Source organism: Candidatus Eremiobacterota bacterium (assembly GCA_031082125.1).
Lineage (GTDB): Bacteria > Vulcanimicrobiota > CADAWZ01 > CADAWZ01 > Ess09-12 > Ess09-12.
The window spans coordinates 1-57,671 of sequence record JAVHLM010000036.1; the positions used below are offsets into that span (position 1 = coordinate 1).

53 protein-coding genes and 1 pseudogene (1 of these 54 running past the window's edge) are annotated in these 57,671 nt (G+C 53.9%); 21 read left to right on the top strand and 33 right to left on the bottom strand.

What is annotated here, in order from left to right; all coding sequences use genetic code 11:
• Positions 1-125 precede the first annotated feature (125 nt).
• The 12 genes from RDV48_27095 (at position 126) to RDV48_27150 (ending at position 12,073) form a co-directional block, all read left to right on the top strand.
• Positions 126-740 (top strand): PH domain-containing protein, encoded by a 615-nt coding sequence (locus RDV48_27095; protein MDQ7826499.1) that lies wholly within the window; start codon positions 126-128, stop codon positions 738-740.
• Positions 741-814: 74 nt separating this feature from the next.
• Positions 815-2,749 carry a cache domain-containing protein gene (locus RDV48_27100; GenBank protein ID MDQ7826500.1) on the top strand — a complete coding sequence of 645 codons (1,935 nt, stop codon included), beginning with the start codon at positions 815-817 and terminating at the stop codon, positions 2,747-2,749.
• Positions 2,750-2,843: 94 nt separating this feature from the next.
• Positions 2,844-3,239, top strand: a complete 396-nt coding sequence (locus tag RDV48_27105; GenBank protein MDQ7826501.1) for a response regulator — start codon at positions 2,844-2,846, stop codon at positions 3,237-3,239.
• A gap of 42 nt (positions 3,240-3,281) precedes the next feature.
• Positions 3,282-4,376, top strand: coding sequence for a response regulator (locus RDV48_27110; protein ID MDQ7826502.1), 1,095 nt, complete (start codon positions 3,282-3,284; stop codon positions 4,374-4,376).
• 65 nt (positions 4,377-4,441) lie between these two features.
• A complete protein-coding gene (locus RDV48_27115) occupies positions 4,442-5,269 on the top strand; it encodes an ankyrin repeat domain-containing protein (GenBank protein ID MDQ7826503.1) in 828 nt (275 codons plus the stop codon).
• Positions 5,270-5,354: 85 nt separating this feature from the next.
• Positions 5,355-5,906: a 4Fe-4S dicluster domain-containing protein gene (locus RDV48_27120; protein MDQ7826504.1), complete on the top strand. Its 552-nt coding sequence runs from the start codon at positions 5,355-5,357 to the stop codon at positions 5,904-5,906.
• On the top strand, positions 5,903-6,799 hold the full coding sequence (locus RDV48_27125; protein ID MDQ7826505.1) for a CoB--CoM heterodisulfide reductase iron-sulfur subunit B family protein: 897 nt from the start codon (positions 5,903-5,905) through the stop codon (positions 6,797-6,799). The genes RDV48_27120 and RDV48_27125 overlap by 4 nt, the downstream gene beginning before the upstream one ends.
• Before the next feature lie 2 nt (positions 6,800-6,801).
• Positions 6,802-8,772 (top strand): CoB--CoM heterodisulfide reductase iron-sulfur subunit A family protein, encoded by a 1,971-nt coding sequence (locus RDV48_27130; GenBank protein ID MDQ7826506.1) that lies wholly within the window; start codon positions 6,802-6,804, stop codon positions 8,770-8,772.
• A 29-nt stretch (positions 8,773-8,801) separates the two neighbouring features.
• Positions 8,802-9,236 carry a hydrogenase iron-sulfur subunit gene (locus tag RDV48_27135; GenBank protein MDQ7826507.1) on the top strand — a complete coding sequence of 145 codons (435 nt, stop codon included), beginning with the start codon at positions 8,802-8,804 and terminating at the stop codon, positions 9,234-9,236.
• Complete coding sequence (locus RDV48_27140) at positions 9,229-10,194, top strand: 4Fe-4S dicluster domain-containing protein (protein MDQ7826508.1); 966 nt, start codon at positions 9,229-9,231, stop codon at positions 10,192-10,194. The genes RDV48_27135 and RDV48_27140 overlap by 8 nt, the downstream gene beginning before the upstream one ends.
• Before the next feature lie 50 nt (positions 10,195-10,244).
• Entirely contained in the window at positions 10,245-11,237 is a 993-nt protein-coding gene (locus RDV48_27145; protein ID MDQ7826509.1) for a 4Fe-4S dicluster domain-containing protein, read from the top strand.
• On the top strand, positions 11,237-12,073 hold the full coding sequence (locus RDV48_27150; GenBank protein ID MDQ7826510.1) for an FAD/NAD(P)-binding protein: 837 nt from the start codon (positions 11,237-11,239) through the stop codon (positions 12,071-12,073). The genes RDV48_27145 and RDV48_27150 overlap by 1 nt, the downstream gene beginning before the upstream one ends.
• Positions 12,074-12,081: 8 nt before the next feature.
• Here RDV48_27150 and RDV48_27155 read toward each other — a convergent pair whose 3' ends face one another.
• The 20 genes and pseudogenes from RDV48_27155 to RDV48_27250 form a co-directional block, all read right to left on the bottom strand.
• Complete coding sequence (locus tag RDV48_27155) at positions 12,082-12,588, bottom strand: hydrogenase maturation protease (protein MDQ7826511.1); 507 nt, start codon at positions 12,586-12,588, stop codon at positions 12,082-12,084.
• A 200-nt stretch (positions 12,589-12,788) separates the two neighbouring features.
• Complete coding sequence (locus RDV48_27160) at positions 12,789-14,141, bottom strand: Ni/Fe hydrogenase subunit alpha (protein ID MDQ7826512.1); 1,353 nt, start codon at positions 14,139-14,141, stop codon at positions 12,789-12,791.
• Positions 14,142-14,179: 38 nt separating this feature from the next.
• Complete coding sequence (locus RDV48_27165) at positions 14,180-15,124, bottom strand: methyl viologen-reducing hydrogenase (GenBank protein MDQ7826513.1); 945 nt, start codon at positions 15,122-15,124, stop codon at positions 14,180-14,182.
• Positions 15,125-15,302: 178 nt separating this feature from the next.
• Positions 15,303-15,497 carry a hypothetical protein gene (locus RDV48_27170; GenBank protein MDQ7826514.1) on the bottom strand — a complete coding sequence of 65 codons (195 nt, stop codon included), beginning with the start codon at positions 15,495-15,497 and terminating at the stop codon, positions 15,303-15,305.
• 38 nt (positions 15,498-15,535) lie between these two features.
• Positions 15,536-15,955 carry a hydrogenase iron-sulfur subunit gene (locus RDV48_27175; GenBank protein MDQ7826515.1) on the bottom strand — a complete coding sequence of 140 codons (420 nt, stop codon included), beginning with the start codon at positions 15,953-15,955 and terminating at the stop codon, positions 15,536-15,538.
• Between the two features lie 67 nt (positions 15,956-16,022).
• A complete protein-coding gene (locus RDV48_27180) occupies positions 16,023-19,277 on the bottom strand; it encodes an FAD-dependent oxidoreductase (protein ID MDQ7826516.1) in 3,255 nt (1,084 codons plus the stop codon).
• Positions 19,270-19,740 carry an ATP-binding protein gene (locus RDV48_27185; GenBank protein ID MDQ7826517.1) on the bottom strand — a complete coding sequence of 157 codons (471 nt, stop codon included), beginning with the start codon at positions 19,738-19,740 and terminating at the stop codon, positions 19,270-19,272. The genes RDV48_27180 and RDV48_27185 overlap by 8 nt, the downstream gene beginning before the upstream one ends.
• Positions 19,741-19,742: 2 nt before the next feature.
• Positions 19,743-20,504 carry a PHP domain-containing protein gene (locus tag RDV48_27190; GenBank protein MDQ7826518.1) on the bottom strand — a complete coding sequence of 254 codons (762 nt, stop codon included), beginning with the start codon at positions 20,502-20,504 and terminating at the stop codon, positions 19,743-19,745.
• 19 nt (positions 20,505-20,523) lie between these two features.
• On the bottom strand, positions 20,524-20,841 hold the full coding sequence (locus tag RDV48_27195; GenBank protein MDQ7826519.1) for a serine kinase: 318 nt from the start codon (positions 20,839-20,841) through the stop codon (positions 20,524-20,526).
• A 23-nt stretch (positions 20,842-20,864) separates the two neighbouring features.
• Positions 20,865-21,803: a CBS domain-containing protein gene (locus tag RDV48_27200; GenBank protein MDQ7826520.1), complete on the bottom strand. Its 939-nt coding sequence runs from the start codon at positions 21,801-21,803 to the stop codon at positions 20,865-20,867.
• Entirely contained in the window at positions 21,804-22,193 is a 390-nt protein-coding gene (locus tag RDV48_27205) for a DRTGG domain-containing protein (GenBank protein MDQ7826521.1), read from the bottom strand.
• Between the two features lie 32 nt (positions 22,194-22,225).
• Positions 22,226-24,007: an NADH-ubiquinone oxidoreductase-F iron-sulfur binding region domain-containing protein gene (locus RDV48_27210; protein MDQ7826522.1), complete on the bottom strand. Its 1,782-nt coding sequence runs from the start codon at positions 24,005-24,007 to the stop codon at positions 22,226-22,228.
• 13 nt (positions 24,008-24,020) lie between these two features.
• The gene (locus RDV48_27215; protein MDQ7826523.1) at positions 24,021-24,404 is read right to left on the bottom strand and encodes a (2Fe-2S) ferredoxin domain-containing protein; all 384 of its coding nucleotides are present in this window, start codon (positions 24,402-24,404) and stop codon (positions 24,021-24,023) included.
• The gene (locus tag RDV48_27220; protein MDQ7826524.1) at positions 24,391-24,900 is read right to left on the bottom strand and encodes an NAD(P)H-dependent oxidoreductase subunit E; all 510 of its coding nucleotides are present in this window, start codon (positions 24,898-24,900) and stop codon (positions 24,391-24,393) included. The genes RDV48_27215 and RDV48_27220 overlap by 14 nt, the downstream gene beginning before the upstream one ends.
• 12 nt (positions 24,901-24,912) lie before the next feature.
• Positions 24,913-25,281: pseudogene (locus RDV48_27225) on the bottom strand (FAD-dependent oxidoreductase).
• A 49-nt stretch (positions 25,282-25,330) separates the two neighbouring features.
• Complete coding sequence (locus RDV48_27230) at positions 25,331-26,191, bottom strand: CoB--CoM heterodisulfide reductase iron-sulfur subunit B family protein (GenBank protein ID MDQ7826525.1); 861 nt, start codon at positions 26,189-26,191, stop codon at positions 25,331-25,333.
• On the bottom strand, positions 26,188-26,778 hold the full coding sequence (locus RDV48_27235; GenBank protein ID MDQ7826526.1) for a 4Fe-4S dicluster domain-containing protein: 591 nt from the start codon (positions 26,776-26,778) through the stop codon (positions 26,188-26,190). Before RDV48_27235 ends, RDV48_27230 begins: the two co-directional genes overlap by 4 nt.
• 303 nt (positions 26,779-27,081) lie before the next feature.
• On the bottom strand, positions 27,082-28,380 hold the full coding sequence (locus RDV48_27240; GenBank protein ID MDQ7826527.1) for a [Fe-Fe] hydrogenase large subunit C-terminal domain-containing protein: 1,299 nt from the start codon (positions 28,378-28,380) through the stop codon (positions 27,082-27,084).
• Positions 28,377-29,210: an ATP-binding protein gene (locus tag RDV48_27245; GenBank protein ID MDQ7826528.1), complete on the bottom strand. Its 834-nt coding sequence runs from the start codon at positions 29,208-29,210 to the stop codon at positions 28,377-28,379. The genes RDV48_27240 and RDV48_27245 overlap by 4 nt, the downstream gene beginning before the upstream one ends.
• The gene (locus RDV48_27250) at positions 29,207-29,533 is read right to left on the bottom strand and encodes a serine kinase (protein ID MDQ7826529.1); all 327 of its coding nucleotides are present in this window, start codon (positions 29,531-29,533) and stop codon (positions 29,207-29,209) included. Before RDV48_27250 ends, RDV48_27245 begins: the two co-directional genes overlap by 4 nt.
• Before the next feature lie 292 nt (positions 29,534-29,825).
• On the opposite strand from RDV48_27250, the gene RDV48_27255 reads away from it, so the two are divergent.
• Entirely contained in the window at positions 29,826-30,218 is a 393-nt protein-coding gene (locus RDV48_27255) for a hypothetical protein (GenBank protein ID MDQ7826530.1), read from the top strand.
• A gap of 83 nt (positions 30,219-30,301) precedes the next feature.
• Here RDV48_27255 and RDV48_27260 read toward each other — a convergent pair whose 3' ends face one another.
• Positions 30,302-30,649 (bottom strand): hypothetical protein, encoded by a 348-nt coding sequence (locus RDV48_27260; GenBank protein ID MDQ7826531.1) that lies wholly within the window; start codon positions 30,647-30,649, stop codon positions 30,302-30,304.
• Positions 30,650-30,785: 136 nt separating this feature from the next.
• On the opposite strand from RDV48_27260, the gene RDV48_27265 reads away from it, so the two are divergent.
• Positions 30,786-31,988 (top strand): DUF401 family protein, encoded by a 1,203-nt coding sequence (locus RDV48_27265; GenBank protein ID MDQ7826532.1) that lies wholly within the window; start codon positions 30,786-30,788, stop codon positions 31,986-31,988.
• Here the strand turns inward: RDV48_27265 and RDV48_27270 are convergent.
• Positions 31,957-33,003, bottom strand: coding sequence for a hypothetical protein (locus RDV48_27270; GenBank protein MDQ7826533.1), 1,047 nt, complete (start codon positions 33,001-33,003; stop codon positions 31,957-31,959). The genes RDV48_27265 and RDV48_27270 overlap by 32 nt on opposite strands.
• Positions 33,004-33,048: 45 nt before the next feature.
• On the bottom strand, positions 33,049-34,716 hold the full coding sequence (locus tag RDV48_27275; protein ID MDQ7826534.1) for a B12-binding domain-containing radical SAM protein: 1,668 nt from the start codon (positions 34,714-34,716) through the stop codon (positions 33,049-33,051).
• A gap of 315 nt (positions 34,717-35,031) precedes the next feature.
• On the opposite strand from RDV48_27275, the gene RDV48_27280 reads away from it, so the two are divergent.
• Complete coding sequence (locus RDV48_27280) at positions 35,032-35,817, top strand: DUF1295 domain-containing protein (protein ID MDQ7826535.1); 786 nt, start codon at positions 35,032-35,034, stop codon at positions 35,815-35,817.
• Positions 35,818-35,824: 7 nt separating this feature from the next.
• Here the strand turns inward: RDV48_27280 and RDV48_27285 are convergent, their stop codons facing one another.
• From RDV48_27285 to RDV48_27305, 5 genes are all read right to left on the bottom strand, one after another.
• Entirely contained in the window at positions 35,825-37,111 is a 1,287-nt protein-coding gene (locus tag RDV48_27285; protein MDQ7826536.1) for a cyclopropane-fatty-acyl-phospholipid synthase family protein, read from the bottom strand.
• Positions 37,077-37,790, bottom strand: coding sequence for a DUF1365 domain-containing protein (locus RDV48_27290; protein ID MDQ7826537.1), 714 nt, complete (start codon positions 37,788-37,790; stop codon positions 37,077-37,079). Before RDV48_27290 ends, RDV48_27285 begins: the two co-directional genes overlap by 35 nt.
• A 47-nt stretch (positions 37,791-37,837) precedes the next feature.
• A complete protein-coding gene (locus tag RDV48_27295; GenBank protein ID MDQ7826538.1) occupies positions 37,838-39,082 on the bottom strand; it encodes an FAD-dependent oxidoreductase in 1,245 nt (414 codons plus the stop codon).
• Between the two features lie 79 nt (positions 39,083-39,161).
• Positions 39,162-39,572 (bottom strand): DUF2177 family protein, encoded by a 411-nt coding sequence (locus RDV48_27300; GenBank protein ID MDQ7826539.1) that lies wholly within the window; start codon positions 39,570-39,572, stop codon positions 39,162-39,164.
• A 158-nt stretch (positions 39,573-39,730) separates the two neighbouring features.
• Entirely contained in the window at positions 39,731-41,233 is a 1,503-nt protein-coding gene (locus RDV48_27305; protein ID MDQ7826540.1) for a transglutaminase-like domain-containing protein, read from the bottom strand.
• Positions 41,234-41,461: 228 nt separating this feature from the next.
• Between RDV48_27305 and RDV48_27310 the strand changes: the two genes are divergently transcribed.
• The 3 genes from RDV48_27310 to RDV48_27320 all read left to right on the top strand — a co-directional run bounded on the left by RDV48_27310 (position 41,462) and on the right by RDV48_27320 (position 48,253).
• Positions 41,462-43,498, top strand: a complete 2,037-nt coding sequence (locus RDV48_27310; protein MDQ7826541.1) for a protein kinase — start codon at positions 41,462-41,464, stop codon at positions 43,496-43,498.
• 29 nt (positions 43,499-43,527) lie between these two features.
• Entirely contained in the window at positions 43,528-45,492 is a 1,965-nt protein-coding gene (locus RDV48_27315) for a protein kinase (GenBank protein MDQ7826542.1), read from the top strand.
• A 76-nt stretch (positions 45,493-45,568) separates the two neighbouring features.
• Complete coding sequence (locus RDV48_27320; protein ID MDQ7826543.1) at positions 45,569-48,253, top strand: hypothetical protein; 2,685 nt, start codon at positions 45,569-45,571, stop codon at positions 48,251-48,253.
• Positions 48,254-48,366: 113 nt separating this feature from the next.
• Here RDV48_27320 and RDV48_27325 read toward each other — a convergent pair whose 3' ends face one another.
• From RDV48_27325 to RDV48_27335, 3 genes are all read right to left on the bottom strand, one after another.
• Entirely contained in the window at positions 48,367-50,265 is a 1,899-nt protein-coding gene (locus tag RDV48_27325) for a hypothetical protein (protein ID MDQ7826544.1), read from the bottom strand.
• Positions 50,266-50,282: 17 nt separating this feature from the next.
• On the bottom strand, positions 50,283-52,409 hold the full coding sequence (locus RDV48_27330) for a calcium-binding protein (GenBank protein MDQ7826545.1): 2,127 nt from the start codon (positions 52,407-52,409) through the stop codon (positions 50,283-50,285).
• Positions 52,410-52,738: 329 nt separating this feature from the next.
• Positions 52,739-54,109, bottom strand: coding sequence for a hypothetical protein (locus RDV48_27335; protein ID MDQ7826546.1), 1,371 nt, complete (start codon positions 54,107-54,109; stop codon positions 52,739-52,741).
• 247 nt (positions 54,110-54,356) lie between these two features.
• Here RDV48_27335 and RDV48_27340 point away from each other — a divergent pair, with 247 nt between their 5' ends.
• The 3 genes from RDV48_27340 to RDV48_27350 all read left to right on the top strand — a co-directional run bounded on the left by RDV48_27340 (position 54,357) and on the right by RDV48_27350 (position 56,371).
• A complete protein-coding gene (locus RDV48_27340; GenBank protein MDQ7826547.1) occupies positions 54,357-54,725 on the top strand; it encodes a hypothetical protein in 369 nt (122 codons plus the stop codon).
• A 223-nt stretch (positions 54,726-54,948) separates the two neighbouring features.
• Positions 54,949-55,080 (top strand): hypothetical protein, encoded by a 132-nt coding sequence (locus RDV48_27345; GenBank protein MDQ7826548.1) that lies wholly within the window; start codon positions 54,949-54,951, stop codon positions 55,078-55,080.
• A 67-nt stretch (positions 55,081-55,147) separates the two neighbouring features.
• A complete protein-coding gene (locus RDV48_27350; GenBank protein ID MDQ7826549.1) occupies positions 55,148-56,371 on the top strand; it encodes a hypothetical protein in 1,224 nt (407 codons plus the stop codon).
• A gap of 126 nt (positions 56,372-56,497) precedes the next feature.
• On the opposite strand, the gene RDV48_27355 is transcribed toward RDV48_27350, so the two are convergent.
• Entirely contained in the window at positions 56,498-57,025 is a 528-nt protein-coding gene (locus RDV48_27355; protein ID MDQ7826550.1) for a hypothetical protein, read from the bottom strand.
• Positions 57,026-57,346: 321 nt separating this feature from the next.
• A protein-coding gene (locus RDV48_27360; GenBank protein ID MDQ7826551.1) for a M15 family metallopeptidase crosses the window boundary here: on the bottom strand, positions 57,347-57,671 show its 3' portion. 1,829 nt of this gene lie beyond the right edge of the window; 325 of the gene's 2,154 nt are visible here — the last part of the coding sequence; its start codon lies beyond the right edge, outside the window — the gene reads right to left on this strand; its stop codon occupies positions 57,347-57,349.

Below are 57,671 nucleotides of genomic sequence, written 5' to 3' on the forward strand. Positions count from 1 at the left end.
AAGTAGGCGCTTGGAGCAAAGCTGACAGATTGCATTTCATTGTGCAGGGGTCTCCTTATACCGGCGCACAAGGACTTGGGAAGGGAGCTGTCGAAGAAAGAGGAAATCCGCCATTGGAGGCCCCTATGCCTTACCCCAAAGACCTTCTCTCCGATGATGAGCGTGTAATTCTGGACCTCCGGCCTCACTGGATCTCGGTGATTCCCGCCCTTCTATGGGCAGCGGGGATTGCCGGCCTCGCTGCAGCTTCCCTGATGATGGGAGGGATTGCCATCCCGCCGCTTGCCATAGCCATTGTGGTGATAGCCCTCATTGCCATATTTCTGCTTGCAGGCATCCCGCTGCTGCGGTGGCACCATACGCAGTTCGTGCTCACCAGCGAGCGGCTCATCACAAGGGAAGGCGTGCTTGCCAGAAAAGCCCGGGAGATCCCTCTCAACCGCATCAATGACGTGACCTTCACGCAGTCATTCCTGGAGCGCCTTGTCGGCTCGGGAAACCTCACCATTGAGTCGGCAGGAGAGCAGGGTATAAACCGCCTTGTCTTTATCCGCCAGCCGGAGCAGGTGCAGCATGAGATTTACAAGGCTATGGAACACGTTGAAAAATCAGCCGGCACCGGGGAGGCTCCCGAGGATATCCCCACGCAGATAGAGAAGCTTGCGGCGCTGAGGGACAAAGGGATAGTGACCCCCGAGGAGTTTGAGAAGAAAAAGAAAGAGCTCCTCGAGAGAATGTGATCTCCTCCGCGCTGCGCGTAAAACAATGACGGCAACGGCCAATGACCCGAATTACATATCATGGAGAGATAAAAATGAAAGTGACACTGATGGAAAAGCTGATTGTGAGCTTTATTATCGTTGTCTCCATCACGAGCATAGTGACCATCTATATCGGAAGAAGACTGATAATAGAGAAATGGATAAAACAGATTCAGGATAACGTGATAACCGATCTCTATTTTGCGAGGGAAGTCTATAATAATGAGCTTCATTGCATAAACCTCACGGTGAGGCTTGCCGCTGACCAGAGCTTCCTGAAGAAAAGAAATAAAGGGAAACCTGGCGATTATGCCGCTTTGATAAACGGAATGAAGAGGATCATGAAAAGCGAGTCAATGGATGTATTGACGCTCACCGATGAGCGCGGAAGGGTAATCGCCCGCGGGAGAAATCCCGAGGTCACGGGCGATGATGAATCCGGCGATGAAATGGTGGAATACGTGTTATCAACCAGGAAATCCGTAGCCTCCACGGTGATTATCTCCAGAGATGAGCTTTTGAAAGAAGGCATAGATCTTGCACAGCGCGCCCACATAAAATATATTCCCACCATGAAGGCGAAAAAGACTGACAAGACCGAAGAAACCTCGGGAATGGTGCTCAAAGCGGCATCACCGGTATTTGACGACTCAGGAAAGCTCATCGGGGTCATTTACGGCGGCAATCTCCTCAACAGGAACTTTGATATCGTGGACAAGGTGAAAAACGTGGTGTACAAGGGAATGACGCACAAGGGAAAGGATATGGGCACGGTCACCATTTTTCAAAGGGACCTGAGGGTCTCCACAAACGTGAGAAATGAAGACGGGAGCAGGGCAATCGGAACCCGCGTCTCTGAAGAGGTCTATGACAAGGTGCTGGTGGAAGGGAAGCGGTGGACCGACAAGGCCTTTGTGGTGAACAACTGGTACATCACCGCCTACGAGCCGATAAAAGACACCATCACGGGAGAAATCATAGGGATTCTTTATGGCGGGGTCCTTGCAGATAAATTCGTGGAAGAAAGACAGAATACGGAGCTCATGTTCCTCGGCATCGCCCTCACCGGGGTGATCCTCGCCATTATCGCTTCCTATATGCTCTCGCGAAGCATATCAAGGCCCATCAAGAGCCTGCTGATTGCCGCGCGCAGCATGACCCGGGGAGAGCTTGGCATTCAGGTCATGCCGAGCGGGAGCAAGGAGACCCAGGCCCTTACAAAAGCCTTTAACCAGATGTCCCTTTCGCTCAAGGAGAGCCGCGATTCATTGAGAAGGAGCACGCAGGAGCAGCTCATCAGGTCAGAAAAGCTCGCCACAATCGGGCAGCTTGCGGCGGGAGTCGCCCACGAGATCAACAATCCTCTGGGAAGCGCCCTGCTTTACAGCGAGCTTATTCTTGACGAGCTGAAGGAAGAGCCTGTGAATGCAGAGAACGCCCTTGAGAACATGGAAAAGCTCACAAGAAATGTGAGCCGCTGCAAGGCCATAGTGAAAGGTCTGCTTGATTTCGCGAGGCAGACGGAGCCTGAGCTCGTGATGGCCGATATAAATGAAGTCCTTAATAAGACCTTTTCCCTTATAGAGCATCAGCCCATATTCCACGACGTGAAGGTGGTGAAAGAATTTAAAGCTTCGCTGCCCAAGATAGGAATTGACAGGAACCAGGTACAGCAGGTCTTCACAAATATCATTCTAAATGCAGCGGAAGCCATGGCAAAGGGAGGAATTCTGACAGTAAAGAGCAAATTATCCCAGGACGGGAATTCGCTTGAGGTGGAATTTACCGATACAGGATGCGGGATTCCGGAAGAAATCATAAAGAAGGTTTTTGATCCCTTTTTTACCACCAAGGAAACGGGCAAGGGAACAGGTCTCGGCCTTTCCATAAGTTACGGAATCATCCAGAAGCATAACGGTGATATCCAGGTAAAGAGCATCCCGGGGGAAGGCACGACCTTTACCGTGATACTGCCCATGGAGCAATGAAGCGGCGCCCCTCTTACCGGTGCACGAACCTCGCCCGGAAACGGCGGATTGGCTGCAGAACGCCATTAATACCAGTAATGAAAGGATGGGAGTTATGGAGGCAAAAAAAAACATTCTGATCATCGATGATGATCCCGATTATGTTGAGGCAATAAAGCTGATCCTGGAAGGCGACGGCTATCACGTGGATTTTTCCAATGACACGGAAAGCGGTTACAAGAAACTGATGGACAGCACCCCTCACCTGCTTGTGCTTGATATCATGATGGGAAAGGGGGCAGAGGGAATAATTTTTGCCCGCAAGATGAGAAAAGAGGAAAAGCTGAAGGAACTGCCCGTCCTTATGATTACAAGCATCCGGGAGCAGACCGGGTTCTTTTTCCCCGGGCAGGCAGCGCATCCCTTCTATCTGCCTGTCGATGAGCTTGTGGAAAAGCCGATTGATGCGAAGGTCCTGCTTCAAAAAGTGGAGACTTTGCTGGGCAAATAAGTGATAATAAGAGAATCTTCAAGAAACGGGATTAACAGCAGGATGGAAAGAAAATCCACCATTCTCATCATTGACGATGAAGAGGGAATCAGGGATTCATGTTCCCAGATCCTCGCAAAATGCGGGCATGAAGTGATTCAGTCGCCCGACGGCAGCGATGGAATCGAAAAGGTTACCCAGAAAAGGCCCGATCTCGTGCTCCTCGATCTCAAGATGCCCGGCATGAGCGGCATAGAGGTGCTTGAAAAGATCAAGCAGATAGAGCCTGATACCATTGTCATTGTGATAACGGGATTTGCCACCATAGAATCAGCGGTGGAAGCCATAAAAAAGGGAGCCTATGATTTTCTCCCCAAGCCATTCAAGGGAAACGAGCTCAAGGTAATTGTCGCCAGGGGGCTTGAAAAAAGATCTCTTTTAATAGAATCCGCCCAGCTCCGTGAAGAGAAGAAAAGGCTTGAGAAGAACTTCGCAAGCCTCGTGTCGCACCAGCTGCGGGCACCGCTGGTAAACATCCAGCAGTATTTCGAGGTCATCCTCCATGGAGCCGTGGGGGAAGTCAATGAAAAACAGGAGGGAATCCTCAGGAAGCAGCAGAGAAATGTAAAAAACCTTCTGGAATTGATTGATGAGTGGCTCGGCATGGCAAGCATAGACAATGAAGTGGTTCAGAAGAGGCTTGTATCTGTTGACCTGGGGGAAGTTTTTCAGAAAATCAGAGATACCCTTGACATGGTCGCCCGGAATGAGCAGGTCTCCCTGATAATCGATCAATCCGGAGACTATCCTCCGGTAAAAGGTGTTCCGCAATTAATCGAGGAAGCGCTGAAAAATCTTGTGCACAACGGAATCAAATACAACACACCGGGCGGGCAGGTGACACTCAAGGCCCAGGCGAAGGGGCGCCTTACCATGATTCAGGTCGCCGACAACGGCATAGGCATGGATGAAGAAAGCCTGCCTTTCATCTTTGACGAATTCTACCGGGTCAATAAAAGCGGGAATCAAAAAAAGACCGGCACCGGCCTCGGTCTTGCCATAGTAAAAAAGATTATCGCGGCTCACTCAGGCTCCATAAGCGTCGAGAGCGCACCGGGGAAAGGGACATCATTCACAATCCTTCTGCCGGCAGCCTGAAAGGAGTAACCGCACCCCGGGTTGAAGAGATTACAGCCCGATTCTGAACAGGGGGAGTTACCGCCATGAATGACACTGAGGTCAGCGGGAAAGCGAGGAAAGTAGCCCACGTCAACGAGGATATCTGCAGAGGATGCGGCACCTGCGTTGCCAACTGCCCCTCAGGGGCCGCCTCTCTCCATGAGCTGAAAACCGATGTGGGCCCCGTCATCATAGAAAAAGCCGGCGTATACGAGGAGTATGATGACATCTTTGACGCCGTCCATTCTAATGCCCTGAGTGCCGTGAAGGTGTTTCTCGACAGGGGTATCGATGCGAATATCCAGGACGAAACGGGGGCGACACCGCTTCACTGGGCCACGCACAACGACCTTCCGGAGATCGTGGAGCTTCTTGTGGACCACGGTGCTGCCATCAATGCCCATGACTGCGACGGGTGGACACCGCTCCACTGGACAAAATCCAAGAGGATATTCGATTACTTCATGAGCAAGGGCGCCGATCTCAATTCGAGAGACCAATGCGGCCAGACTCCTCTGCACCTCCTCGCAATGACAGAAAGGCCTGATGCAGTGGAATATCTCATCTCAAAGGGAGCCCAGGTCAATGCGAGAGAGGCTTTCGGAAAGACGCCGCTCCATTTCGCCGCCCTCAAAGGCAACACGAAAGTGGCGGATATGCTGCTTTCCAAAGGCGCAGAGGTCAACGCGAGAGATGAATCCGGGAAGACCCCCCTCCACTTCGCGGTGATAAAGGAGCACAAGGATGTGGCGAAACTGCTTCTTGACCGCGGCGCCGACAGGGCAATCACCGACAAGGATCGGAAGACAGCCATTGATTACGCCAGGGAAAAGGGCTTCAAGAGCCTCGTGGAGATGCTGGGAAAGAAGTAAATCTTCACGCAGGATCCACCTGGTGACTCGCCGCATAGTGAAAGAAGGAACATATTTCCCTTTCCCAGAAATTCAGTGTACCACCATGAAAAGACTTGTTACTCCCCAGGCGACAGACAGGGGGTTCGTTGCCAAGATAGAAAAAGAGAGTGGCCAGGCCCTATGCTCATGCAACCAGTGCGGGAAGTGTTCCGCAGGGTGCCCTATTGCTCCATTTTTTGACATCATGCCGCACCAGGTAATGCGATCCCTCCAGTGGGGCCTCAAGGATGAGCTTCTGTGCTCTTCCTTCATATGGCTCTGCGTGAACTGCATGGCCTGCCAGGAAAGGTGCCCCCGGAAGCTCAGCGTGTCGGAGGTGGCTGACGCCCTGAGGCGCGAGGCAATCGCGGAAAAGGTAAAGCCTGCCGAGCCTGACGTGGCCACCTTCCACAAAAATTTCCTGAACATCATAGCGATGAACGGGAGGCTCCATGAGGTGATGCTCACGGGCCTGCAGAACCTTCTCACCTTGAAGCCTTTCAAGGATGCCATGCTGGGTATGGGCCTTTTCTCAAAGGGGAGGCTGAGCCATCTGCCCCATCGCATAAAGGACGGTGCCTTTCTCAAGCGCATCGGCGGGAGGCTGAACCAGTGAAAAAGGTCGCCTATTTCCCCGGCTGCAGTCTTGCAGGGATGGATGCGGAATATGATCACGCGAGCCGCCTTGCCGCTCTGCTTCTCGGCATAGAGCTTGTAGAGGTGGAGGACTGGAGCTGCTGCGGCGCCACCTCGGCCCACAGCACCGACCATGAGCTCTCCGTGCTGATGCCGGCAAGAACACTGGGGATCGTTGAAAAGATGGGGCTTGACACCCTCACTGCTCCCTGCGCTTCCTGTTATTCGCGCTTCGTCACCACCGGCCATAAGCTGAAAGAGGACCGGGAGCTCGCGAGCCGCATCATGCCGGAGCTTGGAATCTCTTCGCCCGATGCGGTGAAAGTGAGGAGCCTCCTCCACATGATAGCCGACATGCCCCGGGATTTCATCAAGGAGAAGATAAAGCTTGAACTCCCGGGCCTCAGGCCCGCCTGCTATTACGGCTGCCTTCTCTCCAGGCCATCAGCCGTCGTGGGGGAGGCGCACCCCGAGAGCCCCGTGATGATGGACGACCTGATGGCCCTTACGGGCGCACGGCCGGTAAAATGGTATCACAAGACGGAGTGCTGCGGCGCCGCCTTGAGCATACCCCGCACCGACGTCGTCCTTGAGCTCACTTCAAGACTGATGAAGAGGGCCGGGGAAGCGGGGGCGAACTGCATCGTGACGGCCTGCCCGCTCTGCTTTACCAACCTTGATCTCCGCCAGTCCCAGGCAAGGGAGTATTCAAAAGAGACGGGGCCCCCTGTGCCTGTATTCTACTTTACCGAGCTGATGGCGCTCGCCATGGGCGCCCCCCGGGGAAAGCTCGGCTTTGGCAAGCACGCCGTGGACCCCGTTCCCCTTCTTGACGAGGCTTTGAAAGCCCAGGCCGTGGAAGGGGGGAAGTAAGGGTGCCGCGCATCGGAGTCTTCATCTGCCATTGCGGGATAAACATTGCAAAGACCGTTGATACCGGGAAAGTCGCCGATGCGGCCCGCAGGCTCCCCGGCGTGGTCTATGCCGAGGAATACAAGTACATGTGCTCAGATCCAGGGCAGAAGATTATCCTTGACGCCATAAAAGAGCGCGATCTTGACCGGATCGTCGTCGGCGCATGCTCACCGAGCCTCCATGAGCCGACTTTCCAGGTATGCGTGTCCAAGGCAGACCTGAATCCTTATTTCATGGAGATGGCGAATCTCAGGGAGCAGTGCTCGTGGGTCACGCTGGACAAGGAACAAGCCACGGAAAAAGCCATAGAGGCCGTGAGGGTGGCAGTGGCAAAAGCATCCCGGGGCAGGCCCCTCTTCTCGACAAGCCTGCCGGTGACAAGGCGCGCCCTCGTGATAGGCGGAGGCGTATCGGGAATACAGGCGGCGCTCGACATTGCCGATGCCGGCTATCCCGTGGTCCTGGTCGAGAGAGAGCCTTCCATCGGCGGCCGGATGGCCCAGCTTGACAAGACTTTCCCAACGCTCGACTGCTCGGCCTGTATCCTCACCCCGAAGATGGTGGAGGCTGCCCGCCACCCGAACATCACCATGCACACTTACTCCGATGTCGAGTCGATAGCAGGGTTTGTGGGCAACTTCGAGGTTACCGTAAGAAAAAAAGCACGGTCCATTGATATGAGCGCCTGCACCGGCTGCGGCCTGTGTTACGAGATGTGCCCCGTCAAGGTGGCTAATAAATTCGAGGAAGGCATGGGTCACAGGCCGGCAGTATACATTCCCTTCCCGCAGGCCGTCCCCAACAAGCCCGTCATTGACCGGGAGGCCTGCACTTACTTCAGGAAGGGCAAGTGCGGCCTCTGCAAGAAGGTCTGCCCCGCCGGCGCCGTTGATTACGAGCAGCAGGACGAGACCGTCACCGAGAAGGTGGGAGCCATTGTCGTTGCCACCGGGTTCGATCTCTTTGATGTGGCGAAATACGAGGAGTTCGCAGGGGGCTCTCACAAGGACATGATCACCTCGATCCAGATGGAGCGCCTTGTAAACGCGTCGGGCCCCACGGGAGGGAAGGTGGTAAGACCTTCAGACGGCAGGGAGCCGGAGACAGTGGTTTTCATCCAGTGCGTGGGCTCCCGCGACGACAAGGTGAACAGGCCTTACTGCTCCAGGATATGCTGCATGTACACGGCGAAGCAGGCAATCCTCATGAGGGAGAAATACCCGAAGGCCCGCATCTTCGTGTTTTACATGGACGTGAGGACTGCGGGAAAATCCTACGAGGAGTTTTACCGGCGCGCCGTGGAAAATTACGGCACCGAGTATATAAGGGGCAGGGTCTCAAAAATTTACCCCAGGGAAGGCAGGCTTGTCGTCGATGGCTCAGACACCATACTGGGCAGGCAGGTTGAGATTGAGGCCGATCTCGTCGTGCTGGCCGCAGGAGCCGAGGCGCGGTCCGATGCCAAGGACCTCGCAAGAAAGCTCGGCATCCAGACCGATCCGTTCAATTTCTTCAACGAGGCCCATGCCAAGCTCCGGCCCGTCGAGACAATGACCAAGGGGATCTTTCTTGCAGGGGCCTGCCAGTTTCCCAGGGACATCCCCGACTGCGTGGCATCGGCGAGCGGCGCCGCGGCAAAGGCCATAGGCATACTGAGCAAGCCTGTCCTCTCGAGCCTCCCCACCGTCGCGAGGGTGAACGAAGCCCTCTGCTCCGGATGCGAGGCCTGCAGGACCGTCTGCCCGTACCAGGCGGTCACCATGGAGGAAGTGAAGGACCGGTCGGGTGCTGTCCGCCAAGTGGCAAGAGTGAACGCCGCCGTGTGCCAGGGCTGCGGCACCTGCGCCGCGGCATGCAACGCAGGCGTCATAGACCTGCAGGGCTACAGCAATGAACAGATTACCTCCCAGATTGACGCGGCTTTGGTGTGAGGGAAACTATGAGTGACAAGGTGGAAACAGTGAAAACGGAAGAAAGCGCGTGGGAGCCGAAGATAGTAGGCTTTCTCTGCCAGTGGTGCAGCTATGCCGGCGCCGACCTTGCCGGCTCGTCAAGGTTCACCTACCCGCCCAATGTCCGCGTCATCCGCGTTCCCTGCTCGGGAAGGGTCAACCCCCTTTACATATTGAGAGCTTTCAAGAAAGGGGCAGACGGGGTGCTTGTCGCGGGATGCCATCCCGGCGACTGCCATTACAACGAGGGCAACTACTACGCGAGGCGGAGGCTCACCATGCTGGGAAAGATTCTGGGGCACATCGGCATAGAGCCGGAGCGCTTCCGCCTCGAATGGGTCTCCGCCTCGGAGGGCGGAAGGTTTGCCGACGTGATAAAAGCAGTGGCCGGGCAGGTAAAAAAGCTCGGGCCTCTTGAATTGAGGAAAAGAAAAAATGGATAAGTCCGCGAAGCTGCAGGAGACGGCAAGGAGGCTCCTGACGGAGGGGAAAGTCAGGAGTGTGGTTGCCTGCCGGAAAGGGAGGCTCCCCTTCTACCTTCAGCCTGCCGTCATCACCGACCCTTCCAAGGCCGGCAAGGCGGTCTTCACGCCCCTGGCAGGCCAGAATCTTGTAAAGATCGCGGAAAAAGCGGAGAAGCCCGCAGCCGTTGCAGTCAAGGGATGCGATGTGGGCTCGCTTGTGGACCTCTTCCAGGAGCACCAGATAAAGCGGTCTGATATCTTCATCATAGGGATGGCATGCCCCGGGGTACTGAAAGAGGATGCCCTTGAAAAAGACGGGCGCTTCAAGATCTCCGCCGTCACCGACGTGAGGGAAGAAAAGGGCAGGATCATGGCGGTAACTTCATCGGGCGCCTTCGAGATGCCTGCCTCCTTGCTGATGGAGAAATGCCTCACGTGCAAGGTCCATACCCCCGCCATGTATGATGAGCTCATAGGAGACGATCAGGCTCCGGCCGGCGGGGCTCCCGGGCAGGTGAAAAGCAGTGACCTTCACAGCATGACGCCCGGGGAGCGCCGTGATTTCTGGCTCAGGATGTTCTCCCGCTGCATCCGCTGCAATGCCTGCAGGCAGGCCTGCCCTCTCTGCTATTGCAACGAGTGCGTGATGGACGAGAGCATGCCTCGCTGGGTCACCGCGGAGAATAACGCCGTGGAGAACCTCTTTCACCAGATGATACGGGCCTTGCATTCCGCGGGGCGCTGCACGGGCTGCAGGGAGTGCGAGAGGGTCTGCCCGGTGGGGATCCCGCTGTCGCTTCTTTATGACAGGATTGCCGATGAGGCGAAAGAGCTCTTCGGCCACGAGGCGGGCATTGATCCCGAATCCCGCCCGGCATTGCTTGCTTACCTGATGAATGATCCCGGGAGAGAAAGCTGCCTTGGAGGCAAGGAGTGATGAGCACCAGATTTTTACCTGCAGGCGCGCTTGGGGACTTACTTAATAGCATGTCCTCTCATGGAACCCTTATTGCACCGGTCAAGGATGAGGATGGCTATGTGTCCTTCAAGTGTGACCCCGATCCCGGCAGGATTACCCTTGATTTTCTGAACACGGCAAGCCCCCTCCGGCAGTTCTTCATGCCCCCCGGCGAGACCCTTTTCAGCTTCAGCGGCGATCAGAAGGGGTTCACGGTACAGCAGGAAAAGCCTGAAAAGCCCATGATGATCTTCGGGGCGAGGCTCTGCGATGCGGCAGGGCTCCTGGCGCTCGACAGCGCCTTTGGGGGTGAATACAAGGATCCCTCCTACATGGAGAGAAGAAAAAATTCCCTCATCGCTGCCGTTTTCTGCAATGAGCCTCATCCCACCTGCTTCTGTGAATGCGTCCAGGGTCTCCTTTCGAAGCCCAGGGGGATCGATCTGCTGGTCTATCCTTTAAAGGAAGGCTTTCTGATCGAAGATTTCACCGACAAGGCGGCAGATCTGCTCAAGAAGTGCGAAGCCCTCCTCAAAGAGCCTTCAGCTTCGCAGGTCAGGGAAAAAGAGGAGATCCTCAAGGCCTCGGTGGACGCCCAGGCCTGTGAGCTTGATTTTTCCGCCCTGGCTTCAAAGCTCTCGGCTTCCCAGGAAGCCCGGGAGTTCTGGGATGAAGCATCCGAAGGCTGTCTCTCCTGCGGAGTGTGCTCTTTTGTATGCCCTGCGTGCCAGTGCTTCTCCGTCCAGGACGTCGCTGAAGGCAAGGAGGGCAAAAGAGTCCGCTGCTGGGCGACCTGCCAGGACTGCGGCTTTGCAAGGATGGCAGGCGGCATCGACCCCAGGCCGGCGAAAGGGGAAAGGACATGGCACCGCTTTGAGCATAAATTCGCCGCGGCACCTTCACGGAATAATATGATATTCTGCACGGGCTGCGGCAGATGCATCCGCTTCTGCCCTTCACACCACGACATCATAGAGACCATGACAGACTTCCTGCGCGGCCGCGACGAGGTGAAAGCCTGATGAAGACCCCTGAGAATCCCTATATACCTTTTTCCGCCGAGATAACGGAGGTTACGCCGGAAACGCCGGATATCAAGACCTTCAGGCTCAAGCTCCCCGAAGAAGGGTGGAGCCACCTGCCCGGGCAGTTCCTGGAGCTCTCGGTCCTTGGCGTGGGGGAATGCCCCATCTCCATATCGTCAGCTCCCCTGCACCTGCCGGCCCTCGATCTCTCGATTAAGAAGATCGGCCTCGTGACCGAAGCCGTTCATGACCTGCGCAAGGGAGATGCCGTAGGCATAAGGGGCCCTTACGGCAGGAGCTTTCCCATGAGAGAGTGGGAAGGCCGCAGCCTTCTCATAATAGGGGGCGGCATCGGCATCGCGCCCCTGCGCCCCATTATTCAGCAGGCCCTTTCTCAGCGAGATCTTTACAGGGACATAAGCATCATATACGGGGCGCGCTCCCCCCAGGACTGTGTTTACAAGGATCAGCTCAAAGAGTGGGAGGGTGCTGAGGGCGCGAAAGCATGGGTGACCGTTGACCGGGGTGATGAGACGTGGAGCGGCCACGTGGGCTTCGTGCCCTCCTATCTCGAGGAGCTGGCACCGCCGCCCGCTGACACCGTCGCCATCACGTGCGGCCCCCCCATAATGATAATGTTTGTCCTGAAAGCCCTCGAAAAGCTGGGATTCACTCCCCCGCAGATATACACCACCCTGGAGATGAAGATGCAGTGCGGCGTGGGGATATGCGGCAGGTGCGGCCTGGGAGATCGTTATATCTGCATTGACGGGCCCGTCTTCTGCTACGAGGAGATCCTGAAGCTCTCCCCCGATCTCTCGGCGCTGAAATAAGAATAAGCTTAAGAATTTTCCCGCGTCATCCCCTCCAGGATCTGCATCACTTTCTCCGCAGCCACCTTCACCGCTTCCTGTATTTGAGGGGAGAGGCCCGCGCCTACTTCCTCGAGCTTCCCCGAGACCTGGGCCGCGATGATCGTCACCTTCACGCCGCAGAGCTCCTTGAGCTCCTTGAGGAGGTTGGTCGTGGGGAACTGGTGAAAAGAGTAATCGGCAATTTTCTGCTCGGGAATCTCATCGGCATAAATCTCGAAGACTTCTCCGGGGCTCCTGAGGGGCTTATCGACGGCATCAAGCACGATGATGTGCTCCGGTCTTTTGTCCAGCACCGTGATATTGAAGAGGAGCTCTCTTACGCGCGTTCCCACGTCCTCGGCGTGAGCGAAATCAGGCAGCGTGTACTGCGTGGCGAGCAGGTCCGCCACGGCGGGGCCGAAGCCGTCATCGCCCATAAGGGTGTTCCCGCATCCGAATATGAGCACTTTTTTTTCCTGCAGCTCCTTGTACATCAATCAGCTCTCCTTTTCTCCGGCGCAGGCTTTCTCGCAAGAAGGGCTTACAGGGCACCTGCCCTGTAAGCCTCCTTGTGAGCTGTGCCTATCCCGTCACCTTAAAAGTTGCGCAGTGTGTCAATTTCCTTTCCCGCGGCATCCATTACGGTGACTTCCAGGTTGAGACCGCCATCCAGGCGGTGCGTCGCGCAGCTTAGTCAAGGGTCGTACGCTCGAACAGCCATCTCAATCCTGTTGAGCACCCCCTGATCATATTTACCGTTCTGAATCACTGCCTTCGCCGCCTGTTTGACAGACATGTTGATAGGCGCTGAGTTGTGTGTGGTTCCTACAATCATGTTCACCTTGGTGATTAATCCCTGGGCATCGCCGGTGTAATCGTGTATAAGAGTTCCCCGCGGTGCCTCCACGCACCCGACACCATGTCCGGCCTTGATTTCCACCTTGGCTCGCAGGTCGCGTCCGGTGATCTCTGGATCCTCGAGAAGCTCGATGGCTCTCTCGCAGCAGTTGACGAGCTCGATGAGACGCGCCCAGTGATAGAGAAGGGTAAGCTGGGCAGGCCGTCCGAACTGGGATCGGAAGTGCTCAAGCTCTTTCTGGGCTTCCGGTGTGCTCATCCTCTCGCAGACGTTGATACGGGCAAGTGAATTTGAGCGGTAGATGCCCTTGGGGCTCTCAAGGTCCATCGAGAACTCCCCGTTGGACCACTTCTTGGCAAAGGGCATCTTCACGTAGGTCCAGGGGAAAATCATTTCCCCAAGGTGATCGGTGTATTCGTCATAGGAGAAGTCATCGTAGGTGCCATCTGGCTTCATGAGACGGAGCTTGCCATCATAGATCTCATGGGTTCCGTCAGCGGTCACCGTGCCTATGAAGCCTGAGTTGAACACGCCAAGCACCTTCACCGTGTCAAGATACTTGGGGAACACTTCCTCCTTGGCGAATTTTATGGTGAATTTGGCGAATTCAAGCTGTGCTTTGGTTCTCTCAAGGAAGTTTTTCCTTTCTTCCTCGAGAAGGGGCCTGCTGAACCCGCCGGGGACGGCCGGTATGGGATGGATTGTCTTGCCAAGCCATTCTTCAAGCACCATTGCGCCGTCCTGCCTCATATGCACCACTTTTTTGGCCAGGTCGGGGTTGGCCAGGGCGATGCCTACGACGTTCCGTGTGGCAGGGTCGCAGTCGGGTCCCAGGACAAAATCAGGCGCGGCAAGGAAATAGAAGTGGAGCAGCTTGTCGGGGATCCATGAAAGCATCTGGACAAGCCGGCGCAGTTTTACCGCCGTGGGGGGCGGCGTGACGCCGAACACCCCGTCGGTGGCCTTGACTGAAGCGAGGTGGTGGTTCCAGGGGCAGATACCGCAGATGCGGTTGACGATGCGCGGCATTTCCTCTACAGGCCTGCCTTCGCAGAATTTCTCAAATCCTCTCAGGGCAAAGACATGGAACCTGGCATCGTCAACGTTTCCCGCATCATCGAGCTGGAGGACCACCCGGCCATGGCCTTCAATCCGGGTAATTGGCTGAATCGTAAGGGTCTTTGACATTACCTGATAAACCTCCATCAGAATAAAATTGCATGATGCTAAACGTTGGCCTTTGTCGGCAGGGGACGCAGGTTGCCATGGGAGCCGACAAAGCGGTTGAGGATTGCCCTTCTGTCTACCACGCTCTGAGCATTCAAGCCTACCGATGCCAGCGAGCCCATCATATCCACCATGGGCTTGGCGCCCTTGCGGATAGGACCGAAGCAGCCGCGGCAGGGCATTCTCGCCTGTATACAACGGGGTGCGCCGGACTTGCCGGCACAGCCAGCCCGTGTGACGGTGCCCATGCACAGCCAGCCCTGCTCCATGATGCAGCGCATTTTTTCAATCGGCTCATCGGGGTTGTACTCCACGCTCTCCAGCGATCTCTTCACTGAGCCTCCTCCGCCTTTCTTCTCGCGGATTACCTTGCAGGTATCGCATACGCTTCTTTCTTCGAGCTTCCAGTCAGTTTTACCGGCAAGCAGGGCAAGAATGGCTTCAGCGATAAGATCGGGGTGAGGAGGGCAGCCTGGCAGGAATATATCCACTTTTACCACTTCGTCCAGGGCCTTCACATTGTCCGTGTAAGCCGGTATCACTTCTGCGGGCGGAGCGGCAGGCGCATGGGTGGGGCAGTCACCATATACCTTGGCGAGAATATCTTCATTCTTCCACATGTTTGCCTGGGCGGGGATCCCGCCATCGGTGGCACATGTGCCCAGTGCTATCAGAATATCCACCTTCTTGCGCATCTCCTCGGCAATTTCCTTGTGCTCGTGGTTCCTTATGCCGCCTGAGATTATTCCCACTGTCGCCTTGGGAAGCTCAAGTGTTGTTGATTCTCCCGTGGCGCCGAAGTACTTGCTGTCCACCAGGGCGGGGATATGCACAAGCTCAATCTGTGAAGGGATGAGATCCAGAATCGCGTCGCCGATGTTGAGAAGGGATATCTCGCAGCCGGAGCAGGAATTAAGCCACTCTGACGATACTTTTACAGCCATGTATTCACCTCCTTTCCTTGATATTATTATGGTAAAGGGCTTAAGTGAGGCACTCTACTGTCACCAGCAGGCGCAAATCGGTAAAAATGCCTCTGGCTCTCTCCACTCACTTCCCTTGGACCCTTGGGAAAAATCCTGAAAACCCTGTTATTCCCGGAGAGCGGCGGCGGTGCTCATCTTACTCCGTCTTTACTTCGGTCACCACTTTCCTGGTGTAGATAAGAAATTTCCCGCCCCCGTCAGGAAGCACCCTTGTCTCGAAACTGTCTTTCTCGTAAGTGTCCCTCTGGCTGTGGGCATCCTGCTCAGTCTCATAGGTCCTGCCGTCCCACATGAACTTCTTGTCGTCTATTACCTGTGCTCTTTCCGGCACGCTCTCACCTCCCTGTCATGCCGCTTTCCTTCATCACCTTATCCAGTGGCGTACGGGCTGGGACCCAGTTGTCTGACCGTCTCCACCATCTCCTTCGTCACCTCGGCGAATTTCACACCCTCTGAGGCCGAAATCCATTCGATCCTGAAGCGCTCGCGCTCCAGCCCGAAATCATCAAGCATGAGCTCGATGGCCTCGGCTCTTGACTTTGCTTTTTCATTACCATCCTGGTAATGGCATTCGCCGATATGTCAGCCACAGACGAGGACGCCATCGACGCCCTTGGTGAAGGCGTCAATCACAAGGTTCGGGTGGACCATACCGGAGCACATGACCCTGAGGATCCTTATGTTCGGTGGATATTGAAACCGTGACACCCCTGCGAGATCAGCCCCCGCGTAGGAGCACCAGTTGCAGCAGAATGTCAGGATCTTCGGCTCAAATCCATTGTCCGTCATCTTTTTCACCCCCTTCTGTTTAAGTTGTCTTTATGCAGATTTTCTGTGAATATGACTGCAGGTCCTGCTAGCAGCATGGCTCTAGGGCCGCGTCTATCATTGCGGTCAGCTGCTGCAGCTTGAAGTTCTTTATATAGACGCCCTGCTTGGGGCAGGTGGCCATGCACACGCCGCAGCCCTTGCACAGGGAAAGGTTTACCTCGACAGTCTTCTTCACGGAGCCATCATAGGCGTAGTCAAGCAGCGTGATGGCTTTGAAAGGGCATGGATCGACACAATAGGCGCAGCCGTCGCAGTTTTCATCAACGATATGAGAGAGCGCGGCGTTAAGCTCCACTTCATCTTTGGAGATAAGTGTCGTAGCGCGGGCTGCAGCGCCCTGGGCCTGCGAGATGCTCTCTCCTGCCGTCTTGGGAGTGTGGGCTATGCCGCAGAGAAAGATGCCTTCCGTGGCAAAGTCCACGGGCCGCAGCTTCATGTGGGCCTCAAGGAAAAAGTTGTTCTGGTCCGTCGAGACTTTCAGCATCTGGCTGATTTCCTTGTTGTCCTCGTTGGGCACTATGGCCGGCGCGAGGGAGAGTATGTCGGGGTGGATAACCAGGTCAGCGTCCAGGATGGGATCCTTCACCTTCACGGTGAGCCTGTCTCCTTCCTTTGACACGACGGGCTTTTCATTCTCATCGTACCGGACAAAGATTACGCCCATCTCCCGTGCCCTGCTGTAGTATTTTTCAAGAAGGCCATAGGTGCGAATGTCTCTATAGAGGATATAGACCTGGGTGTCCTTTTTCTTCTCCCTGAGGAGAACGGCGAGCTTTACGGCCTCGCCGCAGCATACCCTGCTGCAGTATGGCCTTGCCTCCTCCCTGGACCCGACGCACTGGATCATCACCACGGTCTTTACATTCTGGAGCTCCCCCTTCATTATCTTCTCCTCGAGATCCTGGTGGGTGATGACACGGGGATCCTGGCCGTAAAGGTATTCCGTGGGCTTGTATTCCTTCGCGCCTGTTGCTACTATTATAGCGCCATGCTGTATATCCGTCGTCTTGTCACCCTGGGTGACGGTGGATTTGAAATTCCCAAAGGTGCCTTCCAGTGCCGTAAGCTTTGCCTCAACGTAGAGATGGATATTCGGGTTCTTCCTTACCCTCTCTATGGTGTCGCTCAGTTTTTTCTGCGGATCTTCGCCGCTGAGGGTGAATCGGATCTTCCTGAAGTTGCCTCCGAGCTCTTTGTCCTTTTCCACGAGATGGACCTCGAAGCCCTGTTCCGCAAGCTCGGCGGCGGCAGTCATCCCCGCAAGGCCTCCCCCGATGACAAGCGTTGCCTTGTTTATCTTGAGGGTCTTGCCGTAAAGAGGCTCAAGAAGGCGGGATTTCGCCACTGCCATCCTCACGAGATCCTTCGCTTTCATCGTGCCTGCCCGGGGGTTGGTCATGTGGACCCAGGAGCACTGGTCCCTGATGTTGGCCATCTCGAAGAGATAGGGATTCAGCCCGGCCTCGCGGACGGAGCTCCGGAAAAGAGGCTCATGGGTCCTCGGCGTGCACGAGGCGACAACGACCCTGTTCAGATTGTGTTCCTTGATGATGTCCTTGATGACATTCTGGCTGTCCTCAGAGCACGCATAGAGCATGTTCGTGGAAAAGACCACGTCGGGAAGATTCTTTGAGTATTCCACCACATCGGGGACGCTGAGGTACCCTGCGATGTTGGTGCCGCAGTGGCAGATGAAGACGCCGATCCTTGGCTCCTGGCCGGCCACGTCAATCTCGGGGGAGAGCTCCTTTTTACCGACAAGGGTGCCCCTTTCTTCGGCGATGAGCTTTCCCGCGAGAGAGGCCGCGCCTGACGCCTGCATAACCGTCTCCGGTATGTCCTTGGGGCCCTGAATCGAGCCTGCGATATATACTCCCGGCCGGGAGGTCTCGAGGGGCTCGAGCTCCATGCTTTTGCAGAAGCCGTATTCATCCATTTCAATCCCCAGGCGGGCGGCGGCATCCTTCATGGACTGCGGAGAGCACAGTCCCACGGAAAGCACCACGATGTCAAACTCTTCCTCAGAGAGCTTTCCTTCTTCATTCTCATACTTCAGGAGCAGGTTTCCCGTGCCGGGTATTTCGCTCACTTCCGAGACCCGGGCCCTCTCAAACTTCACGTTGTTTTCTTTTTTCGCCTTCTCGTAGTATGCGTCAAAACCCTTGCCGAAGGTTCTCATGTCCATGTAGAAAATCTTGGTTTCCAGCTCCTCCTTGGAGTGCTCCTTCGCGATTATGGCTTCCTTGACGGCATAGGTGCAGCACACCGAGGAGCAGTATTCCTTGGCATAAGATGGGTCGCGGGAGCCCACGCACTGGATGAAGGCCATCCTTTTGGGCGCTTTCCCGTCAGAGATCCTCTGAAGGTGCCCTTGGAAGGGCCCTGATGCGGAAAGGATCCTTTCCAGCTCCAGTGAGGTGACCACGTTCTTGTATCTGCCGTAGCCGTATTCCCCCTTGAGGCTCGCCTCAAACTTATCGTGGCCGGGAGCCAGGATGATCGTTCCCACCTCGAGGTCAATGAGCTGCTCCTTTTGATCGTAGTTGATGGCCTTCGCCTCGCAGACCTCGGCGCAGACGCCGCATTTTCCTTCAAGCATGTGCACGCAGTACCGGGGATCAATCGTGGCTTTTCTTGGCACGGCCTGGGGATAGAGAATATAGATGGGGGGGCGGGACCTCAGCTTCTCGTCAAACTCGGCCTCGATGGGAAGGGGCTCGCACTTCGTAATGGCCGAGAGCTTTATCTTGCCCGTGGGGCATATCTGGGCGCAGGCGCCGCAGACCTGGCAGACGTCGGTGAGGTGGCCGAAGGGCGTTCCCACTTCCCTCTTGTAGCCGCGGTGGATAAAGCCTATCCCCGAAGGCCCCATCCGCTCTGCGCACATTCTTACGCAGAGGCCGCAGAGTGTGCAGTCTGATGCCATGCTCTTTATTCTCGTCTCGGTGACGCCGAGCTTCTTCGCCATATCCCTGACCTCCTGGGAATCGGGGCACCGGGCGAGGAGGAGCTCTGCGAGGACCTTGCGAAGCTTGAGGATCCTGGGGGATGCCGTTTCCACCGAGAGGCCCTCTTCGGCAGGATAGGTGCAGGAGGCCTCAACGGCCGTCCAGGTCTTCCCTTTCAGCTCCACGATACAGAGCCTGCAGGCGCCGTAAGGCTCCAGGGCTTTATGGTAACACATGGTCGGTATCTCTATACCCAGCTTGGCTGCAGCTTTCAGGATAGTGGCGCCCTTTTCCACCTGGACTGGCTTGCCGTCAATGGTGAGGTTAATCATCTTCTTGCTCCCCTTTCATTTCCGATGTATCGAGACGATAATGCTCGTCCCCGCTCTTGTGCTCATAGACAAAATCCGTGTCAGGGTTTGACTGGATCATTATTCTCAATATTTCCGCGATGTCTCCCAGGGGCTGCCTGTCAATATGGGAATAACCGAAGGTGGCCTTCACCCTCGTGCCTTTCCCTTCCTCAGAGACTATCTCCATTGTTCCTCCGCAGGCCTGTGCCGCCTGCTTCAGGAGAGGGAGCCCAAGGCCTACCCGCCTGGTGGTCCTTGTGGTAAAAAAGGGATTCTGCACTCTCTTCACGTCCTCTTCTTTCAGGCCTCTCCCGTTATCCTCAATCTCTACGGTGAGCAGGTCCTTCTCAGCATCCTCAGTCACCTTTATAGAGACTCTCTTTGCCGAGGCATTGATGGAGTTTTCAACAATATCCAGGATATGGGCCGACAGGTCCTCCATTGCTATGACCGGCAGGCTCCACGACTAGCGTGGGCCATTCCCTCCTCGCCTTCAAGTATTTTTCTGCCTTCCACGCCGAGGAAAGCTTTCCGCAGCTCTTCAACAGTCACATCCTCAACGAGCACCCGGGTGAAGCTCTTGCCGATCTCCTCCAGCCTGTGGGCATCCGATGAGGTTATCAAAGGGAACGCGCCCACCGCAAGAGTTTTACGGGCTTTCTCATAAGTAATTCTGGGCGATATCTCCAGGGCATCGAGCTTGAGGGAAGGGGGAATAAAGCCCAGCTGGGTTATTATTCCGAAACCCTCGCGATCCACATGCGATGCCACTGCCAGCCCGGAAAGCCTGTGTATCTCTTTTACAATTGCATTGATTGACAACTTCGTCGCTCCTATCAGGAGATGCTCGTTCAGCTCCGAAGGCTCATCCTCTTCATCGGTGACGATCTGATAGCCGAACGCCTCGGTATCATTCTCACCCTCAAGATTCTCATAGATGATTCTCTGGAGCTCAAAGAGGCTCTCGTTGTCTTCGAATAAGGAGAGCACATGGACCTCCTCCCTGGAGGTGACCTCTATGCCGCCCAGAACCCTTATCCCGTTCCTTTCTCCCGCTCTTTGCGCGGCCACGACGTTCTCCGCCGAGTTATGGTCGCATATCGCCACTGCATGGAGACCTTTTTTCTTCGCCTCCATCACTATCATCCCGGGCGTCATCTCCAGTTCCCCGCAGGGTGAAAGGCACGAATGAATATGCAGATCCATGGAGAATGGCCTGAGCATGTCACCGCGAGCCTTTGATACCCATCTCGTAGAGCCTGCCGATGATTTCGAAAGCCGGAAGCCCGGTAACCAGTAAAGGCAGATGCTCCTCTTCGGCCAACTGGACAGTGTCCTCTTCCGGGACCCTGTCATTGACGAGGATCACGCCGGCGACGCCCTTCAGCGTGGCGACAGCCACGATATTCTGGTGGGTCTGCAGCGTGACCCAGAGGTCGTCTTTCCGGGCATTGGCCATCACGTCGGAGAGCAGATCGCTCGCGTAACCCCCGGTGACTTCCCGTTCCAGTTCCGAGCGCGCCGTTTTCACTTCGAGACCCATTTTTTCCACTAACTCCTGCAGCTTCATTTTCCCTCGCTTTGGTTTAAATTCACTATGAATTTAAGAATAGTCCCTCTCCCCACTTCTGATACCAGCTTCATTTCATCACTGCATTTCTTGATATTGCATAATCCCATCCCCGCTCCGAACCCCAGCTCCCTTACCCACTCAGGCGCCGTGGAATAACCTGGCTTCATGGCGAGCTCGATATCGGGAATCCCCGGGCCGCGGTCGCTCACCACGACCGTTATCTTGCTCGGCTTGACGGTCGCCAGGATAATGCCTCCCTCCGTATAGGATACCACGTTTATTTCCGCTTCATAGGTCGCGATGGAGACTCTCTGCAGGACCGCTGAAGGTATGCCCAGCCTGGAGAGAGACTTCTTGAAGTTGGTGGAGGCTTTCCCCGCCTTGCGGAAGTCCTTGCCCACAACTTTGTATTTGAACTTCAATATCATCTCATCGGCGAGGAGATCCTCAAAGATATGGCTCGCCCTTATCTTGTGGATCTCCTCTTCAAGGTAGCTGCTCTGAAGCTTGTGGAGCAGCCCCTTGATGATGTTTCCCTTGGTGAGGATTCCCAGGAGCCTGTCGCTCTCCCTTTCAATTACAGGGAACCGGCCGAAGCCCTGCTTGCTGAATTTCATGATTGCCTGCATCAGTATCTCATCAGAATACACGGACTTGACCTCTTTGTTCATCCAGTTGCTCACCGGTTCGCCTATCTTTCCCTCGACAAGGCACCTTATCAGGTCTTCGATGCTTATGATCCCCACCATTTTTTCGCCATTCACCACCGGGATGCCGGAGATCTTTTTCTGGCGCAGCATTTCCTTGAGATCCTCCATGGTCGCATCGGGACCTATGGTGACAAGGTTCTTTACATAGACGTCCTCCACTTTCAGTTCATAGGCGAGACTGTGAACCTTTGAAAATTTTTCCTCTATGCTGTCGTCTATCATTTAGGCTCCAAAATCAGTTATTCCGCGAAGCCTCGGGCAATAAAGCCTTCCACAGCTCTCGACCATGGAAAATTTTGTCGCGATAAGAGGGAGGTTGATCTCCCTGGCAAGCTCAATGACCTCCTCATCGGGCAGCTTGCCGCGGACAAAACAGAGCGCTTTCAGGTTTGCTATCTCTGCCGTGCGCACCACCTGGGTGCTCGTAAGTCCCGTGAGCAGAAGGCAGTTCGGCTTGACAAGGGTAAGCACATCGCTCATCAGATCGGAGGCGCATGTCGAGGCGATGACTGTCTCTTTCCAGTCGTCAGTCTCAACTATCGCATCAGCTTCTAGAATCTCAAGAATATTTCCAAGGGTGAGCTCATGCTTAACGCTGTTTTCCAGTTCCATGGGAGCTCCTTTCTATCATGCGGGCACACGCCCTATCTGATGACCACCGCTTCGAACTTGCAGGCTTCATGGCAGGCACCGCACTTGAGGCACTTCGCCTGCTCAACGACATGGGCCGTCTTTTTCGCGCCGGTGATGGCCTCATTGGGGCAGGCCTTGATGCAGAGCCCGCAGGCCTTGCATTTTTCCGCATCAATATGATATTCTATCAGCACTTTGCATACGCCGCCCGGGCATTTCTTGTCCTTGACGTGGGCAAGGTATTCATCCTTGAAATAGCGCAGCGTGGAACGGACCGGGTTGCCGGCAGTCTTACCCAGCCCGCACAGTGAAGCCGACGAAACCGTCTGGGCAAGGTCTTCGAGAAGCTCTATGTCACTTTCTTTTCCCTCTCCCTTGCAGATATCCTCAAGGACGTCGCTCATGGCAATGAGGCCGTCCCTGCACGAGGCGCATTTACCGCATGACTCGTCTTTCAGAAAATTGGTGAAATACCGGGCCACGTCAACCATGCAGGTATTCTCGTCCATGATTATCATGCCGCCGGAGCCCATCATGGAGCCCGCTTCAATGAGGCTGTCATAGTCAACAGGCTGGTCCAGCAGGCTCTCCGGGAGGCAGCCCCCTGAAGGCCCGCCGGTCTGGACGGCCTTGAATTTCTTCTTTTTGGGTATTCCGCCGCCGATTTCGTAGATTATCTCTCTCAGGGTGATCCCCATGGGTACTTCCACGAGCCCGGCGTCATTGATGTTCCCTACGAGCGAAAATATCTTTGTCCCCTTGCTCTTTTCCGTACCGATGGAGGCGAACCACTCAGAGCCCCGGAGGATTATCTGCGGCACCGTTGCCCAGGTTTCCACGTTGTTGATGACTGTCGGCCTGCCCCAGAGCGCGGTCCTGGGGGGACGCTGCCTCGGCTCGGGAGGCTTCCCCTCGATGGACGCGACGAGAGCCGTCGTCTCACCGCACACGAATGCCCCTGCGCCCCTGAAGATGGAGATGTCAAAGCTGAAATTGGTGTCAAAAATCCCCTCCCCCAGCAATCCGTACTCTCGTGCGGCATCTATGGCTTTTTCCAGCCTCTCGATGGCAAGGGGGTATTCATTTCTGGTGTATATATAGCCCTTGCAGGCGCCGATCGCATAGGCACCGATGATCATTCCTTCCAGGACAGAGTGGGGATCAGACTCAATGGCGCTTCTGTCGCAGAAGGCGCCGGGATCGCCTTCATCGGCATTGCAGACGATGTACTTGAAGTCTCCTTCCATCTTTGCGCGGCTTTCCCATTTTCTCCCCGTGGGGAAACCGCCGCCGCCCCTTCCTCTCAGGCCCGACTTCTTAATCTCCTCGATCACTTCCTGGGGCTTCATCTGCGACAGGGCCTTGGCAAGGGCCTTGTAACCGTCGCGGGCGATATATTCATCAATCTTCTCGGGATCGATGAGGCCCCTGTTTCTCAGCACAATCAAGGTCTGACGCTTGAAAAAATCGATATCGGAGAGCGTGGGCACCGGCACCTTTTCCTCGGGAGGCTTGTACATGAGCTTCTGAACGGGTCTCCCCTTGAGGAGATGCTCTTCTACAAGATGAGGGACATCTTCGGGCTTTACCTTCTGGTAGAAGACTTCGTCGGGCATCACAATCACGACGGGGCCCACGGCGCAGGAACCCTTGCAGCCTGTCATCACTATGAGCACCTCGTTCTGCAGTTCTTTCTTTTTCAGTTCCTCTTCAAAGACCTCTTTTATTTTAAATGACTGGTTTGTGGCGCATTCAGTGCCGGCACAGACCATCACATGTGTCCTGTATGGCATCTTGATCCTCCCTCTATGCTATTGTTTCACTTCCCACGGCAAGGGCAAATTCTTTCACTATGTTGCCTTTCAGCGCGTGCTCCTCGAGAATCTTGAGGGCTTTTTCCGCCGTGAGGCTTATGTATTTCACCGGTGCCTGGTCCTTTATCTCCACGGTCATCATCGGCTCTTTGCTGCAGAGGCCGGCGCACCCTGAAGTGGTGAGAATCACTTCCTTTATTCCCTGCTTTTCAAACGCTTCCATCAGGGCGCTCATGACCTTCCTCGCCCCTGCCGCGATGCCGCATGTTCCCATGTGAACGGTAATCTTGGCTTTTGCCTCGCCTTCCCTCACATAGGTCTCTTTCCTCACCTTTTCCTTGATCTTGTCGATATCCTCAAACTTAAGCTTTGCCATGGGCCGCCTCCTTCGCTCTATAATCACCTATGATCTTGGATACATCCTTTATCGTCACCCCGCCGTAAAACTCCTCATTAATCTTCACCACGGGGGCCAGGCCGCAGCACCCCAGGCAGAGCGCTTCGCCGATGGTAAACAACCGGTCCTTCGTGGTTTCGTCCATTTTCACCGCAAGCTCTCTTTCAAAGGCGTCAATGATTTTCGGCGCCCCCTTGACGTGGCATGTGGTGCCTTTACAGATCGTTATCAGGTACTTCCCTATGGGGGTGAGCCTGAAGGCATGATAGAACGTGGCGATATGGTATATCATGCTCAGGGGGACCTGCATCTCGTAAGACACATATCTCAGGCAGTCCTCAGGGAGGTAGGTGAATGCCGAGTTGACGTCATGGAGTATGGAGACAAGGCCCCCTTTCTGCCCCCCATGCCTTCCCAGAATCTCCTGCATCTTCGGAAGCTTTTCCTTGTTGAGGTCCACTTTCCCGACTTCCATCCTGTAGATCTTATAGCGCACCGGGCATTCTTCCTCGCAGCTGCCACAGCCCGTGCACTTGTCTTCGTCCACGAAGCCCGGGTGCTTCTTGACCCTCACATGGAAGTTCCCCGCCTCTCCTTCAAGTTTTTCTATCTCTGCGTGGGTGATGATCTCAATGTTGGGGTGCCTTCCGCAGTCCACCAGCTTCGGAGCCATGATGCACATGGAGCAGTCATTGGTGGGGAAGGTCTTGTCGAGCTGGGCCATTCTCCCGCCGATGCTCGGCTTTTCCTCTATAAGGTACACCTTGTACCCTGATTCCGCCAGGTCCAGCGAGGCCTGGATTCCGCCGATTCCACCGCCTACTACCATTGCTGCGCCTACTTTTTTCTTGCTCATTGTGTCTTCCTCCCCTTCGGGAATTACTTCCTGACGGCTGGATTCGCTGTCAGGCTTTTATTTTTTCGACGTGCTCCACAAGTGCTTCAGTGGAGATAAGGTTTTTCGAGAGCCCCAGCTCTTCCGGATCAATTCCGAAGGCGAGGCCGATAAGCTGAGTGAAATAGATGACCGGTATCTTCTCCTTGACCGATTCTATCTCGTCTGCAAGAGTCTCCAGGGTCATTGAGCACTGGGGGCAGAGCACGACTATGGCGTCGGGCTTCAGTTTCTGTGCTTCCTCCCACAGTTTTGTCGTCATTTTGAGTGAAAGAGGCTTGTCCGCCATCAGAAGGGCGCCGCCGCAGCAGCGCGCCTTGAGGGGGAAGGGAAGGGCCTCCCCGCCCAGGGCCTCGATAATCCCTTCCATGAGCGTGGGGTTTTCGGGGTTGTCCGCCTTGAGGACCTTGGAAGGCCTGAGGAAGTTGCAGCCATAGTAAGGGATGAACTTCAGGCCCTTCAGGGGCTTTTTTACCTCATTCCTGATTTTTTCCGGCGGCATGTCCCTCATAATCTCCAGGGGGTGCCTTACCTCGATCTGGGCTATCTTGTCCTCGATGACATTCTCGATCTTCTCCCTGAAGGCGGGGTCCTCTTTCACATGGAAATTTGCCTTTGCGTGGTTGCTGTAGCAGGCGGCGCAGGAAATCACCAGGGTCTCGTGATTCTTGCTGAAAAGGGCCAGGTTCCGGGCAGGCAGCGCCGTGGCCAGGATCTGGTTCACGCAGGAGGCCTCAAAAGCTCCGCAGCAGTTCCAGTCGTGCACTTCCTCAAGCTCAAGGCCGAGCTTGTGAAAAACCGCCTTCAGAGACATGTCATATTCCCTGGCGGAACTGTCGGCAAGACAGCCGGGAAAATATCCTAACTTCATTTATTTGCCTCCTCTGCTCTCTTTTTGATGTTCCTCACCTTGCTGCTTGTTCCCACGAGGGGAACTGGAGGGATGACGCGGATCTTGCCTTTCGGGAAAAACTTCATTCCAAGGGGCATATAGTCGATTAAGCCTTTCAGGTTTGCCGTGCCCAGGAAGAACAGTGGAAGGAGCGCCGGTTCCCAGACCTTCCCGAAGAGCTCGGTACAGGTCATGAAACTGCGGGCAAATACATAGCCGGGAGCCTTGATTCTCTTTCCCTTCTTTTTCGCATCCTTGATGGCGAGGCTTCTCATGGCCCCTATGATATCGGTGAAGCGGACGTCCTGGGGGCATCTCTGGTGGCACTGGTAACAGTGGGCGCACTGCCAGATGAAATCAGATTCCAGGACCTTGTCTTTCATCCCGAGAAGAGCCATCCTGATTATCTTTCTCGGATTGTAGCCGTCATCTATCTCCCTCACGGGGCATCCCGCCGAGCATGTGCCGCAGGCAAAGCAGCGCATTATCATCTCCCCGCCCGGCTCCTTGGCTATCTCGTATTTAAAGTCGGGATCCAGTTTCTCCACATCAATTACTTCTCTCATGCCCGCCTCCCTTGTGCTCAGCTCATTTTAATCATTGGACGAACCAGTTCATATACTCTCCATAATTGGAACACTGGAATAATTGAATGCCCCCCGGCGCGGTCAGGACATTGATATTCATTATCATAAAGCGCATGCGATTCTTAAGCTATCAGATGCTCTATGCTGAAAAATTAAATTCAAATGCCTCTTTCCGGGCTGAAAAGAGTGGTTCGCATACAGTCTATATCTGTTCCTTCTGAAGAGGCACCTGCCAAGTCATATTCTTCAAATTGCGCCGCATTCCTTTACCATGACACAAAATTATTGCCCGGACATGCCGCAGGGCTCACTTCGCCCGGTGAGGTTCATTTTGAAAAAAATGCATTCGCTCAAGTCCTGCTCCCCATAGGCGCAGTCCTCGGCAAAAGTCTCGCAGTCAGGAGAGCCGCAAAGGCCGCAGTTCTTGTGAGGGAGCTTCATGTATATCCGCTCTTTCTGGCGCATTCTCTTTATTGATATGGATATGTCATGCTCTTCGGGCCTTGTGGAACGGGGAAGAACGGGGCGCTCATGGAAATAGTGGCCCCTTCTCAGATTCTCCTTTATCCTCCGCTCATTGAAAGCATATCCCATTGAGAACCTGTGGGAAAGCTGCAGGGAATTATGGCTTGCGATATAGGGATTCTGCACGCACAGGACGCCGTTCACACATCCCAGGAGGCAGGCCATGGGCTCCAGGTAGAGGATATTCATCAGCTCCCCGTTCTCTATATCCTCGAAAATCTTCTTTATATTGTCAAGACCGGTCACATAGAGGCATTTTTCCTGCTCCTCGAAAAGGGTGACATGATTGAAAAAGCTGCTGTCCTCTCCAAAGTAATAGTCATGCGGAGGCATGAACTTCTTTTCCTTCTGGATCTCCAGGATCTCCGGCAGCAGCAGGTTATAGACATCTCTTATGGAGATGGTGATGTCAAACCATGAGTGGTCAGCGCCTGCAGGCTGTTTTATGGATACGGCCTTTGCCAGGCATGGGGAGATGAAGGCAATCCCTATTCTCTCCGGGGGGATCGCGAGCTTCGCCGAATACTGCTTCTTCACCTCGCGGGCAAGAAGCTCCATGGGCACGTCAAATTTTGAGAGATGCTCTATGAGATTTGGATAGCTCACCTGGACAAACCTCACCACAGCGGGGCAATAAATGCTGATGATGGGCCGGGGGCCCCGGTATGTCTCGAGATGAAGCTTGAGCGCCAGGTCAACTTCATTGTTCATTTTGAAAATATCCACTACTTCATTGAAGCCGATTCTTTTCAGGGCTTCATGAATGAGGAGAGGGTGGACATTCTCGCCGAACTGCGTATAAAGGACTGGCGAAGGGATGACAATCTTATATTCAAAAGCCTTTGAGTCTTCCAGGACATTGAGATCGGGGATGAATACCTTTTCCTTGCAGCTGTGAAGGCAGATCCCGCAATAAATGCAGAACTTCTCAAGAAAGACTATCTTTCCGTTACGGTAACGAAGGGCCTTTGTGGGGCAGGCCCTGAGGCAGTCGAGGCGGCCCTTGCAGCGGTTGCTGATGATCTGGTGTGAATAGTGAAATTCGGGGGATGTCATGCTACTTTGAATTTCATCTCCACTCTGGTTCCTTTCCCCACTTCCGAAGACACGATGAGCTCATCGGAGTTCTTCTTCATGTTGGGAAGCCCCATGCCCGCGCCAAACCCCATTGCCTGCTGCTCCCTGGTGGCCGTCGAGAATCCTTCCTGCATGGCCTGCTCAATATCAGGAATTCCCTTGCCCACGTCATTGATGACCACGACAATCTCGTTGTCACTTGTGGTGAGTGTCACCTCGGCCATTTTTGCGTGCATCACGACGTTCATCTCGCCTTCATAGGTGGCAATGGCCACGCGGCGGATAAGCTTGGTGTGGTAACCGATAGTCTTCAATATTGACTTGATCTGCGTTGAGACCATCCCTGCGCTGGCAAAGTCCCCCCCGTCTATCTGAAAGCTATGGAGATTGACGTTTTCGGGCTTACCGATTGTCATGGCTCCCTTACTGCAGACCGCCGGGCTGCTCTGCAGCCTGTCAATCTCCCTGCAGGCCTCATAGGTGTCCATGGGAGAGGCCAGCATGATGATATGCTTGTCCTCTGCGAACCTTTTCATATCACCGGAGGGAATCTTGCCTCGAAGGACTGCTATGGCAACGAACTCGGTCATGTGGCTTGATATGACGGCCTGCACGGTGTTAAGACCTGTGAGAAGGAGGGAGCCTGGCTTGCCGTATGCGAGCACGTCGCTCATAAGGTCTGAAGCATAGACGCATTTAATGCGGCGGCCAGTCAGGTCAGCGCCGACAATGACCGTTGCCTGCAGAACCTCCTGGATCTTGATAAGTTCTAAGCCTGTTTCTTCCTGCATCTGAATGGCGCCGGTCACACACCGGCCTCCGCAAGTTTTTTGCCCAGCGCATCTGCCGGGAGAGGACTTGAAAGTATGATCACGCCGAAACGGTTGGCGAGCACTACGGTGCCCTGAGGGACTTCCCTGTTCTCAGGCACGACGATAGCGGCGATATCGATAAGGTTGGCGGCTGATACGACGTTCTTGTGGGTCTGCGTAGTGATCCATATATTCGAGGCGGCAGCGCTGCTCATTACATCAGAAAGCATATCAGATATATATATGCCGCAAGCGTCTTTGTCTCCCATATCGCTGAGTGGCTTGAGGTCACATGATTTCACGAGCTCTGCTATTTTCATCGGACTCCTCCTGAAAGACTTATGGTCCACAATTATATCTTAAATTGCACAGAATTATTATTTTCTCCTTTTGAAGCCCGATCATGTTTCTCCGGGAATTGAGAGGAGGGAGCAGGGAGGTCGGGGGCCGGAGGACCCTGGCGTTGAAAGTAATTCAAATAAGAAGGCATAAGGAGGAGGCGCCTTGAATATTCCAGAAAAATCTCTTCCCTCAGGCATAAAAGCGACGAGATGCAGACTTTATCGCAGCAACAGATCAAGCATATTGTGAGAACAGGAGTGCTATTTTTCAATGAACGCTCTCAGGAAGCAAAAACTGTCAATTAATCTTGAAAAGGTGGCCGAGGTGCTTGAGACGGAGCTCCTCAACGAGACCGATGGCTGGAGAAATATCCCTATTGCCGCGGCATGCGGCTCAGACCTCATGAGCGATGTCCTTGCCTTTGTAAAGCCCGACTGCCTTCTCTTCACAGGCCTTACCAACATCCAGGTGGTAAGGACTGCCGAGATCACGGACCTCAAAGCCGTATGCTTTGTGCGGGGGAAAAAACCGACGCCTGATGCGCTTGAGCTCGCCAGGAAACTGGGCATTCCCATCCTTGCCACGAAGCTCCCCATGTTTGAGAGCTGCGGCAGGCTTTACATGCACGGCGTGCAGGGCGTGTCGGAAATGGACCGCAGTTAAGCTCCCTTTATGCAGGCGGCTCCTTTAAGGCAAAGGTAATCACGAAAGAAGTCCCCTTGATTGACTATATGCGGTCCTTGCAGTTATGGGCCTTTCTTTTCCACCAGGCCCTCAAATTCTTTTCCTAATTTTTTTACCGATTCGGGCTCAAGCCTGTCCCAGAGGTGCTCAAGCTTTTCGAGGGCATCATTTGCTGAGATGGTGATTTCACCGAGGATCTCCACGAGATCCTTGCCGGTGAAATCCTGGGTCCTGATCTCAAACCTGGTAAAGCGGCTGCTCTTAGGATCAATAATGGCCCTCACGTTCTGAGCGCCGTTATAGCCTATGACAGGCTCTTTCATGAGAGCTTCACACTCTGCGGCATGCTCCTTTGAGTGAGCCATCGTGTCGCTTACTGCCTTCATGATTCCCAGGATATTGAATTTCATGGCTATCCACCCCCACTATGTGATAGTGCAGAATTTCCACAAGACACTGATGAACCCCTTTCACCGTCACTCTGCCATTGACATCAGAGCCCTTCCCGTATTAAGATAAGGAGCCTGACTTGGGAAAGGAGCGGCCGTGAAGGATCTCATAGCCCTTGGAGCATTGTTCGCACTTATTCTCATCCTGCTGAGGAAAAAGCTTCCCCTTGGCCCTGTAATGCTCATTGCCACTCTTTTTCTCGGCCTCTGTTCCTCTTTCAGCCTCTCCACCTTCCTTAAAGTCACCGTGACTGCCCTCACCGACAAGACCACTCTTGTCCTTCTTGCCTTTCTTTACCTTGTGGCCCTTCTTGAGAAAATAATCACCACGAGCGGCAAGCTTGACAGGATGATTGCCGCCATGGAGCGCTACATACCGGGACGAAGGCTCCGCCTCGTGATAATGCCTGCCTTTCTGGGCTTTCTTGCCTCGCCGGGGGGGGCCATGTTCTCGGCGCCCTTCGTGGAAAAGGCAAGTGAGACACTGGGCCTCAGCGGTGAGGAAAAGACTTTCATCAATTACTGGTTCAGGCACATCTGGGAAGGCTTTCTTCCCCTCTATCCCGCCACGATTCTTGCGGCGAGCATCCTGGACGTGCCCCTCGAAAAGTTCATCGTGAGAATGTTTCCTATGACGGTAGCCGCAGTGGCGGGAGGTGTCTTGTTCGGCCTCATACCCCTCAAGCTTAAAAAGAGAGAGGTACAGGGAGAAAAAGCTCATGGGAGGCTCATTGATCTCATTTCGGGAGTATTTCCCGTGGCAGCTGTTCTTATATTGGTGATTGTCTTCAAGTTAAACGCGGCGCTCTCACTGCTGGCGGTGGTCATTTATGAATACCTGGCCTCGCGGATCCCGTTACAAAGACTTCCCGGTATCATGAAAAAGAGCGTGAGCTTTTCAATTCTTCTCGCCGTCATCGCCATCCTTATTTTCAAGGAGGCCCTGGAGGCGAGCTCGATCGCCCCGGGTCTCTCTCAATACCTTGGCCACCTGGGAATTCCGATCCCCCTTATGTTTTTCCTTATCCCTCTTGTCGTGGGATTTCTTACCGGGCTCACCCAGGCGCCCGTGGGGATCGCCTTTCCCCTTCTTCTCGGAATGGCGCCGATGCCTGAAAGCCTCGATCTGTTCTGCTTCGCCTTTGCCTGCGCTTACGCCGGCGTGCTTCTCTCGCCCACCCATCTCTGCCTTATCCTCACGGCAGAATACTTTGGCGTTGAATTCACGAAGCTTTACCGCTTCCTGGCCCTTCCCGTCACACTGCTTCTTATTGCCGCATTTCTTCTCTATGTGAGGTAGAGACAGGGCTCCTGCGATCTTCCTTCTCCTTCCAGTGCAGAATAATCAGAAAGATAAAAGCCCCAAGGCCCACAAGAGCCATGCCCGAGGTGTCATCGGGCCTCTTCGCATTGTCAAGCTCCTGAACAGGAGAGAGAAGGATGAGGAACATGAGAGGCCCCGTCACAAGCGCGATGAGCTGCCTGGAGGAAAAATCCCCTGCACCTGCCTCGCGGTAAAGAAGCGCCCCGAACAGGAGAGCGCAGAAGGTCAGGAGGACGAAGGCCAGGACCGGCGGATAGCAGGCAGAATAAGCCGCGTGGGGGGCAATAAGAAGGATTGCCATGAAAAAAAAGCCTGTCAGGGAGAGCATAAAGGGACTCACAGGCCTTCCCCCGCTCCGCGCAGATTCAACAGGGGCGTGCGCAGGGCGGAGCGCTCCGAATATGAGCGCGGTGGCAGCCAGGACAGAGCCGGCGATACAGAGAAGAGGAGGGCGATAGGGCGGCCTTCCAGGCGTGGCAAAGCAGAAAAAGCAGAAGAGGATCTCGGCGAGAAACAGCACCACAAGTGCTGTCAGGCCTTTCCTCCCGAGCCACGGCTGGGCGCGTTCCCCCGGGAACAGGATACAGGTAATCGCGATGGGGAGAGAAATGCTCACCAGGGAATGATAGAGAATGAGCTGCAGGGTCCATATCCAGTTTACGCCCAGAGCTCTTCCGTATGTTCCCAGGATGCCCAGGTCGGGCCACTGGGGGTCAAAAAAGCTTCTGCATGCGAGGCCTTCCTCAAGTATCCCGTATGCAAAGCCAAGAAGGGCGACTGAAAGCCATCCTTTTCCGCTCCTCACCGCGAGTTCACGCACAATGAGCGAGCCGCCGCCGTACATGAGCCCCAGCAGCACCAAGGCAGGGGGACTGAAAAACTCCCTGGGAGGCGACGAGCCAAGGAGAAGCTCACCCAGAGCCGGTGCCAGGAGAATGAGCACCAGGGCTGGAGCACGATGATTCTTATTACTCTGAGCCTCACTCACCATTATATTATACCGCACTTCTTCAGATTCCGCCTCATACTCAAAAAGCTAGAGTCTCTCACCCCTCAGCTCAGAGAAATTCCTGCAGGCCTCGCTCTGAAGAATCTGAGGGACTGCCGCACTCTCTTTCCGGTGATAGGCAACTTTTTCAAGGCGGAGCCTGCGGTCAAGAAAGCCGCTCTTAAGCCTCAGCCCCGCAATGAAAGCCATGGGAATTGCGCCCCAGCAGAAGATCCGGTGCCCCGGGGAGATTCCCCCCAGTGCTGCCGTTATATGATCCTTGAGAATCCGCGCTTCTTCCCGGCGCGCTCTGCCCGGTCCCAGAACGGCAGCCGCGTAAACCACCGGGAGAATCTCACGGAGCGCCGCCAGCTTGCGCTCTGCCCGCTTGCGCAGGAGCGGCTCCGCTGAATCCCTGAGATTTCTGTAGCCTTCAAGCCATGCGGAAGCGGCCCTTACCACCGAGGGGCCGAGCCTTTCATAATCTCTGCGGTAGAGCTCTTCCTGCAGACTCTCGAGCTCGCCGGGCCTGAAGTGCTCCTGGGTAAAATGGGAGGCGAATCCGTCGAATGTCCGGTAGTCGGGATTTGTCCTGTACGGGGGGCTGTAGAGATCCTGTTCCATCACGTACCGGTGCAGGGGGGTTCCGGGGAAGGCAAAATAAATGAGAAACTGGGAAAAATCAGGCTGTGCGCTCATGAGCCTCTGAAAATCCCGTTCTATGCTCTCCCGGTCCTGTCCCGGGAAACCGATTATCATCGAGGCAATCACTGCCACACCCCGGGAGCGTAATTCCCTTATGAGCGTCCCGATGGGCTTTCCATCCAATTTCCGGAAGTCCGATTTCTCTGATTCAAAGCCGATCCAGAGAAGATCCACCCCCATCATGGCGATCTCGTCGGCAGTGAACTGTGACAGCCCCTTCACGCTGCCAAAAGCCATCATGGCGAAATCATCCTCATTTTGCTTTACACATTCCAGGTACTGCAGGGCCTTCTCGCGATGAATAAAGAAGTCCTCGTCAATAACGGCAAATCCGCCGAACCTGTCCCCGCACTCACGCTTAAGACGGGCCATCTCCCGGTAGAGCTGCCTGCCGTCGGCGGTGAAGCTCAGATACTTTCTCTTGAAGAAATGCGAGGTGCAGCAGAAATCGCAGCCATTGGGGCAGCCCAGCCCGCCCGTTATGTGCATCACCTTGCGGGAATATCCCGTGTAAAATATCTCGGGCGAAGCTATGGGTGCATAGGGATGACGTATCGGGCGCTCGAGCCTTTCCCCGAGAAGGCGCCGCATGAAGGCGATGCCCTCCTCCCGGCATATATGATCGCAGAGGGGCAGCAGCATGTCATCGGGAAGCACGGTCCCATATCCGCCGAGAATAATCTGTGCCCCGGGCCGGTATCTTCTTATGAGCCGGACCATTCGCTCCACCTTGTGAAAGGTGGAGACAACGAAACTGATGCCTACGCAGTCAAAGTCACCGGTCCTGAGCTCTCTTATCAGCTCCGCTTCTGAGGGATAATGAAGGACCACCGAGGGAGTCTCAATATTTTCCGCGATATAGTCGAGAGCCCAGCACCGTATGACCTGCCGGGGACTGAACATGCCCTGGGCACGGGTTATCTGCATATGGAACAACTCCGCGCCCACCGACTTGCCCTCATGCTTTCCGCCGAAGGGACGACACACGGAGGTAAACAAAATCTTGTTCATAGTGGAGCGCACCTCTCAATCTGATGCAGCGGCGGCCGAAGGTTCTCCATGATTCCAGACACAAAGATGGTCCTCCCATGGACAGCCGCGGGTATTTTTCAGTTGCCGGGCCTTATTGATGGATCAACGCGTAATACCCTGATTCCAAAGAGTCGCGGCGGAGCCCCGGCGCTCCCTCTCTTTTAATGTGTTCCCGGGCACTCTGGAAATCTGTATGGACACCTGGAAGAGGAAAATGCCGTCTGCACAGAAATTTACTATTATAAGTTACGGGAAAGTCTATAATGTCCTTTTTTATGGAAGGCGGATCGCCTTATGACCGAGACTCTTCTGTATGCCGGCGCGGCAGTATTTCTCTACATGCTCATGCTCTTCATTGTGGCGACTGCCATAAGAAACAACAGTATCGCCGATGTGGGCTGGGGAGGCGGATTCATTATCGTTGCGCTCATTTCTTTTTTCCACGGGGGGCGGCACGACCTTCGCCAGACCATCACGACCGTGATGATTGTTGCCTGGGGGCTCCGCCTGGTGATACACCTCTCCCTCAGAAACAGGGGGAAGCCCGAGGACAGGCGGTATGCGAAGTGGCGGGAAAGCTGGGGAAAATGGGCCGTGCCGCGGGCCTTCGTCCATGTCTTCCTGGCTCAGGGAGCCCTGCTGCTTCTCATCTCATATCCGGTAATCCTCATAAATACAGCTCCCGGGCCGGAGCTTACCGCTGCTGATGTGATGGGCTTTGCGCTCTGGATTGCGGGATTTGCCCTTGAGACCATTGCAGACCGGCAGCTTGCCGATTTCAGGCGGGACCCGTCACACCGGGGAAAGATCTGTCAGGAGGGGCTCTGGAAATATTCCCGTCATCCCAATTATTTCGGTGAAGCCCTCACATGGTGGGGAATTTACCTGGTGGCTCTCCCGGTGCCCGGCGGCTGGAAAGCAGTGTTCAGCCCGCTCATCATCACCCTGCTGCTCAGGTATGTGTCAGGCGTCCCCCTTCTGGAGGCCCAGATGAGCACAAGAGAGGGATATGAAGAATACCGGAGGACAACGCCGGTATTTATACCTGGGCTTCCGCTTAGACGAGGAGACCGTAAATGAGGCGCTTCTATATCCGGCACAGGGGGGTGCAGAAAAACATCTGAGCATCCGATATGTACCGCTCTCTGAAGCCACCTTCGCAATAACTGAGGTAATAGAGCCACATCTTGAGGAAGCTGGGGGAATATCCCCTCTCTGCCAGCCGGGGGAGATTCTTCTGGAAATTTTCCCTCCACATTCCCAGGGTCCTGGCGTAGTGCAGTCCGATATCCTCCAGCCTGATGAGCCTCAGATTGCTCACCCGCGCGACGCTCCGGCAGATTGATGCCACGGACAGCAGGCAGCTTCCAGGGAAAATGTGCTTTTTTATGAAGTCCGAGCGGTTTTTGTACGCTTCAAAGCGTGAGTCAAGCATGGTAATCACCTGTATGGCCAGGGCTCCGTCCGGCTTCAGGAGGCTGGCGCAGGTGCGGAAAAAGGTGTCCATGAAGCGGTGGCCGATGGCTTCTATCATTTCGATGGACACGACCCTGTCGAAGGTTCCCTCAAGCTCACGGTAGTCACGGAAAAGCACCGTAATCTGAGACTCCAGACCCAGGCGGTGCACCAGGCCCCGGGCATATTCATACTGCTCTCTGGAAATGGTTGTCGTAGTGACTCTGCAGCCATATTCCCGGGCGGCAAATATGGCAAATCCGCCCCATCCCGTGCCGATCTCCATGATATGATGGGAGTCATGTACATTGAGAACGCTGCAGATCTGCCGGTATTTTTCCCGTGAGGCCTCCTCCAGGGTCATGTCAGGCCTGGTGAAGAGGGCGCAGGAATAGGTCATGGTGGGATCGAGAAAGAGGGAGAAGAAATCATTTCCCAGGTCGTAGTGCTCGTGAATATTTCTCCTGCTCCCCGACGGGGTGTTTTTTCTCAGCAGATGAAGGATCCGGGAGATCCAAAGGCAGATGAGGCTGCAGCCGCCCGTTACGGCATCAAGGATCTCGGGATTAAGGGCAATAACCCGTATGACATCGGTGAGACCGGGAGAGTCCCATTCCCCGCGTATGTAGGACTCGGCGGCGCCGATATCGCCGCCGAATAGCACGCTGGAATAAAAATCCTCTGACTGCACGTGTATTTCAGCTCTCACATACCCATCGGGGGAGGCGCTCCCGAAGGCATGGGATCCCGAGGAATCGTGAATGGTCAGTGCTCCTCTTGCAAGGCGCCCCAGCATGTGGAAAAAGCCTTTTCTTGCCAGGCGTTGGACACATGCGGTCTTTCCGGCTTTTTCAGCGGCCGGGGAGAGTATTGTGTTCATGGCATCACCGTGATGGTCTCTTTTCCTGCGGGTGCTCATAAACGGGAGCTTTCTTGATGTTGAGCCGCAGTGCCTGCCAGTAGATGCGAAGTACGACCTTTACGGTCATGAAAGGATAGGTCAGCAGGAGCCGGTGAAGGGCTGCCCCGGTAATCTCTTTTCTCTGAAGCGAGAGGGCGGCGGTAAAAAATCTGGTGCTGTTCCGCACGGTATGCATTCTCACGAAAAGCTCTTCTGCAGGTTTCCTGAAGGTCCATTCATAGGTAAGGTCCATGGGCATGAAAGGAGACACGTGAAAGTTTTTACCAAAGGTGAAGGTCCACTCGGTGCGCTCCTTCCCCAGGGAAGCCGCATCCAGAACATAGGTAAAGCGCTCACCCCAGGGAGTGTTGGTGATCTGGGCGGCGATGGCCTCAATTTCCTTTCCCTGCTCATCGTAGGCATAATAGAAGGTCACCGGGTTGAAAATATGCCCGAAATATCTCAGATGGGTAAGGACCCTCACGGGGCCGGCGCATGCGCTCCCGGTCTGCTTCCTGATAGCTTCCTTTGCAGCCTCCGCGAGGGTGCGATCATGGGGCTCCATATAATCCTTCCGGCGAAACCAGGCAAGGTTGAAGCCGCCGGCTGACCAGAGGGGGCTTGCCTTGAACAGCTCGGTCAGCTCCTCAAGATCGATGAACATCATGAAAAGCGGGTATTTAAAGTGATTTTTCACCGGCTCCTTCCGGTGGTGAACCACGAACCCTTCGTAAATGCAACTGTTCATTGAAGGGACACTCCCAGCCTGCTGCAGGCATTCACGGCGCTCCTGGCGCCGTCTTCATGGAAGCCATAGCCCCAGTATGCGCCGCAGTAATGAATCCTGTCAACACCGCTTATTTCCAGGTGCCGCTCCTGGGCTTTCACCGCTGCCGGATCGTACTGGGGGTGCGCATAGAGGAATTCCTGCAGGATTTTTTCCCTCTCCAGGGCCTCCAGGCGGTTGAGGGTCACGCAGAACTCCACGGGAGCGCCGAGGGACTGCAGGATATTCATATCGTAGGTGACGGCCGCTCTGCCGAGTTTCTGCGCCGGAATAAGGTAATTCCAGCTGGCCCAGAGATTGCGGTCGCGGGGAAGAATAGTGTGGTCGGTGTGAAGGTATACCCTGTTTTCCTGGTAGGGGAAGGCGCCCAGAATCTCCCTTTCCAGGGCGGTGGGCTCCTCCAGCACCTGCAGCGCCTGGTCGCTGTGGACAGCCATCACGACCTGGTCGAAAAGGTGGTGGTCACCCCGGGCAGTGATCACCTGCACCCCGTCGGCACTTCTTGTTACATGAGCCACGGGGGTGCTTAACCGTATCCTGTCCTTAAACGGGGCGGTCATCTTGTCTGCATAGGTTCTGGATCCCTTTTTGATGACCAGCCATCGTATGGAGCTTTTTCCCCCGAGAAAGCCGTGGTTTTTGAAAAAGCGCACAAAGTTCTTGACCGGAAAGCTTCTGAACTGCTCGGGATCCGATGACCACAGAGATGCGCCCAGGGGAATGATAAGCTGTTCCATGAATCGCAGGGAGTAGCCCCTTTCCCTGAGGTATTCCTCTATTGCATGCTCCTCCTCTTCCTGGAGAATGCGGTCAAACTCCCGGCTGAACTTGAGGGCTTCCAGGAACATCCGGTAGAATGAAGGGTCAAAGAGGTTTTTTTTCTGGGAAAAGAGCGTGCTCAGGGCTTTGGCATTGTATTCCAGGCCATCTCTCTCTGATTTCACGCTGAAATCCATCCCGGTGGGCTGCCATTGCACCTCGAGCTCTTTGAGAATGCGGCAGAAGATGGGATAGGTGCTCTCGTTGAAGACGATAAAGCCCGTATCTACCGGGTAGCTCTTCCCCTCGGCCTCCACGTCCACCGTGTGGGTGTGGCCGCCAATATAGTCGTTCGCCTCAAAGAGTGTTACGGCATGGGTGCGGTGAAGAAGCCATGCTGCCGTCATACCCGATATCCCGCTGCCGATGATCGCTATGTTCATATGCCTTTCTCCCTGCTCTCTCCATCCTGGACATGAGATAGTTTCCGATTCAAATACCCCCGCTTGTCCGAGCCTTCCGCTAGGAGAAGAGCGTGAAGCCTGCATAAGCTGAAAAAACGGAGGTCACTGAGCACAGGAAGGTCCCCCAGAGGATATCCGCAAAGGTCATGGTTTTCGGGTAATCCTTTAACAGGCTGTAGTTGGTGAAATCATAGACGCCATAGAGCACGAGCCCGAAAAGGGCGCCTCTTCCCGCCGAAGAGAGGACCAGGCTGCCCCGGTCCACTCCCGGAAGCACAAATACTACGATACCCAGTGGAATCAGCAGATAGACCATGCATGCCGCCCAGATGACGGGCTTGAAATTTCCACCCTCTGTTCTTCCGAGGCCTCCGAGCTGCCGGGCGTAAAACCTGTTCATGATGAGCCCAAGCCAGACGTAATCGAGGACCAGGAGAAAAACCAGCGTCAGAAGATATGTTTTTATCATGTGAAGCGCTCTTGCTTTTTTATATAGTGTTTTTAAGTATGTCCTTCCATACTATTATGGGTGGAGGCGGAAAACTCCTGTTTCGGCAGGTTTTCGGCAGGGGTGCGGGAATCATCGTCCCCCGGTCCGTGCCGCCTCTTGGGAAAGGAGTCCCCGTTTTACCGCACTTCTTGAAATTCCGCCTCATACTCCATAAAAAAGAGAGGGTCCAGCTCGCTCTCAGCGCACTCACCTTCAGCAAGCTGGAAGGCCATAGTGAGGATCCGGGGCGAGCCTTTCGCCGGGCTGAGGGGGAGGTCGGTCTCCTTCTGTATATAGAAGCGGTAAGGGTCGATGCTCCCGAAGAAAAAGTCCTTGATCCTCTGCTTCTGGCTTTCCGACATGCCGCCGGCCTCCATGACCCCCTGGGCTACGGAGGTATCGACGGGAATCCATCCGTATGAGGGGATAAAGACCTGGGCCCAGAAATGGTATGAGGTCTGGCCGGGGCAGAGCTGCATGCCGCCGAGGCACCTGGCCGGGATACCCAGGGAGCGGCACAGGGCGGCAAAAAGGATGCTCTGGCCGCCGCAGTCGCCATACTTATGCTCAAAGACATAGACCGATTCAGGCTTTTTGAGGGCATCAAGGGAGAGATGGGGCATAAAGCTGTACTTCACGTTGTCCACCACATAGTCATAAAGCTTCCGCGCCGCCAGGTAAGGATTCTGCTCGCCTGCCGCCACTTTTTCCGCCATGGCCTTGATCTCGGGAGTCACCGTGCAGTTGCCTTCGCTCTTCGTATAATGACGGTAAAGAGAGGAATCCTTGTCGTAGGTGCCCACCAGGTCGGGGCTCACCGCTGACCTGACGGCGCGGCCGGTAAAGCGGTAGTGAACCTCGATTTTCATTTCCTTCTTTTTCAGGGGAAGGGGGACTTCAAGGTAAAGGCACCCCATTTCGGCGTCGGCATCAGAAACAGCTTTCACATACTCAGGGTGGGAGACGCGCAGCAGTGCCACGTCGGTCTGGGAGCCCGTCGTGACGGGAAGGGGAATCCAGAGCCTCAGGACGCCCTTTTCGGGAAAGTGCTTTTTCTTAAGCTTGACCTCCCCTTCTCCCAGGAAGACCTTGGAGGCATAATAGGGCGAGAACCACTGCACGCCGGCGTCGTTGTATTCATTGAATATATAGGGATTGTATGCGGCGAGAAACTTCTTCCCGGACTCCCTCATCGCCTTGAGCCTCATCCCCAGCGCAGGGTCCCTGAAGAAGGCGTTTTTCAGGCAGTCCCTGAAATACTTTTTCCCGCCGTCGAAGGTCATATATTCAAGCTTGTCAGCCGCGACGAGGCTTTTGATCTCCGCTGCGCTGAGAGGGATTTTCTCTTTTTCGCACTTTCTCACCAGATCGGCCTCAGTGGAGTCATATTCCACAATCACCTTCTGAAGATCGGTGATCTCCCGCGACAGGGCGGTGAACTGCGTCACATTGTTCTGCGCCCTGTAGAGCTTCCTGGCCTCGTCGAGGAGCTCAACGGCCCTGGTGTAAAAGAGCTTTTCGCGGGATTCATGGGCCTGCTTCACAAGAGCGGCGGGATCGGCCGCTTTCTTTTCCGCGGCAAAGGCCGGGAGAAAGAGGGTGATGAGAAAGAAGAGGGCACACACAGGAAATTTTTTCATTGAAGGATCTCCTTTTCGATTCGAAGTGACGGGGACAGATTGATTCTAAAACCCGTCAGTCCCCACTGTGTACTATTCGACAGCGCGGCAGGAAGAGACTCTTTTTCATGCTGACTGCAGGCAGGGCTTTACAAACTGCTGATTGTATTGATATAGCATTGAAGGGCCATGATTTGGACCTTTACATGTATTTCCGGCAAGAGCATTACTCGAAAAGGATGGCGGCTCATGGGATTCCGCGTGGAAGCGCCCGGCGGGAAAAAAGGGAAGGACGGCCTCCCCATGCTGGTGCTCCCTGAAGAGACAGTGCTCAGGGGAAAATACAAGGCGAAGTATCTCACCGTGGGCGGGATGTGCATAGCCTACAAGGCTGAATATGAAGGAAATGTATACTTCATCAAGGAGGTTGAGACCGGCGATCCCAGGAGAATGGTCTCCCTCTCCCAGGAAAAGCTTATTCTTGATCAACTGAACCACCCCGGCATCATCAAGGTCTTTGATTTTTTTGAAGAAGACGGCTTCTATTACCTGGTCATGGAGTTCGTGGAAGGCCAGAGCCTTGAGAAGCTCATATCTCCCATGGCAGGGATATTTCTCCAGGAAAAGGTGATTATCGAGTGGGCCCTCCAGCTCTGCGACATCTTTGAATACCTCCACAAGCTCACCCCGCCCATAATCTACCGAGATCTCAAGCCCCAGAACATCATCAAGGATACCCGGGGCCGCCTTCGCCTCGTGGATTTCGGCATAGCCCGGATTTACAAGATAAACAAGGCTGAAGATACGGAGTTCATGGGCTCCGCGCTCACTGCCTCGCCTGAGCATTTTGGGGCAAAACAGACTGATGAGCGCTCCGATATCTACACTCTCGGCGCGACGCTCCATTATCTGGCGACAAACGGCAAGGGCTTCTCTGGGCAGCTCTTTGAGTTCGAGCCTCCGCGATCTCTCAATCCCAAGCTCTCAGAGTCTTTTGACAGGATAATCATGAAATGCCTGGAGCTTGATCCTGATAAGCGGTACCAGTCAATTGCCGAGCTCAGAGCCGCTCTTGGGGGCCCCAGAGGCGAAAAAGCAGCTGCTGAGGAGAAAAAGACGGATCCCGCTCCCGCAGAGGCTCTTAAGACTCTTTCAGCGGCGCGTTTTTCACTCTCAGATACGCTTCAAAGAGTGAAAAAATATTATCTCAGGTCTCTCTATCCCTATAAATCTTATATTACCCTTGCGCTTGCGGTCTTTCTGGTCGCTTTCACAGGGATCATGCTTATCAAAGCCTCGGCGCCGCGGCAGCCTGCTGCCTTGGGAACGCTCCCCCTGGCCTCCCTGACCCTGCTTGACGACAGGGGCCTCAAAGAGCCGCCGCCTCTGGCAGTGAGAGAAAATCCGGTCCAGGAAGGACTCTCGGCTCAGGAAGCCCCTTCCATTCCTGAACCCGGGGCGGCCGATCCCTCTGCCTCTCCCGGGGCTGCGGCACCACCCCTCTCTTCTGTTACCCCTTCCCCGGAGAGAGCCGCTCCTTCTTCTTCAGCCCCCCCCGCCACCCTCCCCACGGCGCCCTATCTTCCCGGCGAGACAGTCCCCCGGGCGACAAGAAAGCCCCGCCCCATGGACCCGGGCAATAATAATCCCCAGACCACGGCGCTCTCCACGCCTGCCTCTCAGCCTGCCCACACGGCTCCAAAAAGCAGGGAAGAGCTCCTCGGCCAGATTTTTAAGATACAGCCCTCCGGATTCAGGCGCGTCGACTCAGTGAAAGCCCGGGAGATAAATTCTGGCACCGCTGATTATTCTTATGAGATAAATATTCCCCGGGATTATTTAAATTTCACTCCTAAAAAAATGATCTACAGCTCCACAGAAAAAGTTTTTGCAAAGATTGACCCGATAAGGGGTGAATCGACTCTGCGTTACCTGATTCTTTACAGCCATGCTAATTACCATAGTGGTGCCACTGGGTTTATCGAATGGCAAAGTCTGGACAGTGCTTTCAGAGATATCATTTCAAAAAACAAGGATATTGAGGTGGACAGCATTGAACCGCAGAGTAATTACATTGAAAACAAAGCAGGCCTTGAATACAGCTTCAACATGAGGGTCAGAGAGAATTTTTTAGAAGGTACCACCTTTCATTGTGAGGAGATAATCTATGCCATCCGTGACAGGAAATCAATTTATTCCCTTACCGCATGCGCCCTGCCAGAACGTTACAGTTATTACCAGGATGAATTCAGGGAATTTTTCAGGAATTATCCTTCGGTAAAATAATATTTACCGTATTAAAAGGAGCGGAGCTTATGAAGCGTGTGCCGGCGCCTGATTCTGACAAATCAGAAAGAACGGTGCTTCCCGAGGGTTCCCACCTTCACGGAGTATATAAGGTCCACTACCTGGGCGCAGGATCCAGGGGAGTCTCCTACAAGGCGGAAAAAGGGAACACCTTCTACCACATAAAAGAAGTTGACACCAGGGAGAGCCAGTTGCTCTTCTCACTCACGCAGGAGCATTTTATCCTGAGCAGGGTCAGTCACCCCGCAATTGTAAAAGCATTTGATTTCTTTGAGGAGGAGGGCTTCTGTTACCTTGTCACGGAGCTTGTGAGGGGAGAGAGCCTGGACCTGCTTGTTGCACCGGGAGCCCCGGGATTCACCCAGGAAAAGGATGCTGAAGAGTTCGCCTCGCAGCTTTACGACATCTTTGAATACCTCCATGGCCTCAACCCCCCGGTATTCTACAGGGACATAAAGCCGCGGAACATAATAAAAGACCGGGAAGGCAAGCTCAGGATCGTCGATTTCGGCACCACAGGAGCACCAGATGATGACGGGAACAGATCCAGGAGGGCCATTTTATGCTCACCGGAGCACACAACAGGGACAGGCAGAGATGCAAGGTCTGATGTATTCAACCTCGGCGCCACCCTTCACTTCCTTCTCACCAATGGATATGAGAGGGGCCGAAGAGACGGGGTGCTCCTCCCCGTGCGCTCCGTGAACCCCGATGTCTCAGAGAATCTTGAGAAAGTCATCGAAAAAGCCACCCATCCTGACAAGCTCCAGCGCTTTCAATCGGTGAGAGAGATGAGGATGGCCCACCTCGGGCCACGGAAGGAAGGCGCCCTGGCCAGGTCTTCAGGAAGGGGCTCTGAAGAAGAAGAAGCTGCAGCCATATCACCTGAGCGTAAAAGACTGGCTTCTGTTCCATTATTCATGCTCCTCGCGGGCATTTTCCTGCTTGTTCTGGCAGGAATCTTCATATATAAGGGCTCAAGAAGCAGTCACAGGGCTGCGGTGTCTTCTCAAGGCCACTCAGAAGACTTTGTGGTCCAGTACACCCCTCTTCCCATGAAGAGCACTGGGCCGGGGCCTGAATCTTCTCCCCCTGTCCAATCTCCCCTCCAGAGGACCGCCATAGGAGAAGTGCCTGGTTCTCCCTCTTATCCCCCCGTATCCTATGCCCATGAAAGTGCTGCAAACCCTGAGCCGACTGCCTCCTCCGGCAATTCCGCGCCACAGCCGCCGGATCTTCCTGGTGGAAACAATGCCCCGCCTCTTATGCCTTTCTCCTATCCCACGGGAGCCCCGGTGAAGATCGCCGGTGAAAGCCCGGTGACTCACCGGGAGGAGACTCCTGGACTCCCACCCTCGCCAGCTCAGCAGGGAGCGCCTTCAGGCAACGACGAGAGAAAAGCCGCTGAGATTATCTCACAGATCCTTAAGGTAAAGGAGGGCGATATTCAGGCTCCCCGGGGAATAGCACAGGGACCGGCCATCGAGCTTGCAAGTCCGGGCAGGTATTATGCATCACTCCAGGTGCCAAAAGGATATCTGCAGATACTCGGCGGTGTGAAATTCTTCAAGGAAGACCCGCGCCTGAGGGAGAGGATTGTTGAGGAGTCATGTTTTGCGGCCCTTGACAGCACCTGTGACGGAAAAACCTTGCGGCTTCTTCAGCTGACAGTTCTGGTAGTTCCCGTTGATGTGAGCCCATCAGTGATATATTCCATTTACCTTGACGGGCTCCGATCGCAGTGCGCGGAGAATCTGGCTTTTACCCCCGTGAGAAGCGGGAAAAGGACGGGCTATGCCTATTCATTTCATTATACCCCTCTTAACAGCAGTGAAAGCGTGAAATGCGAGCAGCTTGCCTTTATAAGCGATGACGGCCAGAAGATGTACATTCTCTCCTCGAGCGCTTCTCCCGATATCTATAAGTATTATGCAAGAGATTTCTCCCTTTTCTGCCAGTCCCTCCGGCAATGAAGAGGCTTGAAGAGGCTTGAAAATAAGAGGATTTTATGGAAAAATATAAGTAAGACCATCAGAAAGGGTGAAGAGGATGAAAGTCCGTCACCGAACAGCGAATGAAAAAGGCATCGCGCTTGTTATTGCCCTGTTTACCATCTTTGCCATCCTCACGATGGGCGTCACCTATATTGGCATCTCTTTTACCAACAGCAGGGCAGCGGCGGGCTATGAAAAGGAAGCGGTGGCGGTGAGCCTGGCAAATGCCGCTGTTGATTTTGCCCTTTATCATATGGGTGATCCCGGAAACTGGAGCCTTGACAGCGCAACCAATATCAATGTCCTGAAAAGCATCACGACCGCCACCACTCCCCCCAGCGGTTCTTTCATGCCCAGCATCACGGTGGAATCTGCAAGCAGCGACCCGGAGTTCAACGTAGCCCCTTATAAAACAAATGCCAATGCCATGGTAATTGCCACATCCTCAACAGATATGAGCGACCTCGGTTTCGCTTCCAGCGGTCTTCACAGCCACTGGAGAATCCTTGTAGTCCCTGAAGCAGAGGGGAGCGTGATGGTAAGCGGCGAGGCTGCCTACACTTATAACGTGAACTACCGCATCATAGTGAAAGCCAGGATCATGAGCCAGAAGGACAAGGATCCCGCTTCATATCCCCAGTATATAGTCTCCTCGCGGGAAGTCCTTGCCCGCGTAAGCAATGAGTTCCCCGGATCGATCTACCAGAACATCCGCTCCTATGACATCGGCGGAGGATACCATTACCCGAACCAGCAGGAATGCACCGATGACGCCGTATTCGTATGCGAAGACTTCACCTGGGACGGTGCCATCAAGATAGACGGCCCCGAGCAGGCGGGATGGGCCAAGCCTCAGCAAACCGCCACTTTTAACGCGTCAACGGGCTGGGTGGCCAACTCAGCTGATTTCAGCGGCAGCATCAACCTTGATCTGCTCTCAAGCACCTCAGCAGGCAATTCCGATATATGGCCCAAGTTCTACGGAAAGGCCATCGCGCAGAAATCAGGCAAATCATCGACCCCTTCGAGTGCCGTGGGGATCCAGTTCAATTCAGGAATGACCGACGGAAGCGGAAACTTTCTGTCTGGCGAGATATTCAAGAATACCAAGGATCCTTATGAAACAGGCTCTTCCTCGATGAACATCCATGAGCATATCTGGAAGACCGCAGGCGGCACGGAGAAGATGGGGTATGTTGACGGCTCAGGCAATGCGCAGAACGGCTTCTTTTACAACCTTGCGCAGCAGGACGACGGCGCCTCCAATGGATGGTTCATCGACGTACCGGACAGTGCCCTGCGACCTGACTTTCACACTGCCGGCAGCCAGATAGAGCCTCCCACCTACAGAATCACCGTAAAACCAATTATCGATGTGAACGGGAACCCGGAAAGAACCCAATACACCGTCCAGCAGTACCTGAGAGACTCGGCTACAGGGGAGCTCGCGCCGGTGGCCGGGACCTCAAAGACCTTTTTCAGCGATACTCCCGGATTCAAGAACATGATCTATGTCAAGGGAGGAAACGTGCAGGTTCTCGGCGAGAATCCCAACTCCGCCGAGAACGCCAATGGTGAACCGGGCAAGGGGCATCTCACCTCACCGCTTTCAATAATAGCCGACTCCAATTCGAGCAGGGAGGCTCAGGCTATTTATGCTCCCGACTATTACAGCGCCAACAACATTTTCGACAGCAGGCTCACTACCTGTAATGTCTATGACACTGTCACAGGGAAATATCTCTACCAGTGCTATAAGGAGCGGAAATGGACACAGGACGGCCAGACACACACCGAGATGGTGAATGCTCTCCCCTCGACTGAGGTTGATGCCGCCCAGAGGCCTGCCTTGAATATGAGCAAGGCAGAATATGACGCCTATACGGCCAACCCCACGCGGTACAAGTTCCGCTACCCTCCTTACGACAGCACTGTCAATGAGCAGGCTGAAGGGAACCTCTCGATAATCGGCGATATCACCTATCGCAAAGATATGCCTGCGCCTTCGCTGGGGCTCCTTGCGAAAAATCATGTGTACCTCAACGATTTCAAGCACCCCAATACCACTGACAGCGAATACATGACCCCCGGCTCTGCAGACTTCGACGATCCCTCCAAGACACAGAAGCAGACTCTTGAGGTGACTGCCACCATCGGCTCAAAAAACCACAGCATGACCATGGACTTCTTCAATGTAAACCACAACCCTTATCAGAAGCCTGCAACCATGCCCACTTCTCTGCCCTCGGGCATTGTGAACGCTGATTCATACCGTAAGGCGCCCATCTCTTTTGAGAGCGGCCAGGCCATCAAGGCCGCCAACGGGGGGACGCGCCCTGCCTGGCTTGTCGAGCAGAATGGACAGTATTACGTGGACAGGTGGCTTGCCGTAAGCGACCAGGCCAGAAAACAGATCGTGTGGGATTTCAACTACGGGGCGATCCAGCTTGAGGACACCACGGATAACTATTCAACGCTCTACCAGGGAGGCATATTCAGGTTCACGGGATGCATAATCTCAAGATTTGCCGATGTGGAGGCTGACGCGGGAGATTCTGGAGCCTACTGCATGGGCTATCACTGGCAGAAAATGAGCTATGACACCAACCTGAAGAACAGGTCGGCACCATTCTTTTCCACCGCCTGCTTCAATAAGGCGAAAAGCAACGCGCGCCTCAGCTGGTCAATAATTTCCTACGTGGACAGAGGAGCCATTTCGGAGACAAAAGAAAACCTGTAGCCATGAAGGGAATCACGGGAGTTTCAGAATTCCATCACTTCGCCATATGCGGATAATGCGCACCCTTTTTTTATCGTACCTGTATACAATGCGAAATGGAGGTGGTAGATGCGCTATGTTCTCTGCTTTTCTGCCAGGATCTCCGAAATTACCTGCTGCAGCTCATCAAGAGGCTGTGCAATTTCTTCTATTCTGCCGCAGTAGTGGTGTGCCGGAGGAACAGCCCCTTCTTCAAGAAGCCGCACTATCTCTTCAGTGATAATCCGAAACTTTGCGATTACCTCTCTTAATATTATGCAGGTTTTTTCCAGCTCGGTATCGGTGAATGATTTTACTTGAGGGGTGACCTGATCTTCCATCTGGTTCTGCAGTGAAGTCAATCTCTGAAGAAACTCTGAAAACACCTTCTTCTCTTCTTCGCCGCTGATTTCATTACACTCTCCCATTGTCAATGCCTGCTTCAATTTCCGGATATTTTCCCTCACTATCTTTTTTTCGACAGCAGGCATCCTTGAATGGTCCTGATCCTCTTTAATATCAATAAGGCATTTCGGGTCATCAGAAATCACACTGAATTTCTTCAGCATGGAATTAATTGGAGTAAGAGCCGAATCACTGATGTCATCAGCCGGATCCATGATTTTGATCATTTTAATTCCTTGAATCATAAGGTTTTTCCCCTCTATGAGGAGGTCCCTTTCTCTTCTTTGCAGGAACTCCTTTATCTTTCCTGCTCCCTCCTCCTGGAGCCTCACGGCCTGAAGAAGTGCATCCACCTCATCACTGCTTTCATTCTGAAGCACTCTGCAGTCAATGAGGGCTGTTTTAAGGTCTTCCTGCATCCTGAGTGCATGCGCGAGATGAGTGGCAAGATGATGAAGGGGAAGCCTGCATTGAAAAACACTCTTCATCACATTGGATAAATTCTTGAAATAGGGAGCGTTTTCTAAAGATATGTCTTCTTCCAGCTCTCTCTTCAATTCACCCAGCCTGTCTCTTTCTGCTCCTGATAAGGCAGAATACTGAGAGAAGAGGCGGGAAACTTCAAGAGGATCGTGAAGGTGGAGGTGCATGGCTTCCAGCAGATGAGTCTTATTTCTGCAGCACTGTGCCATATCCGAGAAGAATTCCTCCTGCCTGTTTGAAGAGAGATACCAGTAATTCTTCTCCTTTTCCAGAGATTCTATTCTTTTTTCTTCGATCTCTTTCAGGTAAACAATGTAATCTCTGATGTCATTTATGACATTGCTTCCCTCTCGATAACGGGTAATCAAAAGAGAGAGAGTGTCTCCATATCTGCTTTTCAGATCTTTGAAGGAAAGGGAAGAGCTGTCCTCCATTTCAGGCAGGATGAGGGAAAGCTGTTCACCCGTTTTTCCGAGAATTGCGGTAAGCTGCTCTATATCCGGCACCTTTTTTTCTCTTTCACACCGGGAGAAAATATCTTCACTTTCTCTCAGCAGAGCAACTACTTCTTCCAATCTTTCTCTCAATTTCTCTTTTCCCTCTGCTCTAAGCCTTATCGGGGCGAGATCCATCGCCAGGCGTTTTCTTAATTCACCCAGACCGGAAAGCCAGTAAGGGAGAATATCATATTGCACTTCTCCCCGGAGAAAACAGGAAAGCGTAAATATCGCATCACATATGGTCGGCACGGGAGGGTTGCGCGGAATCTCGTTAAAAGCTCTCTCCAGAGCGTGCTGAAGTGAGACAAGGGTAACGGCATTCTCTTCAAAAGCGGAAAGCATTGAAGATAACAGACCTCTGTCATGTTCCAGGCTCTGCAAGATTCCCCCGAGCTCATTGAGTGTGCTCTCGAGGGAATCACAAATCTCTCTGACAACAGGAAAATACAATGCAAAGTGTGCATAATAAGTAATATGAGAGCGCTCTTGCTCCATAAGCGCCCTCACATGCGGGATGGCTTCATGTAAGCCATCCCACTCTGCAAAACCGTTCAGGATATCATATCCCCTGTCAAGCAGCAGAACGAACGGACAGGGCAGAATCATAAGGTTGTTCATTCCTTCTATGCTATTGCGCTGATCGATACCAGCTTCCCGTTTACCGAAATGTGTTCCATATCATTCCCTATCTGATACTTGTTTCCTGTCACGATATCTTCTGCGAGCAAAACTCCATCCTGATTGCGGCTGAAGTGAATGTTGGTATCTTTCTGTGAGGTGAAATTAACGGTATCGTTTCCGGCTCCTCCGCTCACATAGCCAATCTTATTGGATCGAGATCCCATATTCACCTGCACGGTGTCATTTCCCTCTCCGCCATAAATTTTATTCTGGCCTGAGACAGTGAGCTTATCATTCCCTTGGCCGCCATAGCCCTCATTTCCATGACCGGAGATGGTAATCGAATCGCTGCCGGTGCCGCCATCTACAGTACTTCCACTGGTGTTCACTGCTGAAATCGAGTCGTTTCCTGTTCCCCCATTAATCTTTGCGTTGCTTCCATTGGAATATACGGTGTCATTTCCCTCTCCGCCCTCAATTCGTGTCCTGGCTCCATAGGCTGTTATGGAATCATTGCCCACACCGCCGTCATGGGTATTCCCGTCTCCCTTTGAGTAGAGGGTATCATTGCCCTCATCGCCTCTCAGAGTATTGTTGCCTCCGGTCACCTTTACGTTATCGCTGCCCTCCCCGCCTTTCACAAGGTTCGCGTCTCCAATCACCTCTGCACTGTCATTCCCCGCTCCAAGGATATCTGTGTTTGAGTCGCCATTCTGTGCAAGCTTGTCGTTGCCACTTCCTGTGACGGCATAATTTCTATCACCGTTGACTCTCAGATCGTCATCGCCGCCTCTTGAGTCAACATAGTTGTCATTGCCGTTCACCTGGAACTTGTCTCCTCCTTCAGAGCCGCTCCCGCTTTTGTTATTACCATCGACCGTATAATACTGTGGAATCTCTACGGGCTTGTCTGAGCCCTTTGCGCCCTTTCCCTCTTCAAATTCAATTGCAGGTGCGGAAGAAGGCCTGGTTCCCTGCGGGACTGTCATTTCCTTTCCATTCATGGTTATCTTTTCAAAACCATGCAGCTCCGCCTTGTTTCCAGTGGTTGAATCTTTCAGATAGAGCTTTCCGCTGTCATCTCTATACAGTGAAAGGTTTTCGGGGTTCTTCGAGTTGATATTGAAAGTGTCACTGCCCTCCCCGCCATTGAATATACTGTCAGCAGATTTAGCATTGGTAAAACCTGTGAAGGCAAGTGCATCATTGCCTGCTCCGAGATCCACCTTGTTTGAAGAGCCGAAGAGTGTCACACTGTCATCGCCTGTGCCGGCTTTTATGATATTGCCGGTGCCGCTCCAGCTCATTTTGTCATTGCCGCTTCCCAGGCCGATATTGCTGGTCGATCCCCAGCCTGTGACGGTATCATCCCCACCACCTGTCCTTATATCATTATTTGAATAACCGCTGTTTTGGACAGTATCGTTGCCGCTGCCGCCTCTTATGGTGGTATTTCCTCCTCTGTTGGTGATCTTGTCATCTCCCAGGCCGCCGTAAATCCTGTTATTCGAACCCAGACTGTCTATCGTGTCATTGCCGCTTCCCATATCATGGGAGTTATAATCTCCGACTGCTTTGACGTTGTCATTGCCGCTTCCCATGTCAATCCTGGAATTGTATCCATTGTAATCAAGGTCATCTTTGCCCCGCCCTGTATTGATTATTGAATATTTGCCATTATATTTTACCTCATCATTCCCCTCTCCGGAAAATATAGTGCCAAAATCTCCATTTTGTTTTACCCTGTCATCGCCGATGGTCCCCATAATTTCGGTAAAATCTCCGTTTACCTGGGTGTTGATGGGGCTCTGGCGGTAAGAGAAGTTATACGTTCTGTAGTTTCCGTTGAACACCGTCTGTTCCTGAGGGCGCTCATTGTTGAAGACCGGATATTCTCCATACCCGTTTAAATACGTGTTCTTCATGCCATTGAGGCTCCCCGAAGAGTCAAAGGGATTGAAACTGCCATAACTGCTGTTATAACCGCCGGATTGCTGATCTCCGAGCAAAGAATTAATCATATTGAATTGGAAGAGATAGATCTGGAGGGTGGCATCGAACCCGCCACCAGAATATGCACCCAGGGCATTAAACATATTTGTCTGAAACTGTGTCTGATAACTCAACATTGGTGAATTCCTCCCCACGGTATTTTTTGTTTTCCCTGCATTCTCATGATAATCAAAAAGTCTTATCAATATAAAACAATATTGTAAACACGATGTTAATAATATGTTAATAAATTGTTGCTGGTGTTAATAAATTGTTACAAATATTAATAAATTGTGACAAATGAGCCTGTTGCTTTTCGAGTATCACTCCGGCGTGAAGCTCGTGCCGTCGCAGGAAGAAACCGGCGCTATGAATCGGCGATGAAGCTTCACGCGGTGAATTGAGGCTGAATTATGGCCGGTAGACGTGTTTTCCCCGTCATTCTCACCTATGGCACGGGAAAACATCACATTTTCTGCCACGAGATTATAACCACTTCTCCATAGGTGCTCCCGCCGATCCAGGCCTCGAAGCCCGGGCACTGCACGGCAAGCGGAGCAAGGTTGAAGGTTGAATTGGCGCCATTCTGCTCCACGCCCCCGGTGTTATAGGAGATGACGGAGCCGTTCACTTCGAGGTGGGCATTGGTTTTTATCGTGCCATGGGCATAGACAAGGCCGTTTATTATGGTGTTGTTGCGGTTGTATATCTTGGCGCCTCCCACGGTGCCGCTGCCCGCCCAGTTTGAGTTGGTTCCGCCATCGACGGCTATAAGGTTCACGTTATCAGTGCCCGCGCCCCCCGTGCTGAAGTTCAGCTTCCCCGGCTTGCCGTAGCTCCCCACCACTATGGTGCCCTTCCCCGTGAGGGAGGTGATCTGTATCCCGCCTATTCCCTCGGGGTCGCCGCTGCTGTTGGGGAAATAGACTACTTCGCCGTCATAGTTGAATGTGAGGCTGCCGCTGTAGTTGTTTGTCGTGATAGTCCTGCAGGATGCAAGGAGCTCCGTCATATCGGGGTTGGGAAGGCTTTCCCTTCCCGGGATCGACGTCGGTGCAAGAGAGCCGTCGTTTATGAAAGCGAGGGTGTCGTCGGTGCTGTCGGGGTTGCCGAGATAGTCCCATCCGTCAACTTTTGTCGGGGCGGTAATGCCTGCCCTGGCCCTCACGTCATTCAACGCGTTGGGAGTTCCGTCAGGATTGCTGTGCACCCACTTGCCGCTGCTGCCATGGGGCGTGCCGTTGTCTATCTGCCCCGTCACAAGGACTCTTCCCTCGCCGTTATAAGGTTTCACGCTGAGCACCGCGTTGTTGGTAATCGACCCGCTTGTTTTTATGTTTCCTGTGATGGTGGTATTCGCGTTGAATGCCACGTCTCCCGCCGTGGCGATGGCATAATCAAAGGCTCCGCCCTGGTTCACCTTCACCACGATGGCCACCTGCTGCTGCGCCACCTTGTTCTGCCAGTTCCCCGTCCCCAGGAAGTGTATCTGCCCGGGCTTCACTATGGTGCCGTTGGGCGCTGTCATGTCCTGCTGCGTTTCGTTCCTTGTCACCTGCACATAGTAAGAGGCTCCGTTAAAAAGGTTTACCGGCGAGGCGGCGCTCCCTATGCCGCTATCCCATCCCGACTGGCCTTTCTTGTAGTTGAGGAGCGCATTGCTGAGCCCTGCCTCGGCGGCATAGAAAGCCATTGTCCTGTACTTCTCCGTGGTGGTGAAGTTAAGGTTGACAATCGCCCGGGACCCGATGGCAAAAACGATGACCGTCATGATGACCAGCACCAGAAGAGTCACCACCAATGAGAGCCCTCTCTGCCTTTTCCTGTTGCCTTTCATCGCAGTGCCCCTCCTTTATCATATCCCTTTCTTTCTCCACTATATCATAAGCACAGAAAATTATATGTAAAATACAGTACAATCCCTCATTTCTATTATCGGTGAATCCGCCTGTAATTTCAATATATCAACAGGTCTAAAAAAGGAGTACCTCTGAACGGGGGAGCCTCAGGCACTTACCTCACTTCTATTGACAGGCCGGGGGCATAGCGCTATCATTATACTGAAAGAACATGAAGGAGGTCTCATGAGGCTGTCGCTTTTACTTTTTTTCTTAATCATTCTTCTTGGCGTAACAGCTTTTATGCCTGCCGCGGCTCACGCCCAGACGGCACCGGCGCCGGAAAGCAAGGTGCGGCTTGTCATCGTGGAAATAAGCTACTCCACAGACCCGGACGGTATAAGAGTATCGGCGGAAGTGACCAACAATGGCTCTGAAACGGCGAAAAATGTCATGGCGAAGTGCGTGCTCCTCACCGACGACGGGAAGCTCTACAACACGAGCCAGCAGAAACTTGGCGCCATGAAGCCCGGGGAGAAGGTATATCCCCTGTTCTTCATTCCCGGCGCGGGAGGCTTGAAGCGCGTGCTCTCCGTGGAGGAGAGCAATGAGTAAGATATTTCGGTTTCGTAATTATTCAGGCCGTGCCAGACTGATTTGCCCGTAACCAAAGAAAAAACGCCATAGGATAACTCATCCTGCCCGTCTTTACGAATTTTTAATCAGTGTGATATTATTTTATATATATGAAGGCTTGTGCCTCAGGTGTTTTCAGGCCTCGTTCCCGGGCGGGAGGGCTGTTTTATAATTTAATTAAGAATATCAGGCAGGTGGATTTATGGGATTCCGTGTGGAAGCGCCCGGCGGGAAAAAGGGGAAAGACGGCCTCCCTGTGCTGGTGCTCCCTGAAGAAACGGTGCTCAGGGAAAATACAAGGCGAAGTACCTCACCGTGGGCGGGATGTACATAGCCTACAAGGCTGAATATCTAGGTAAGGCATACTTCATCAAGGAGGTGAGACCGGCGATCCCCGCAGAATGGTCTCCCTCTCCCAGGAAAAGCTCATACTTGAACAGTTGAACCACTCCGGCATCATCAAGGACACTCAGGGCCGCCTTCGTCTCGTGGATTTCGGCATCGCGAGAATTTACAAGACGAACAAGCCTGAAGATACGGAGCCCATGGGATCGGCGCTTACTGCGTCTCCCGAGCACTTCGGAGGGAGACAGACTGACGAGCGCTCCGATATTTATACTCTTGGCGCGACGCTTCATTATCTGGCGACAAACGGCAATAGCTTTTCCGGGCAGCTCTTTGAGTTTGAGTCTCCCAGGGCCATCAATCCAAAGCTCTCGGAGTCTTTCGACAAAATACTGATGAAATGCCTCGATCAGGAGCCCGAAAAGCGGTATCAGTCAATAGCTGAGCTCAGGGCCGCCCTTGGTGGCCCCAGGGGAGAAAAAGCCGCCGAAAAGGAGGCGGAAGCTCCCGCAGGGCCTCCCAAGACTCATTCAGCAGCGCCTTCACTTCCCGGCGGGCCTGTTCCCCGGGCTACGGGAAAGCCGCGGGCCGTAATCCCGGGTGATAATAATCCCCTGGCAGTCGTGCCTGCACCCCCCGCCTCACAGCCCGAGTCCGTGAAAAAGAAAAGCATGGAAGAGGTGCTTGCCCAGATATTCGGCCAGAAGCCTTCAGGCATCAGGCAAATTGACTCAATTCCCGCGCGGCAGCTCTATCAGTATACTAATGACAGGAATTATGAGATTAAAATCCCCAGGGACTATTTACTTGTCAAGCCCCCCCTCACTCTCTACAGGGATTCGGAGAAGGTATTCGCAAAAATCGATCCTGAGGGGGAGCGGTCCTCCCTCCGGTTACTGATAGTCATGGTGGAAGCCAACATCAGTCTTACCACCCAGGACATTGATCCTGATGATAATGTAGTGATATGGCATGAAGTGGCCAGGGCCGTTGAGAAGATCATGACCACCAACCCGCGGATGAAGGTGGACAGCCTGGTGGAAAGAACAAGAATTCAAAAGGCCAGATACATCAAATACAACAGAGGGTTTGAGTACGGTTTCAATATGAAGGTCACAGGACTATCTCTTGACGGGGCATACCTGCAATGTGAAAATATCACTTATATCGTAAACGACAGAGAGACTTTTTATGTGCTTGTCACGGTGGCCCCTGCAGAACACTACAGGGAGCACCAGAGAGAATTCCAGGATTTTTTTGAAAAGAATCTTCAATTTTAGCTCTGTGACAATACCTGCGAGGAACGGCCTTCCGGTGAATCCAACGGTAATTTCAACATATCACCAGTCTAAAAAGGAGGCGCCTTGTAAAGACGCCTCCTTTTCCATGGCTATTGACGTGACATGCTATGCCGTGGGACGGGGCGGCACGGTGTAGGTCTTTGCTACCCCGTCTTTTTCGGTATAAATGGTGCCTCCCTGGCCCTTGGTAAGGTCCGCGTAGGCTGCTGCCTCATGATACTCGCCTGTTGACTTATTGCACCATTTGGCTTCTCCACAGGCATCAAGATTACCCGTGGCGGCATCATAGGCGAACTGCCCGCCGGCGCCACCATAGATGTTGGCGCTGTCAACGCCGACGTAGCCCTTGCCTGCCGCGCCGCTCTGGTTAGCACCGATGGAGCCCTGGGCTGAGATTGCATTGCCATTGGCGCTTACACCATAAAATTTCCCCGCTGCCGCCGCGCCGTTCGGGCCTACCGCTGCTGCCCCGCCTCCGGCAAAGCTGCCGCCGTTGGGCCCTGTTCCCTGCGCTACGCCGCCCTTGGCGCCAGCGGTACCGCTGCTGTTGATTCCCGCGAAGCCCGCGTATGTTCCCGACCCGCCGTAAGCCCCCGTGTAGGATGTTGCCGGTTGAATGTGAAGGTCTGCCATTTTCTGTTCCTCCTTAAATTTGATTGTCTGAGAGCATTATACCAGGCAGCACTTACAGACCTCTCACAGATTTCTTACAGAGCAGTTACAGGGGTGAATAAAATAAAAACTATTCAAGCATAAAGAGCGCACAAATATGAAATACCTCAGCGACAGAGACACTTGCTTGCGCCATTGCCGTCGGATGACTTCTATCATATGGTTTTTGATATTTGTGACAGAAACGTAACAAAGATTCAGGGATAGAACGGCACCGTAAGGATCCTGCGCAGCCCCGTCTGAGGCGCCTTGAAAGTCGGTGAGGGGGGAAATCCCTTGACCTCAGTATCCCTGGGTATACTGGAAGTGCATCCAGTCGTTGGGCAGGTTGAAGAAGCCATAGCGCTGGAATACCTCCGCGAGCTGCCGCTGGTCTTCCGTTCTCCGGGACTGGCCGTAACCGTTGGAGGCGGCGTTCACGTCAAAGGCAACGCCCCACGAGTGGGTGCTCAGGTTCTGTCCGCTCGTCATCTCACGGTAATTGTAGGCGCCGTCGAAGGATTTTATAAGATCCGACATGCCCCTGTCCTTGATCTCCTGGAAGGCAGCCTTCATCCTCTCGGCTATCTTGCTGTGGCATGTCACGTCAATCTCTTTGCCGCCGGGG

Bases quoted from the DNA above. Each gene is read 5' to 3' on its own strand.
- RDV48_27270 (MDQ7826533.1), bottom strand. From the start codon at position 33,003: ATGGTGAGTGAGGCTCAGAGTAATAAGAATCATCGTGCTCCAGCCCTG.
- RDV48_27335 (MDQ7826546.1), bottom strand. From the start codon at position 54,109: ATGAAAGGCAACAGGAAAAGGCAGAGAGGGCTCTCATTGGTGGTGACT.
- RDV48_27235 (MDQ7826526.1), bottom strand. From the start codon at position 26,778: ATGAGAGAAGTAATTGATGTGGAGAAACTGGATCCCGACTTTAAATAC.
- RDV48_27140 (MDQ7826508.1), top strand. From the start codon at position 9,229: ATGGATAAGTCCGCGAAGCTGCAGGAGACGGCAAGGAGGCTCCTGACG.
- RDV48_27255 (MDQ7826530.1), top strand. From the start codon at position 29,826: ATGAACGCTCTCAGGAAGCAAAAACTGTCAATTAATCTTGAAAAGGTG.
- RDV48_27145 (MDQ7826509.1), top strand. From the start codon at position 10,245: ATGTCCTCTCATGGAACCCTTATTGCACCGGTCAAGGATGAGGATGGC.
- RDV48_27320 (MDQ7826543.1), top strand. From the start codon at position 45,569: ATGAAAGTCCGTCACCGAACAGCGAATGAAAAAGGCATCGCGCTTGTT.
- RDV48_27210 (MDQ7826522.1), bottom strand. From the start codon at position 24,007: ATGCCATACAGGACACATGTGATGGTCTGTGCCGGCACTGAATGCGCC.
- RDV48_27305 (MDQ7826540.1), bottom strand. From the start codon at position 41,233: ATGAAAAAATTTCCTGTGTGTGCCCTCTTCTTTCTCATCACCCTCTTT.
- RDV48_27345 (MDQ7826548.1), top strand. From the start codon at position 54,949: ATGGGATTCCGTGTGGAAGCGCCCGGCGGGAAAAAGGGGAAAGACGGC.
- RDV48_27240 (MDQ7826527.1), bottom strand. From the start codon at position 28,380: ATGACATCCCCCGAATTTCACTATTCACACCAGATCATCAGCAACCGC.
- RDV48_27180 (MDQ7826516.1), bottom strand. From the start codon at position 19,277: ATGATTAACCTCACCATTGACGGCAAGCCAGTCCAGGTGGAAAAGGGC.
- RDV48_27110 (MDQ7826502.1), top strand. From the start codon at position 3,282: ATGGAAAGAAAATCCACCATTCTCATCATTGACGATGAAGAGGGAATC.
- RDV48_27300 (MDQ7826539.1), bottom strand. From the start codon at position 39,572: ATGATAAAAACATATCTTCTGACGCTGGTTTTTCTCCTGGTCCTCGAT.
- RDV48_27295 (MDQ7826538.1), bottom strand. From the start codon at position 39,082: ATGAACATAGCGATCATCGGCAGCGGGATATCGGGTATGACGGCAGCA.
- RDV48_27160 (MDQ7826512.1), bottom strand. From the start codon at position 14,141: ATGTCAAAGACCCTTACGATTCAGCCAATTACCCGGATTGAAGGCCAT.
- RDV48_27165 (MDQ7826513.1), bottom strand. From the start codon at position 15,124: ATGGCTGTAAAAGTATCGTCAGAGTGGCTTAATTCCTGCTCCGGCTGC.
- RDV48_27340 (MDQ7826547.1), top strand. From the start codon at position 54,357: ATGAGGCTGTCGCTTTTACTTTTTTTCTTAATCATTCTTCTTGGCGTA.
- RDV48_27155 (MDQ7826511.1), bottom strand. From the start codon at position 12,588: ATGTACAAGGAGCTGCAGGAAAAAAAAGTGCTCATATTCGGATGCGGG.
- RDV48_27095 (MDQ7826499.1), top strand. From the start codon at position 126: ATGCCTTACCCCAAAGACCTTCTCTCCGATGATGAGCGTGTAATTCTG.
- RDV48_27230 (MDQ7826525.1), bottom strand. From the start codon at position 26,191: ATGAAGTTAGGATATTTTCCCGGCTGTCTTGCCGACAGTTCCGCCAGG.
- RDV48_27190 (MDQ7826518.1), bottom strand. From the start codon at position 20,504: ATGGATCTGCATATTCATTCGTGCCTTTCACCCTGCGGGGAACTGGAG.
- RDV48_27105 (MDQ7826501.1), top strand. From the start codon at position 2,844: ATGGAGGCAAAAAAAAACATTCTGATCATCGATGATGATCCCGATTAT.
- RDV48_27220 (MDQ7826524.1), bottom strand. From the start codon at position 24,900: ATGGAAGTCGGGAAAGTGGACCTCAACAAGGAAAAGCTTCCGAAGATG.
- RDV48_27355 (MDQ7826550.1), bottom strand. From the start codon at position 57,025: ATGGCAGACCTTCACATTCAACCGGCAACATCCTACACGGGGGCTTAC.
- RDV48_27315 (MDQ7826542.1), top strand. From the start codon at position 43,528: ATGAAGCGTGTGCCGGCGCCTGATTCTGACAAATCAGAAAGAACGGTG.
- RDV48_27205 (MDQ7826521.1), bottom strand. From the start codon at position 22,193: ATGGAACTGGAAAACAGCGTTAAGCATGAGCTCACCCTTGGAAATATT.
- RDV48_27195 (MDQ7826519.1), bottom strand. From the start codon at position 20,841: ATGGGTCTCGAAGTGAAAACGGCGCGCTCGGAACTGGAACGGGAAGTC.
- RDV48_27325 (MDQ7826544.1), bottom strand. From the start codon at position 50,265: ATGATTCTGCCCTGTCCGTTCGTTCTGCTGCTTGACAGGGGATATGAT.
- RDV48_27150 (MDQ7826510.1), top strand. From the start codon at position 11,237: ATGAAGACCCCTGAGAATCCCTATATACCTTTTTCCGCCGAGATAACG.
- RDV48_27310 (MDQ7826541.1), top strand. From the start codon at position 41,462: ATGGGATTCCGCGTGGAAGCGCCCGGCGGGAAAAAAGGGAAGGACGGC.
- RDV48_27200 (MDQ7826520.1), bottom strand. From the start codon at position 21,803: ATGATAGACGACAGCATAGAGGAAAAATTTTCAAAGGTTCACAGTCTC.
- RDV48_27275 (MDQ7826534.1), bottom strand. From the start codon at position 34,716: ATGAACAAGATTTTGTTTACCTCCGTGTGTCGTCCCTTCGGCGGAAAG.
- RDV48_27215 (MDQ7826523.1), bottom strand. From the start codon at position 24,404: ATGGCAAAGCTTAAGTTTGAGGATATCGACAAGATCAAGGAAAAGGTG.
- RDV48_27250 (MDQ7826529.1), bottom strand. From the start codon at position 29,533: ATGAAAATAGCAGAGCTCGTGAAATCATGTGACCTCAAGCCACTCAGC.
- RDV48_27120 (MDQ7826504.1), top strand. From the start codon at position 5,355: ATGAAAAGACTTGTTACTCCCCAGGCGACAGACAGGGGGTTCGTTGCC.
- RDV48_27280 (MDQ7826535.1), top strand. From the start codon at position 35,032: ATGACCGAGACTCTTCTGTATGCCGGCGCGGCAGTATTTCTCTACATG.
- RDV48_27185 (MDQ7826517.1), bottom strand. From the start codon at position 19,740: ATGGAGGACCTGTCGGCCCATATCCTGGATATTGTTGAAAACTCCATC.
- RDV48_27350 (MDQ7826549.1), top strand. From the start codon at position 55,148: ATGGTCTCCCTCTCCCAGGAAAAGCTCATACTTGAACAGTTGAACCAC.
- RDV48_27285 (MDQ7826536.1), bottom strand. From the start codon at position 37,111: ATGAGCACCCGCAGGAAAAGAGACCATCACGGTGATGCCATGAACACA.
- RDV48_27115 (MDQ7826503.1), top strand. From the start codon at position 4,442: ATGAATGACACTGAGGTCAGCGGGAAAGCGAGGAAAGTAGCCCACGTC.
- RDV48_27260 (MDQ7826531.1), bottom strand. From the start codon at position 30,649: ATGAAATTCAATATCCTGGGAATCATGAAGGCAGTAAGCGACACGATG.
- RDV48_27100 (MDQ7826500.1), top strand. From the start codon at position 815: ATGAAAGTGACACTGATGGAAAAGCTGATTGTGAGCTTTATTATCGTT.
- RDV48_27330 (MDQ7826545.1), bottom strand. From the start codon at position 52,409: ATGTTGAGTTATCAGACACAGTTTCAGACAAATATGTTTAATGCCCTG.